At 59.4% G+C, this 55,719-nt stretch carries 57 protein-coding genes, 1 tRNA gene, 1 pseudogene and 1 riboswitch (2 of these 60 only partly in view); of the genes and pseudogenes, 28 read left to right on the top strand and 31 right to left on the bottom strand.

Annotated elements, in window-relative coordinates:
* The 6 genes from rho to C7477_RS06240 form a co-directional block, all read left to right on the top strand.
* Positions 1-514: the final stretch of a transcription termination factor Rho gene (rho, locus tag C7477_RS06265; RefSeq protein WP_110750165.1), read on the top strand. Its footprint begins 752 nt before the window's first position; 514 of the gene's 1,266 nt are visible here — the last part of the coding sequence; the start codon falls outside the window, past its left edge; its stop codon occupies positions 512-514.
* Positions 515-648: 134 nt separating this feature from the next.
* Positions 649-1,974, top strand: a complete 1,326-nt coding sequence (gene mnmE / locus C7477_RS06260) for a tRNA uridine-5-carboxymethylaminomethyl(34) synthesis GTPase MnmE (protein ID WP_425373524.1) — start codon at positions 649-651, stop codon at positions 1,972-1,974.
* A 408-nt stretch (positions 1,975-2,382) separates the two neighbouring features.
* On the top strand, positions 2,383-4,278 hold the full coding sequence (gene mnmG / locus C7477_RS06255) for a tRNA uridine-5-carboxymethylaminomethyl(34) synthesis enzyme MnmG (RefSeq protein WP_110750127.1): 1,896 nt from the start codon (positions 2,383-2,385) through the stop codon (positions 4,276-4,278).
* Complete coding sequence (gene rsmG, locus C7477_RS06250) at positions 4,275-4,952, top strand: 16S rRNA (guanine(527)-N(7))-methyltransferase RsmG (protein WP_110750125.1); 678 nt, start codon at positions 4,275-4,277, stop codon at positions 4,950-4,952. The genes mnmG and rsmG overlap by 4 nt, the downstream gene beginning before the upstream one ends.
* A 21-nt stretch (positions 4,953-4,973) precedes the next feature.
* The gene (locus C7477_RS06245; protein WP_110750123.1) at positions 4,974-5,771 is read left to right on the top strand and encodes a ParA family protein; all 798 of its coding nucleotides are present in this window, start codon (positions 4,974-4,976) and stop codon (positions 5,769-5,771) included.
* 87 nt (positions 5,772-5,858) lie between these two features.
* Positions 5,859-6,740 (top strand): ParB/RepB/Spo0J family partition protein, encoded by an 882-nt coding sequence (locus tag C7477_RS06240; protein WP_110750120.1) that lies wholly within the window; start codon positions 5,859-5,861, stop codon positions 6,738-6,740.
* Positions 6,741-6,948: 208 nt separating this feature from the next.
* Here the strand turns inward: C7477_RS06240 and holA are convergent, their stop codons facing one another.
* The 8 genes from holA to C7477_RS06200 form a co-directional block, all read right to left on the bottom strand.
* Positions 6,949-7,995: a DNA polymerase III subunit delta gene (gene holA / locus C7477_RS06235; protein ID WP_110750118.1), complete on the bottom strand. Its 1,047-nt coding sequence runs from the start codon at positions 7,993-7,995 to the stop codon at positions 6,949-6,951.
* A gap of 105 nt (positions 7,996-8,100) precedes the next feature.
* Complete coding sequence (locus C7477_RS06230) at positions 8,101-8,895, bottom strand: ABC transporter ATP-binding protein (RefSeq protein WP_110750116.1); 795 nt, start codon at positions 8,893-8,895, stop codon at positions 8,101-8,103.
* A complete protein-coding gene (locus C7477_RS06225) occupies positions 8,892-9,773 on the bottom strand; it encodes an ABC transporter permease (protein ID WP_110750114.1) in 882 nt (293 codons plus the stop codon). Before C7477_RS06225 ends, C7477_RS06230 begins: the two co-directional genes overlap by 4 nt.
* Positions 9,774-9,982: 209 nt before the next feature.
* Positions 9,983-10,936, bottom strand: a complete 954-nt coding sequence (locus C7477_RS06220; RefSeq protein ID WP_110750112.1) for an ABC transporter substrate-binding protein — start codon at positions 10,934-10,936, stop codon at positions 9,983-9,985.
* A gap of 182 nt (positions 10,937-11,118) precedes the next feature.
* A complete protein-coding gene (locus C7477_RS06215) occupies positions 11,119-11,481 on the bottom strand; it encodes a hypothetical protein (protein ID WP_146226072.1) in 363 nt (120 codons plus the stop codon).
* Entirely contained in the window at positions 11,438-11,899 is a 462-nt protein-coding gene (locus C7477_RS06210) for a Panacea domain-containing protein (protein WP_110750108.1), read from the bottom strand. The genes C7477_RS06215 and C7477_RS06210 overlap by 44 nt, the downstream gene beginning before the upstream one ends.
* Positions 11,900-12,098: 199 nt before the next feature.
* Positions 12,099-12,175 (bottom strand) — tRNA-Arg (locus tag C7477_RS06205).
* A 114-nt stretch (positions 12,176-12,289) separates the two neighbouring features.
* Positions 12,290-13,453: a M20 aminoacylase family protein gene (locus C7477_RS06200; RefSeq protein ID WP_110750106.1), complete on the bottom strand. Its 1,164-nt coding sequence runs from the start codon at positions 13,451-13,453 to the stop codon at positions 12,290-12,292.
* 248 nt (positions 13,454-13,701) lie between these two features.
* Between C7477_RS06200 and C7477_RS06195 the strand changes: the two genes are divergently transcribed.
* Positions 13,702-14,895, top strand: coding sequence for a D-alanyl-D-alanine carboxypeptidase family protein (locus tag C7477_RS06195; RefSeq protein WP_245411741.1), 1,194 nt, complete (start codon positions 13,702-13,704; stop codon positions 14,893-14,895).
* 3 nt (positions 14,896-14,898) lie between these two features.
* Positions 14,899-16,044, top strand: coding sequence for a CobW family GTP-binding protein (locus tag C7477_RS06190; RefSeq protein WP_110750104.1), 1,146 nt, complete (start codon positions 14,899-14,901; stop codon positions 16,042-16,044).
* A 259-nt stretch (positions 16,045-16,303) separates the two neighbouring features.
* Here C7477_RS06190 and C7477_RS06185 read toward each other — a convergent pair whose 3' ends face one another.
* From C7477_RS06185 to C7477_RS06160, 6 genes are all read right to left on the bottom strand, one after another.
* The gene (locus C7477_RS06185; protein WP_110750102.1) at positions 16,304-17,029 is read right to left on the bottom strand and encodes an outer membrane protein; all 726 of its coding nucleotides are present in this window, start codon (positions 17,027-17,029) and stop codon (positions 16,304-16,306) included.
* A gap of 229 nt (positions 17,030-17,258) precedes the next feature.
* The gene (locus C7477_RS06180; protein WP_181418359.1) at positions 17,259-17,501 is read right to left on the bottom strand and encodes a sulfurtransferase TusA family protein; all 243 of its coding nucleotides are present in this window, start codon (positions 17,499-17,501) and stop codon (positions 17,259-17,261) included.
* 20 nt (positions 17,502-17,521) lie between these two features.
* The gene (locus C7477_RS06175) at positions 17,522-18,832 is read right to left on the bottom strand and encodes a L,D-transpeptidase family protein (protein WP_425373523.1); all 1,311 of its coding nucleotides are present in this window, start codon (positions 18,830-18,832) and stop codon (positions 17,522-17,524) included.
* A 188-nt stretch (positions 18,833-19,020) separates the two neighbouring features.
* The gene (locus C7477_RS06170; protein WP_110750100.1) at positions 19,021-19,974 is read right to left on the bottom strand and encodes an acetyl-CoA carboxylase carboxyltransferase subunit alpha; all 954 of its coding nucleotides are present in this window, start codon (positions 19,972-19,974) and stop codon (positions 19,021-19,023) included.
* A gap of 213 nt (positions 19,975-20,187) precedes the next feature.
* Positions 20,188-21,117, bottom strand: a complete 930-nt coding sequence (gene xerD, locus C7477_RS06165; protein WP_110750098.1) for a site-specific tyrosine recombinase XerD — start codon at positions 21,115-21,117, stop codon at positions 20,188-20,190.
* Complete coding sequence (locus tag C7477_RS06160) at positions 21,114-21,281, bottom strand: histidine kinase (protein ID WP_110750096.1); 168 nt, start codon at positions 21,279-21,281, stop codon at positions 21,114-21,116. The genes xerD and C7477_RS06160 overlap by 4 nt, the downstream gene beginning before the upstream one ends.
* Before the next feature lie 137 nt (positions 21,282-21,418).
* On the opposite strand from C7477_RS06160, the gene C7477_RS06155 reads away from it, so the two are divergent.
* Together C7477_RS06155 and aroB are read left to right on the top strand one after the other, a co-directional pair.
* On the top strand, positions 21,419-22,024 hold the full coding sequence (locus C7477_RS06155; RefSeq protein WP_425373526.1) for a shikimate kinase: 606 nt from the start codon (positions 21,419-21,421) through the stop codon (positions 22,022-22,024).
* On the top strand, positions 22,021-23,139 hold the full coding sequence (gene aroB, locus C7477_RS06150) for a 3-dehydroquinate synthase (RefSeq protein WP_110750093.1): 1,119 nt from the start codon (positions 22,021-22,023) through the stop codon (positions 23,137-23,139). Before C7477_RS06155 ends, aroB begins: the two co-directional genes overlap by 4 nt.
* 3 nt (positions 23,140-23,142) lie before the next feature.
* Here aroB and C7477_RS06145 read toward each other — a convergent pair whose 3' ends face one another.
* Positions 23,143-23,457, bottom strand: a complete 315-nt coding sequence (locus C7477_RS06145) for a BolA family protein (protein ID WP_110750091.1) — start codon at positions 23,455-23,457, stop codon at positions 23,143-23,145.
* A gap of 168 nt (positions 23,458-23,625) precedes the next feature.
* On the opposite strand from C7477_RS06145, the gene C7477_RS06140 reads away from it, so the two are divergent.
* The 4 genes from C7477_RS06140 (at position 23,626) to cobT (ending at position 27,690) form a co-directional block, all read left to right on the top strand.
* Positions 23,626-24,252: a J domain-containing protein gene (locus C7477_RS06140; protein ID WP_110750089.1), complete on the top strand. Its 627-nt coding sequence runs from the start codon at positions 23,626-23,628 to the stop codon at positions 24,250-24,252.
* Positions 24,253-24,352: 100 nt separating this feature from the next.
* Positions 24,353-25,339, top strand: a complete 987-nt coding sequence (gene cobS, locus C7477_RS06135) for a cobaltochelatase subunit CobS (RefSeq protein WP_110750087.1) — start codon at positions 24,353-24,355, stop codon at positions 25,337-25,339.
* A gap of 5 nt (positions 25,340-25,344) precedes the next feature.
* Positions 25,345-25,692 carry a GFA family protein gene (locus C7477_RS06130; RefSeq protein WP_110750085.1) on the top strand — a complete coding sequence of 116 codons (348 nt, stop codon included), beginning with the start codon at positions 25,345-25,347 and terminating at the stop codon, positions 25,690-25,692.
* A gap of 153 nt (positions 25,693-25,845) precedes the next feature.
* On the top strand, positions 25,846-27,690 hold the full coding sequence (gene cobT, locus C7477_RS06125) for a cobaltochelatase subunit CobT (protein WP_110750083.1): 1,845 nt from the start codon (positions 25,846-25,848) through the stop codon (positions 27,688-27,690).
* 214 nt (positions 27,691-27,904) lie between these two features.
* Here cobT and C7477_RS06120 read toward each other — a convergent pair whose 3' ends face one another.
* On the bottom strand, positions 27,905-28,546 hold the full coding sequence (locus tag C7477_RS06120; protein WP_110750279.1) for a queuosine precursor transporter: 642 nt from the start codon (positions 28,544-28,546) through the stop codon (positions 27,905-27,907).
* Between the two features lie 83 nt (positions 28,547-28,629).
* Entirely contained in the window at positions 28,630-28,926 is a 297-nt protein-coding gene (rpmB, locus tag C7477_RS06115; protein ID WP_110750081.1) for a 50S ribosomal protein L28, read from the bottom strand.
* A gap of 266 nt (positions 28,927-29,192) precedes the next feature.
* On the opposite strand from rpmB, the gene C7477_RS06110 reads away from it, so the two are divergent.
* Both C7477_RS06110 and yddG read left to right on the top strand, forming a co-directional pair.
* On the top strand, positions 29,193-29,999 hold the full coding sequence (locus C7477_RS06110) for a DUF3108 domain-containing protein (RefSeq protein ID WP_110750079.1): 807 nt from the start codon (positions 29,193-29,195) through the stop codon (positions 29,997-29,999).
* Positions 30,000-30,017: 18 nt separating this feature from the next.
* Positions 30,018-30,905: an aromatic amino acid exporter YddG gene (gene yddG, locus C7477_RS06105; protein WP_110750077.1), complete on the top strand. Its 888-nt coding sequence runs from the start codon at positions 30,018-30,020 to the stop codon at positions 30,903-30,905.
* 5 nt (positions 30,906-30,910) lie between these two features.
* Here the strand turns inward: yddG and C7477_RS06100 are convergent, their stop codons facing one another.
* Complete coding sequence (locus tag C7477_RS06100; protein ID WP_181418363.1) at positions 30,911-31,333, bottom strand: MerR family transcriptional regulator; 423 nt, start codon at positions 31,331-31,333, stop codon at positions 30,911-30,913.
* Between the two features lie 156 nt (positions 31,334-31,489).
* Between C7477_RS06100 and C7477_RS06095 the strand changes: the two are divergent.
* A pseudogene (locus C7477_RS06095) lies at positions 31,490-33,661 on the top strand (heavy metal translocating P-type ATPase); the annotation flags it as partial.
* Positions 33,662-33,775: 114 nt separating this feature from the next.
* On the opposite strand, the gene C7477_RS19150 reads toward C7477_RS06095, so the two are convergent.
* Together C7477_RS19150 and C7477_RS06085 are read right to left on the bottom strand one after the other, a co-directional pair.
* Complete coding sequence (locus C7477_RS19150) at positions 33,776-34,225, bottom strand: hypothetical protein (RefSeq protein WP_245411740.1); 450 nt, start codon at positions 34,223-34,225, stop codon at positions 33,776-33,778.
* Positions 34,222-35,154 (bottom strand): homoserine O-succinyltransferase, encoded by a 933-nt coding sequence (locus tag C7477_RS06085; protein ID WP_110750275.1) that lies wholly within the window; start codon positions 35,152-35,154, stop codon positions 34,222-34,224. Before C7477_RS06085 ends, C7477_RS19150 begins: the two co-directional genes overlap by 4 nt.
* Positions 35,155-35,210: 56 nt before the next feature.
* Positions 35,211-35,290: riboswitch (SAM riboswitch) on the bottom strand.
* A gap of 183 nt (positions 35,291-35,473) precedes the next feature.
* On the opposite strand from C7477_RS06085, the gene hisC reads away from it, so the two are divergent.
* Positions 35,474-36,574 (top strand): histidinol-phosphate transaminase, encoded by a 1,101-nt coding sequence (gene hisC, locus C7477_RS06080; protein WP_110750273.1) that lies wholly within the window; start codon positions 35,474-35,476, stop codon positions 36,572-36,574.
* A 4-nt stretch (positions 36,575-36,578) separates the two neighbouring features.
* Positions 36,579-37,523, top strand: coding sequence for a prephenate/arogenate dehydrogenase family protein (locus tag C7477_RS06075; RefSeq protein WP_110750071.1), 945 nt, complete (start codon positions 36,579-36,581; stop codon positions 37,521-37,523).
* On the opposite strand, the gene C7477_RS06070 is transcribed toward C7477_RS06075, so the two are convergent.
* Positions 37,500-38,516: a DUF2125 domain-containing protein gene (locus C7477_RS06070; RefSeq protein ID WP_181418358.1), complete on the bottom strand. Its 1,017-nt coding sequence runs from the start codon at positions 38,514-38,516 to the stop codon at positions 37,500-37,502. The two genes, C7477_RS06075 and C7477_RS06070, sit on opposite strands and share 24 nt — an antisense overlap.
* Before the next feature lie 76 nt (positions 38,517-38,592).
* Here C7477_RS06070 and C7477_RS06065 point away from each other — a divergent pair, with 76 nt between their 5' ends.
* Entirely contained in the window at positions 38,593-39,123 is a 531-nt protein-coding gene (locus C7477_RS06065; protein WP_110750067.1) for a gamma-glutamylcyclotransferase, read from the top strand.
* Here the strand turns inward: C7477_RS06065 and C7477_RS06060 are convergent.
* The 4 genes from C7477_RS06060 to ftsE all read right to left on the bottom strand — a co-directional run bounded on the left by C7477_RS06060 (position 39,120) and on the right by ftsE (position 42,524).
* Positions 39,120-39,917, bottom strand: a complete 798-nt coding sequence (locus C7477_RS06060) for a lysophospholipid acyltransferase family protein (protein WP_110750065.1) — start codon at positions 39,915-39,917, stop codon at positions 39,120-39,122. The two genes, C7477_RS06065 and C7477_RS06060, sit on opposite strands and share 4 nt — an antisense overlap.
* Before the next feature lie 68 nt (positions 39,918-39,985).
* Positions 39,986-40,612, bottom strand: a complete 627-nt coding sequence (locus C7477_RS06055) for a YdcF family protein (RefSeq protein WP_110750271.1) — start codon at positions 40,610-40,612, stop codon at positions 39,986-39,988.
* A gap of 267 nt (positions 40,613-40,879) precedes the next feature.
* A complete protein-coding gene (locus C7477_RS06050; protein ID WP_110750063.1) occupies positions 40,880-41,872 on the bottom strand; it encodes a cell division protein FtsX in 993 nt (330 codons plus the stop codon).
* The gene (ftsE, locus tag C7477_RS06045; protein ID WP_110750061.1) at positions 41,865-42,524 is read right to left on the bottom strand and encodes a cell division ATP-binding protein FtsE; all 660 of its coding nucleotides are present in this window, start codon (positions 42,522-42,524) and stop codon (positions 41,865-41,867) included. The genes C7477_RS06050 and ftsE overlap by 8 nt, the downstream gene beginning before the upstream one ends.
* 258 nt (positions 42,525-42,782) lie before the next feature.
* Here ftsE and hpt point away from each other — a divergent pair, with 258 nt between their 5' ends.
* Positions 42,783-43,319 (top strand): hypoxanthine phosphoribosyltransferase, encoded by a 537-nt coding sequence (hpt, locus tag C7477_RS06040; protein WP_110750269.1) that lies wholly within the window; start codon positions 42,783-42,785, stop codon positions 43,317-43,319.
* Between the two features lie 228 nt (positions 43,320-43,547).
* On the opposite strand, the gene C7477_RS06035 is transcribed toward hpt, so the two are convergent.
* The 4 genes from C7477_RS06035 to argH all read right to left on the bottom strand — a co-directional run bounded on the left by C7477_RS06035 (position 43,548) and on the right by argH (position 49,120).
* Positions 43,548-46,019, bottom strand: a complete 2,472-nt coding sequence (locus C7477_RS06035) for a TIGR02302 family protein (RefSeq protein ID WP_110750059.1) — start codon at positions 46,017-46,019, stop codon at positions 43,548-43,550.
* A 115-nt stretch (positions 46,020-46,134) separates the two neighbouring features.
* Positions 46,135-47,400 carry a diaminopimelate decarboxylase gene (lysA, locus tag C7477_RS06030; RefSeq protein ID WP_110750057.1) on the bottom strand — a complete coding sequence of 422 codons (1,266 nt, stop codon included), beginning with the start codon at positions 47,398-47,400 and terminating at the stop codon, positions 46,135-46,137.
* A gap of 51 nt (positions 47,401-47,451) precedes the next feature.
* Positions 47,452-47,637 (bottom strand): LPS translocon maturation chaperone LptM, encoded by a 186-nt coding sequence (lptM, locus tag C7477_RS06025; protein WP_110750055.1) that lies wholly within the window; start codon positions 47,635-47,637, stop codon positions 47,452-47,454.
* Between the two features lie 82 nt (positions 47,638-47,719).
* Complete coding sequence (argH, locus tag C7477_RS06020; protein ID WP_110750053.1) at positions 47,720-49,120, bottom strand: argininosuccinate lyase; 1,401 nt, start codon at positions 49,118-49,120, stop codon at positions 47,720-47,722.
* 36 nt (positions 49,121-49,156) lie between these two features.
* Between argH and tlpA the strand changes: the two genes are divergently transcribed.
* The gene (gene tlpA, locus C7477_RS06015; protein WP_110750051.1) at positions 49,157-49,837 is read left to right on the top strand and encodes a thiol:disulfide interchange protein TlpA; all 681 of its coding nucleotides are present in this window, start codon (positions 49,157-49,159) and stop codon (positions 49,835-49,837) included.
* A gap of 6 nt (positions 49,838-49,843) precedes the next feature.
* Here the strand turns inward: tlpA and C7477_RS06010 are convergent, their stop codons facing one another.
* Positions 49,844-50,323 carry a YaiI/YqxD family protein gene (locus C7477_RS06010; protein WP_110750267.1) on the bottom strand — a complete coding sequence of 160 codons (480 nt, stop codon included), beginning with the start codon at positions 50,321-50,323 and terminating at the stop codon, positions 49,844-49,846.
* Between the two features lie 189 nt (positions 50,324-50,512).
* Between C7477_RS06010 and C7477_RS06005 the strand changes: the two genes are divergently transcribed.
* Positions 50,513-51,406 carry a DMT family transporter gene (locus C7477_RS06005; protein ID WP_110750049.1) on the top strand — a complete coding sequence of 298 codons (894 nt, stop codon included), beginning with the start codon at positions 50,513-50,515 and terminating at the stop codon, positions 51,404-51,406.
* Here C7477_RS06005 and C7477_RS06000 read toward each other — a convergent pair.
* Positions 51,379-52,227 (bottom strand): YihY/virulence factor BrkB family protein, encoded by an 849-nt coding sequence (locus C7477_RS06000; RefSeq protein ID WP_110750265.1) that lies wholly within the window; start codon positions 52,225-52,227, stop codon positions 51,379-51,381. The two genes, C7477_RS06005 and C7477_RS06000, sit on opposite strands and share 28 nt — an antisense overlap.
* A gap of 63 nt (positions 52,228-52,290) precedes the next feature.
* Here C7477_RS06000 and C7477_RS05995 point away from each other — a divergent pair, with 63 nt between their 5' ends.
* The 5 genes from C7477_RS05995 to C7477_RS05975 form a co-directional block, all read left to right on the top strand.
* Positions 52,291-52,494 (top strand): twin transmembrane helix small protein, encoded by a 204-nt coding sequence (locus tag C7477_RS05995; RefSeq protein ID WP_110750047.1) that lies wholly within the window; start codon positions 52,291-52,293, stop codon positions 52,492-52,494.
* A gap of 14 nt (positions 52,495-52,508) precedes the next feature.
* Entirely contained in the window at positions 52,509-53,090 is a 582-nt protein-coding gene (locus C7477_RS05990) for a cob(I)yrinic acid a,c-diamide adenosyltransferase (protein ID WP_110750044.1), read from the top strand.
* Positions 53,091-53,257: 167 nt separating this feature from the next.
* Complete coding sequence (locus tag C7477_RS05985) at positions 53,258-54,004, top strand: electron transfer flavoprotein subunit beta/FixA family protein (RefSeq protein ID WP_110750042.1); 747 nt, start codon at positions 53,258-53,260, stop codon at positions 54,002-54,004.
* Positions 54,005-54,028: 24 nt separating this feature from the next.
* Positions 54,029-54,958, top strand: a complete 930-nt coding sequence (locus tag C7477_RS05980) for an electron transfer flavoprotein subunit alpha/FixB family protein (RefSeq protein WP_110750041.1) — start codon at positions 54,029-54,031, stop codon at positions 54,956-54,958.
* 104 nt (positions 54,959-55,062) lie between these two features.
* Positions 55,063-55,719: the 5' portion of a 3-hydroxybutyryl-CoA dehydrogenase gene (locus C7477_RS05975; RefSeq protein WP_110750039.1), read on the top strand. It continues 225 nt past the right edge of the window; 657 of the gene's 882 nt are visible here — the first part of the coding sequence; its start codon is at positions 55,063-55,065; the stop codon falls past the right edge of the window.

Below are 55,719 nucleotides of genomic sequence, written 5' to 3'. Positions count from 1 at the left end.
GAAGGCGAAGCGGCTGGTTGAACATGGCCGCGATGTTGTGATCCTGCTCGATTCGATCACGCGCCTCGGTCGCGCTTACAACACGGTTGTTCCTTCATCCGGCAAGGTGCTCACCGGCGGCGTCGATGCCAATGCGCTGCAGCGCCCGAAGCGCTTCTTCGGCGCTGCTCGTAATATCGAGGAAGGCGGATCGCTCACCATCATAGCCACGGCGCTGATCGATACCGGCAGCCGCATGGATGAAGTGATCTTTGAAGAGTTCAAGGGTACCGGCAATTCCGAAATCGTGCTCGACCGCAAGGTGGCTGACAAGCGCATCTTCCCGGCGATGGATATTCTCAAGTCCGGCACACGCAAGGAAGATTTGCTGGTTCCTCGCCAGGATCTGCAGAAGATTTTCGTGTTGCGCCGTATCCTTGCGCCGATGGGAACGACCGATGCGATCGAGTTCCTGATCGACAAGTTGAAGCAGACGAAGAGCAATGGCGAGTTCTTCGATTCCATGAATACCTGATTTGCGGCACGGCATGTCATGAACTGGAATAGCCCGCGGCAATCAACCCGCGGGCTTTCTCGTATTTGGTCGAATGCAATGCTTGAATAGCGCGGTTGGGATTTGATTCGCTTACGCAACGAATGATGAATGACATGCAGTCAGTTTTTCGCGATACGATCTTTGCCCTTTCCAGCGGCCGGTTACCCTCCGGTGTCGCGGTTATCCGTTTATCCGGGCCAGATGTTCGATTCGTTATCGAAACGATTATGTCTGGTATGCCAGAGCCAAGGAAGGCGACTTACCGTTCATTTCATTCGCGAGATAGCGAGCTTCTGGACCGTGGGCTTGTCATCTATTTTCCTGGTCCGGGCAGCTTCACCGGGGAGGATTGCGCCGAGTTTCATTTGCACGGCGGCGCGGCAGTGATCGATCGGTTTTTGTCGGAGCTTTCGAGTTTCAAGAACTGCCGCATCGCGGAGCCAGGCGAATTCACGCGCCGGGCGTTCTCCAATGGCAAGATGGACTTAACGGTTGCCGAAGGCTTGGCGGACTTGATTGCGGCGGAAACGGAAAGCCAACGCCGCCTGGCTTTGCAGGCGGCATCCGGTGTGCAGCATGGCCTTTATATGGGCTGGCGTAAGGAATTGCTGCAGGCGCGCGCGCTCATTGAGGCGGAACTCGACTTTGCCGATGAGTCTGATGTCCCGGGTTCCGTGTCGCAACAAGTCTGGCGGAATATGGATGACCTGACCGTGCGAATAGACAAGCACCTCGCAGATGGAAAAAGAGCATCAATATTCCGTGACGGACTACACGTCGCGATCGTTGGCGCGCCCAACGCCGGCAAGTCCAGCCTCTTGAACCAGCTGGCTGGTCGCGAAGTGGCAATCATATCGGAAGAAGCGGGTACGACCCGTGACCTGATTGAGGTAAAATTGGATCTTGGCGGTATCCCGGTCTTCGTTACGGATACGGCAGGGATAAGGGAAGCAAGCAGCGTTGTGGAGAAGATCGGTATCGCACGCGCCCATGAACGCGCTGCATCGGCTGATGTTGTGCTGTTGCTTGAAGATATGTGCGACCCGGAACAGGTCGCGCTATCGGACATAGAAGGGGAAATCTGGCGCATTGGCAATAAAATGGATTTGCCGGGTGCTGATATGCAGACTGCTTTGGACTACCGCATTTCAGCGCGATCCGGTGAAGGCATCGATGAGCTTATCGACGCGATCAGGCAGTTCGCCGAAGCGAAAGCCGGGACAATCAGCGACGCATTGCCCACCCGCCGCCGCCACATGAACCTTTTAGAAGCAGCCAAACTGAACATCGTCGAGGCAATTGAAGGTGAATCGCTGTCCTTGGAGTTGCGGGCGGAGCACCTGCGCCGTGCGAGCCAGACTCTAGGGAGAATTACGGGCGATGTGGATGTTGAGGATATTCTCGATGTGATTTTCTCCCAGTTCTGCATCGGCAAATGATTCACGTGAAACATTTTGGCATGCGCGCCATTCTATAATCTCAACGGTCACTGTGGGCCTATGCCGATGGCTTCCACTGTAAGTTGGATGGAATAGAGTTAGGTAGGGCCGGAAGGGCATCGCTTCTTCGAACGGGAGTTTTCATTTTGCATACGCCGTCCCGAACGACGATAAGGGCGACGAAGATGTAAGCACTCAGAGCGCATAATACCGCCGTCCGCTAGCCTTCCATCACTATTGGAACAACGTTCCGAGCAATGTTTCACGTGAAACAATCTGTGGAATCCATAAAGTTTGCTTGACTCACCAAAATTGCCACAGCGGCGTCTGCTCCATACCGATTTCAACCAAACGTCATTTCATCAAAAATCGATTCCGATTTCCCGCCAAATGCGATAGAGCTTGGGCATGACACAGATATTCGATGTAATCATTGTAGGGGGAGGGCACGCGGGCTGCGAGGCTGCGGCGGCCTCTGCTCGTTTTGGCGCGCGGACAGCGCTCGTTACCCATCGGTTTGATACGATTGGCATTATGTCCTGCAACCCGGCCATTGGCGGGTTGGGAAAAGGACATTTGGTCCGTGAGATCGATGCACTCGACGGTTTGATGGGTCGCGTGGCAGATGCCGCGGGCATTCAGTTTCGTTTGCTCAATCGGAGAAAGGGACCGGCGGTCCGCGGACCACGGACCCAAGCGGACCGAAAGCTCTATGCCCAGGCAATGCAGCAAGCGATTGCCAATCAGGATAATCTTGCCGTCATTGAAGGCGGTGTGAACGATCTGCTCGTCGAAGATGGGATGGTTTCCGGCGTTATACTGATGAATGGGCAAACGCTTCAATCCAGAGCGGTGGTGTTGACTTCCGGCACTTTTCTGCGGGGACTTATCCACATTGGCGAAAGGAAGATCCCGGCGGGGCGTATGGGAGAGCAGCCGGCGCTTGGCCTTTCGGATAGGCTGAAAGCATGTAACTTTGCGCTCGGAAGATTGAAGACCGGGACGCCGCCGCGGCTCGACGGCCGTACCATAGATTGGGCCGGCCTTGATATGCAAAAGCCGGATGATGAGCCGGTACCGTTCTCCCTGATGACGGACAGGATCACTACGCCGCAGATCGATTGTGGGATCACGCGGACAACGCCCGAAACGCATGCGGTCATTCGCGCGAACTTGCACCGTTCGGCGATGTATTCCGGATCGATCGAAGGGGTGGGACCGCGCTATTGCCCGTCAGTAGAAGATAAGATCGTAAAGTTCGGTGATCGCGACGGCCACCAGATATTCCTGGAGCCGGAAGGGCTCGACGATCACACGGTTTATCCGAATGGGATTTCCACTTCGCTGCCGGAAGAGGTGCAGGTGGCGCTGTTGAAGACTATCCCCGGGCTGGAACGCGTAGTCATGCTGCAGCCCGGTTATGCCATTGAATACGATTATATTGACCCGCGTGAGCTTGAGCGCAGCCTCGAGGCGCGAAAAATTCGTGGCCTTTTTCTCGCCGGGCAGATCAATGGCACGACTGGCTATGAGGAGGCGGCGGCTCAGGGACTGCTCGCGGGGCTGAATGCAGCGCGGAGGGCGGCAGGTGTGGAGCCGGCAGTTCTGTTGCGCACGGAGGCCTATATTGGCGTGATGGTCGATGATCTGACGTCGCGCGGTGTCAGCGAGCCTTATCGGATGTTTACGTCGCGGGCTGAGTTCCGGCTTTCTCTTCGAGCCGATAATGCTGATCAGCGTCTAACTCCCTTGGCTGATGGGCTTGGCATACTCGGAGAGACTCGGAGAAGCCTTTTTGCAGAGCGGCAAAAAGAGCTCAATGCAGCGCGCGACCTAACCAAACAGCTGTCCTTGACGCCAAGCATGGCGGCGAAACATGGGCTGCATCTAAACCAGGATGGTATCCGCCGCTCCGCCTACGATATGCTTGCTTACCCGGACATCGACCTCACGCGCTTGCAGAAGATTTGGCCTGAAATTCAATCTTTCGATCGTGTTACCGCGGAAGCGCTTGAAATCGAGGCACAGTACGCAGTTTATCTAGAGCGGCAGCAGGCGGATATTGCGGTCATGGAGCGGGAGGAACAGCTTTTGATCCCGGTCGATCTTGTGTTTGACGCAGTTCCAGGACTTTCCAACGAGTTGAAGCAAAAGCTTCGTCTAAGAAGGCCGCGGTCGATTGCCGAGGCGCAGCGGATTGAAGGTATGACGCCTGCCGCCCTGGCGCTGATCATCACGCAGGTGCGCCGTCAACAATCTGATGGGCGCCGGAAGGTGGGAACTCGGGAGCATGACGTCGCATGAACGGAGAGCGATTCTCGACGCTGCGGAATCTCGTTCCGGTTGTTTCACGTGAAACATTCGAATCGCTCGAATCGTTCGAGGCACATTTCCGTAAATGGTCTTCCGCTATCAATCTCTCTTCGCCTGCGACGCTTCCGCATCTTTGGGAACGACATATTCTCGATAGCGCGCAGCTATTCTCTTTAGCGCCTGATGCGCGGAAATGGCTCGACATCGGTTCGGGCGGTGGGTTTCCGGGTGTGGTGCTGGCAATTCTCTTGAAAGAACGGGTGGGTTCATCAATCGATCTGGTGGAGAGCAACGGTAAGAAAGCCGCATTTCTGCGAACTGCAATAGCGCAAGCGGGTGCTCCCGGGCAGGTTCATGCCCGCCGCATCGAAGCGATGTGGGATAATGTTCAGGCACCGGACATTATAACGGCGCGTGCGCTTGCTTCTTTGCCGGAATTGCTCTCGCTCGCCGAGCCATGGCTAAAGGAGGGTGCTACCGCGCTTTTTCAAAAAGGCCGGGAATATCGTCGAGAAATCGAGGAAAGCCGTGACGCTTGGGACTATGATCTGATAGAACATTCAAGTGCCATCGGAGAGGGATCAGTCATCCTTCAGATCAGCAATTTGAGAAGAATTGGGCAGAACAGTCGGACCGGACAGAATGCCACTGCCTCCAATGCATGAGCCGAAAGCCAGGGTGACAGTATGATGAACCAAACCCGTATCATAACAATTGCCAATCAGAAGGGCGGTGTCGGTAAAACGACGACGGCTATCAATCTGGCAACCGCGCTTGCCGCGATTGGAGAAATGGTTCTGATCGTCGATCTCGATCCGCAGGGCAATGCCAGTACCGGCTTGGGTATTGACCGCCGCAATCGCGATTATTCTTCCTATGATGTCCTCACCCAAGGCTCGACCGTGGAGGAGGCGGCTATTGCGACTGACGTTCCGAATCTCTTTATCGTTCCCTCAACGCTTGATCTGCTTGGCATCGAGATGGAAATTGCGCAAGCACCGGACCGGACGCGCCGCTTGAGGGATGCGCTCCGCTTCGATTCTCATGTGGCCGAGCGATATAGCTATATACTTGTCGATTGCCCGCCGTCGCTCAACCTGTTGACGCTCAACGCCATGGCGGCGGCCGACTCGGTGCTGGTGCCGCTGCAATGCGAGTTTTTCGCTCTGGAAGGCTTGAGCCAGTTGCTTGAGACAGTCAACCAGGTGCGCAATTCGCTCAATCCGGAACTGTCGATACAGGGTATCGTGCTGACCATGTTTGACAGCCGCAACAACCTGGCCTCGCAGGTGGTGGATGATGTGCGCTCCTTCATGGGTGAGAAGGTTTATCGCACCGTTATCCCGCGTAATGTGCGAGTCTCGGAAGCGCCATCGCATGGCAAGCCGGCAATTTTGTATGATCTAAAATGCGCGGGCAGCCAGGCTTATCTTCAACTGGCGTCGGAAGTTATTCAGCGCGAGCGGCAGCTAAGGGCAGCATAAATCCTAATGCAGCCGGATAAAACTTATCCCATAGCGCATAACTGGATTTAGATTGATTCGAATACGAAACAGATGTGAGTGCTTGAGATGAACGAAGATCCTTCAAAAAAACGTCTTGGCCGGGGATTGGCGGCTTTGATCGGCGAAATGGATCGGCCGGCCGAGCCAAAAAAGCCCGCTTTTCAGATGGAGCGACAGGTTCCAATCGAGTTCATTCGTCGCAATCCACGCAATCCGCGCCGTGCCTTTACCGAGGCCGAGCTGTCGGATCTGGCGCAATCGATCCGCGAGCATGGTGTGGTGCAGCCCGTCGTGGTGCGTCCGGATCCGGAACATCCGGATCGTTATTGGGAGTTGATTGCCGGCGAGCGCCGCTGGCGGGCGGCGCAGAAGGTCGGGCTAACGAAGCTGCCGGTCATTATCCGCGATGTGGATGACCGGGTCGCGCTCGAGCTCGCCATCATCGAAAACGTCCAGCGCTCTGACCTCAATCCCGTTGAAGAGGCCGCGGGCTATCAGCAACTGATCGAGGGGCATGGTTACACCCAGGCTGATTTGGCAAACGTTATCGGTAAGAGCCGTAGTCATGTCGCGAATACGCTGCGACTGTTGAAACTTCCGCAGAACGTCCAGGACATGATTACGAATGGTTCGCTCTCAGCTGGGCATGCTCGTACATTGATCACGGCGGAAAACCCGGCGGCGCTTGCCGAGCAGATCGTGCGCGAGGGGCTTTCCGTGCGTCAGGCGGAAGCGCTGGCCCAGACGCAAGGGAAGGGGCCAGATGAGCCGAAGGCGGAAAGAACGCCGGCCCAGAAGGATGCGGATACCAAGGCGCTAGAAAAGCTACTCTCGGACGTGATGGGGATGAAGATTGATATCAACCATCGCCAAAAGGGCGGCGAGGTGCGCATCCGCTATAGCTCACTGGAGCAGCTTGATGAGGTTTGCCGACGGCTGCAGAGTTAATGCGGTTTTAACGTTGTTCACAGAGTGAAAACGGGAATGTTCAGGAATGGATTCCAGTGACAAGTACTGGAATCCATTTCTCAACACGCCTTACTGGGAGCGAGTTCATAAGGCTGTGATTTTAATCCGTCTTGATAAGATAGCATGGTTGAATGGCATCCAACCCTGCCTTTTCTGATTCGTATCCGGAACAATTCCCGCCGCCTCGTTACCCTCGACTGGCGCGGGCGGCTTCTACGGTGAGGGCAAGCAACGCCTGTCGGATGAGGGGCACTGAAAGAGCCGCGTTCTGGCGGCTTTCCAAAACAGTTTTCTGCAGCCGCTCCATCGCCTTGGAAAGGCGTTCACCGGTCCAGCGAGAAAGTGCGGTTTCAATAATCTTGCGGCGGTTGAAGAAAATCGGCGGCTTGGCGGAGGCTACAACGGTGGTTGCGCTCTTACCCTCTGCTTCCATGGCATAACGCAGCATTTGGAGTTGCTGGAACTGCCGCATCGTAGCAGTGAGCACAAGGAATAGCGGAGAGCCGGATTTGACCGTCCGGTCGAAGGAGCTGCTGAAACGCGAGATATCGCCGATAAGGATCGCGTCGGCGATATCATCGTGTGACATCGCGCTGACATCGCCTATTGCCTCACGCACGTCGTCAATCGTTATCCGGTCCTTGCCATGGGCATAGAGACAGAGCTTTTCCAATTCTCCACGCGTGGCCAGACGATCGCCGCCTAGATTGTCGCGCAGTAGTTGGCGTGCGTCGAGAGCCATCTGCAGGCCTTCGCGGGAGAGAACGTCATCGATAACGGTGTCTATCCCGCGCGAATCATCGCTATAACAGGGCAACGCCATGGTGGACGAAGCGCCTTCGATGATCGTGCGCAGGGCCGCGCCTTTTTTAAGATCTCCCGCCTCGATGAGAATGCGGGCATCCGTCGGCGGCTCCGCAGCCAGATGCTTCACGGCTTCAGCCAGGCCCTTTTGCCCAGCCGCATTGCGCACCCAGATCAGGCGCTCGCCACCAAACATGGAGATGGTGCGTGCTTCGTCGCCAAGCCTCGCCGGATCGGCGTCTATATCGTCCGCTTCAAGACGGATGACGGCGAAGGGATCATCGAGCGGCAACCCGGTCGAACGCGCGAAGACGGCTGCGCGCTCGCTGACGAGCCCCTTGTCCGGCCCATAGAGCAGCACGATGGCCGATGACGATCGGGCGGGGCTTTTAAGAAAGCTATCGACTTCGTGGGATTTTCTTTGAGCCATGGTTGGATTCAGTGAATGGGGAATAGTGAATAGTCAATGGTTGGATAAAAGCCAATTGACCGACGCGGAGCAGAAACCTCTCCCGTCACCATTCACCATTCACCATTATCCAATCAGCAACTCATCGTCGTCCAGGCTTTGCCCGCGAACGCGGCGGAACATTTCGATGAGGTCTTCGACGCTCAGATTCTTCCTGTTGTCACCGGTGACATCGAGAACGATATTGCCGCCATGCAGCATGATGGTGCGGGTGCCGAAATCGAGCGCCTGACGCATGGAGTGGGTCACCATCAATGTGGTCAGCTTGTTCTCGCGCACCAGCGACTGGGTGAGTTCCATCACATATTCAGCCATGCCGGGATCGAGCGCCGCCGTATGCTCATCGAGAAGCAGCACCTCGGAGCCGGCGAGCGTGGCCATGACCAGAGACAGCGCTTGTCGCTGACCGCCGGAGAGGAGCTCCATTCGGTCATGCATGCGATTTTCGAGGCCGAGATTGAGCGCGGCGACGCGTTCGCGGAAATGGTCGCGGCGCTTCTTGCCGAGTGCCGGCGCGAGGCCACGCGTCTTGCCGCGAGCGGCGGCGAGGGCCAGGTTCTCCTCGATGGTAAGCGCGCCGCAACTGCCCGCCAGCGGGTCCTGGAACACGCGCGCCACAAGTCCCGCCCGGTCGGCGGTCGGCTTGCGGGTGACGTTCTGGCCGCCGATGACGACCTTGCCCTCAGTCGGCAGCACGTCGCCCGCCAGCACGCCGAGTAGGGTCGATTTTCCGGCGCCGTTCGAGCCGATGACAGTGACGAAGGCGCCTTCGTCAATCGTCAGATTAATGCCGGATAACGCCTGTTTCTGTAGCGGGGTGCCGCGCCCGAAGGTAACGCCCAAATTGGAAAGTTCGATCATTTGGCGGCTCCTCCACGACGCAGGCGGGGCAAGACAAGCGCGATGGTGACGAGGACGGCGGTGACGAGATTGAGGTCTGATGCCTGCAGCCCGATGAAATCGCTCGACAGCGCGAATTGGATGGCGATGCGGTAGATGATGGAGCCGCCGACGCAGCCGATGAGCGCGATCAGCAGCAGGCGGCTGCGGAACAGCGTCTCGCCGATGATGACGGCGGCGAGGCCGACGACGATGGTGCCGACGCCGGCGGTGACATCAGCAAAGCCGTTGGTCTGGGCGAAGAGCGAGCCGCCGAGTGCGACAAGCGCATTAGAAAGCGCCATGCCCAGATAGATCTGCCGGTCGGTCCTCACCCCTTGCGCGCGGGCCATGCGCGGGTTGGCGCCGGTGGCGCGCATGGCGAGGCCCATGTCGCTCTCAAGAAAGCGCCATACGAGCAGCACCATGATGGCGACCAGCACGGCGAGGAAGAGCGGACGCACATAGTAATCTGGGAGGCCCAGCCCATAGAAGGGCGAAATCATCGTGTCCTGATTGATCAGCGCCACGTTTGGTCGGCCCATCACGCGCAGATTGATCGAAAAGAGCGCGGTCATGGTCAGGATCGAGGCGAGGAGGTTGAGGATATGGAAGCGGAGGTTCAAGGCGGCGGTGACAAGCCCGCCGGCCGCGCCAGCCAGCATCGCAGCCGCCGCGGCCACCCAGGCATTGATGCCCGCGAGGATCAGAACGGCGGTCACGGCGGCGCCGAGCGGGAACGTGCCATCGACGGTCAAATCGGGAAAATCGAGCACGCGGAAGGCGAGGTAGACGCCAACCGCGACAAAGGAAAAGACGAGGCCCAGTTCGACCGCACCCCAAAAGGCGATCTGGCTCACTGTGAACGATCCTTCAAAATGACTTCCTTTCCGTATCGGGCTGGCAGGCCCATGCGCCCAAAGTTTCCCGGCGCTGCTACCAAAAACGCGGCGGCGAAAGGCTCGCCGCCGCGTTCAATGGAAAATTATCGCGCAGATGTCCATAAGTTCTTGCATTAGCCGCGTGATCTTATCCGAAAAGTCTGCAACTTTTCGGGATCATGCTCCTACTACTTGATGACCTTGGTCGCGCGGTCGATGACGGCTTGCGGCAGTTCCACGCCCATCTTCTTCGCGGCGGCAAGGTTTACGACGAGATCGGTGCCCTTGGCGACCGTGACCGGGATGTCGCCGGGCTTTTCGCCGTTCAGAACCTTGGCGACGATGGCGCCGGTCTGCTTGCCGACATCCTTGTAGTTGAAGCCAAGCGCTGCAAAGGCGCCACGGTTGACGGAATCCGTATCGGCGGCAAAGAGCGGCAGCTTGTTTTCCTCCGCCACCGCCACCGCGCCTTCGAGCGCGGAGACGATGGTGTTATCGGTCGGAACATACATGACGTCCGCGCGGCCGACGAGCGCGCGCGCCGCGCCCTGCACATCGGCAGACTTGGTGGCCGCTGATTCCACCACCGTCAGGCCCCCCTTCGCGGCGGCTTCCTTCAAGGCGGCGAGCAGCGAGACTGAATTGGTTTCGCCGGGATTATAGAGGAAGCCGATGGTCTTGGCCTTGGGCAGGATTTCCTTGATCAAGGCGACATGATCGGCAACAGGTGACATATCGGAAAGGCCGGTGACGTTGCCGCCGGGCTTCTCCATGTTCTTCACCAGTTGCGCGCCGAGCGGATCGGAGACAGCGGTAAAGACCACGGGGATATCGCGCGTCGCGGAAACCATGGCCTGCGCCGAAGGGGTGGAGATCGGCACGATCACATCCGGAGCATCGCCGACGAACTGGCGGGCGATCTGCGCCGCGGTGGCGGCATTGCCCTGCGCGGACTGATAGACGAATTTCAGGTTCTCGCCTTCCTTGAAGCCAGCCTCGGCAAGCGCTTCCTTCACACCGTCGCGCGTGGCGTCGAGCGCCGGATGCTCGACGATGGCCGTTACGGCGACAGTCACGTCCTTGGCCAAAGCCGGGGTTGCAAGAGCGGTGGCGGCAAGAAGCGCCAGTATGATCGAACGCATGAAAATCTCCCTGTTTTAGCGTCCACGAAAAGTTAAAAACCCGGCAGCTGAAATCAACGCGCCTTGAACAGACGCTGCGGTTCATTTGTTCCCCCGGTTCTTGGGAGATATCATTACGCGAGGAGATTTCGTCATGCAAATGATACGAAGGGGGAAGCGAGGTGAAAGGCAGAACACGGAGGCTATTCTGGCCTGAATTTGCCGTTCCATTTGTTGATAATGAGCTCAGTGATCGTATAAATGTGATCCATGCTCCATCTCCGGCCTAAGGCGACTACGAGGATGATCTCCAATATGCCGACCATAAGGGGACCCGACCACGTTTCCATGTCTTTGAATGTGAAGACATCAAGCACCAGAATTAAAACGAAGAACCAAATAAAGCGTTCTTCCTTCCGCGAATTCCGCTCGGCCTCTAAATCTTGTTGAAGTGATGAAATAGCTTCGTATGTAGGGGCGGGCGACGGATAATCGTCGTCATTTTCCAACCCCTTCATTAAATCAGGCGCTCTTTTTAGATGTTGCCCTTCGGATTCGCTTTTCATATTCCCCTTTTATGTCTTGATCAGGAATTTTTATACCCATCATGTGTCGTTGGTAATGCTGAGCCCAAGCCCCGTGGGGTTGATGAGTAATTTCAACTAATACCGAGGGACTTCTGTCTCCAATCTGCCTGAGGACTTCATTTATAGCAGTACGTTGAGTGCTTCCAATGGGGAAACTGGGTACGCCGAAAATGTCTGGTATAGGCTTGTTACCATATGCCTTAACCTTAGCGTAAAGACTTGGCTCTACAGGACCCAAATCCCACGCTTGGAAAGTACCATCTATCAATGGCTGGTCATACATACCCAGATGCACCATATGAGAAAGATAGACGAGCTTTTGCAACGGCAAATTGCTTAGCTGCCAATTCTTGGATTCGCAGATTGTTTTTGCAGCACGCAGAGTGTTTATACCCATACAACCTACCTCCTTTCTAATAGCAGCGTATCGATTCGTTCGACATATAGGTAATCAGCCGAGTCAAGTCATTATCGATGTAAAAAAATAAAAAATCTACAGAAAACACTGACGCTTAAGAAGCTTCTGACACCGCCTTTTGATGGTGCGGTGCATAGCTTCTGTTCAGATAAATCATTGTATAACATATTGATTTTATTGGTGATCCCGACTGGATTCGAACCAGTGACCCTCAGATTAGGAATCTGATGCTCTATCCTACTGAGCTACGGGACCACATTTTTTAGCCGCATGATCTCATCTGAAAAGCTAGTTAACTTTTCAAGATCATGCTCAAGCCACACATACCCATTTTCGCGCCGCTAGCCAAGCCTGTATACGGCTGTGATTTTACGCCGCAAGCGCCTCTTGCGCCAGCGTCACCCAATAGCTGATGCCGTGGGGGATGGCGTTGTCGTTGAAATCGTAGGCGGGATGATGCAGCCCGGGGGTTTCGCCATTGCCGATGAAGATGTAGGCGCCGGGGCGGGCTTCGAGCATGTAGGAGAAATCCTCCGCCGCCATCATGGGCGGGATCGTGGCATTGACCTGGGCGTCGCCAGCAACCTTTCGCGCGACATCAGCAGTGATATCGGTCTCGGCGTCATGATTGAAGGTCACGGGATAGTTGCGGTGATAGTTGACCTTTATTTCCGCGCCGGTCGCCGAAGCGATGGCCGCCGCATAATCGCGGATCTTGCCTTCGGCGAAATCCCGCGTCTCCGGCTTGAGCGTGCGCACCGTACCGCAGATTTCCGCCGTTTCCGGGATGACGTTATAGGCTTCGCCGGCGTGGAACTTGGTGACTGACAGCACCAGCGCATCGAGCGGATCGGCGCCGCGCGAGACGATGCCTTGCAGGAAGGTGACGAGCTGCGCGCCCGTAACGATTGGATCGATGGTGCGGTGAGGCTGTGCCGCATGGCCGCCCTTGCCCTTGATATGGATGGTGAATTCGTCGGTCGCCGCCATGATGGGACCCTTGCGCATGGCGAAGGAACCGACGGCCAAGCCCGGCAGATTGTGCATGCCGTAGACCGATTCGATGCCGAAACGGTCCATCATGCCGTCCTTGACCATGGCGAGGCCGCCCGCGCCGCCTTCCTCCGCCGGCTGGAAGATCACCGCGACCTGGCCCTTGAAGTTGCGCGTCTCGCAAAGATGCTGCGCGGCGCCCAGTAGCATGGCCATGTGGCCGTCATGGCCGCAGGCATGGGCGCGACCGTTGGTTTTCGACATCCATGGCTTGGCTGAGGTTTCTGTGATGGGCAGGGCATCCATATCCGACCGCAGGCCGATCGTGGTACCCTCGCCATGCCGGCCATGAATAAGGCCGACCACGCCGGTGCGGCCGATGCCGGTAACAACTTCATCGCAACCGAAAGTCCGCAATTTTTCCGCCACGAAACGCGCCGTTTCATGCACATCGTAGAGCAGCTCGGGGTTCTGATGGAGCTGGCGGCGCCATTCAGACACTTCCTGCTGCATTTCGACGGCGCGGTTCAACAATGGCATTTACAATGGCTCCGGCTTGGAAGGGACACGTGAAACATTATGAGATTTCGTGGGCGGGGAACAATGGTCTTTGCCTTTTCCCTGCCACATGGGATAAATAGGCCCATTGTTTCCCGACGTGAAGCCCTGTTCGGGTGCGCGTCGTTCAATTCCGCTCATGTGGGTGGTCGCCCGCGTCGGGTGCGGCGGCGCCACAGGTGCGGGTGTGCTCTCATCCGGTCTCCCTTATAGACAAGGAACAGGTGCAAATGCTCAAACTCGACGGCGCGCGTGACATATCGAGAGTTCTGGCAATCTGGACAATGGCCATCGCCCTTGCGGCAACCGGGGGTTCGTCCGCGTTTGCCCAGCCTGCGCCCGCGCCCGCTCAGCATTCGCCTGCCCGGCCCGCTGTTGCCATTCCCTCGATTGTAGTGGATGTCGGCACTGGCCAGGTTCTTTCGCAGGAGAACGCCTTTGCGCGCTGGTATCCCGCATCGCTGACGAAACTGATGACGGCCTATGTTACCTTCCGGGCGCTGGCGAGCGGGCAGGTGACGCTCAATTCACCCGTGCGCATGACGGTCAACGCTTCCAAGGAGCCGCCGAGCAAGATGGGTTATAAGCCGGGCTCGGTGATGACGCTCGATACGGCTCTCACCATCATGCTGGTCAAATCGGCCAATGACGTGGCTGTGGCGGTCGGCGAGGCGATTGGCGGCACGGAGGCGGGCTTCGTCAAGCGGATGAATGCGGAAGCGCAGCGCCTTGGCATGTTCGGCACGCATTTCGCCAATCCGAACGGGCTGCAAGACCCCAATAATTATTCGACGGCGCGCGACCTTGCAGTTCTGGCGACGCAGATTCGGCGCGAATTTCCACAATATGCGCATTATTTCTCGACCGAAGCGATCGATCCCGGACAAGGCAAGAAGATTACGGCGAACTACAATATTCTGCTTGGCCGGTTCGACGGATCGGACGGCATGAAGACAGGGTTCGTCTGCGCATCGGGCTTCAATCTGGCCGCCACCGCCACTCGCAACCGCCGCACGATCCTTGCGGTGGTTCTTGGCGAACCGAGCCAGGAGTCACGCGCGGTAAAGGCGGCGCAGCTTCTCACCCAAGGGTTCCAATCGACCGGCGCCGGCGCGGAGACATTGGCGACGCTTCGTCCATACGGGGCGCATCTGGCGCAGGTGACGGATATGCGCGCGGCGCTCTGCAGCCAACAGGCGCTTGCCGACCGCTGGGATGGCCGGGATGTCGAGGGCAAGTTGAAACTCAATTCGCCCTATATCCATGCCATGGCGGGAGAGCCCAAGGCGGTGCAAGTCGGTCTTATCGGCGCGGCGCAGGCGCCCAAGCCCGGCGTCATCAACATTTCGCAGGTTCCGGTGCCACAGCCCAGGCCGAGCCTTGTTCCCCGCGCGGCACAGGCCGTCACCAATCAAGGCGGTTGATCAATGAATCTTCCCGCGCAGGCCATCCCAGTCTCGGTGCTGACCGGTTTTCTCGGTTCCGGCAAGACCACGCTTTTGAACCGGCTGCTGAAGGACCCGGCACTGAGCGACACGGCTGTCATCATCAATGAATTCGGCGATGTCGGCATTGATCATCTGCTGGTTGAGCAATCGAGCGAGGGCATCATCGAATTATCCGATGGTTGCCTGTGCTGCACTGTACGCGGCGAATTGGTCGATACGCTGGCGGGCTTGATTGATCAGCTGCAGACAGGCCGGATCAAGCGTCTAAAGCGTATCGTGATTGAAACGACGGGGCTCGCCGATCCTGCCCCTGTGTTGCAGGCGGTGATGGGGCATCCCGTTCTGATGCAGGCTTTGCGGGTGGATGGCGTTATCACCACGGTCGATGCCGTTAACGGCATGGCGACGCTCGACGCCCATATGGAAGCGGTCAAGCAGGCGGCGGTCGCTGATCGGATCGTCATTACCAAGGCGGATCTTCCCGAATCGCGTGACGGGCTTGGGAATTTGCGGCTGAGGCTCTCTTCCCTCAATCCCGCGGCGGACGTGATCGAGGCGAGTGATTCGCGCGCCAATTACGCTGCGCTGTTCGAATGCGGGCTCTATAATCCAGAGACGAAAAGTGCCGATGTTCAGCGCTGGCTCAAGGCCGAAGCCTTCGATCAACAGGACGGCCATCATCACCATCATGAGCATCATGACGGGCACGACAATGATCACCACCATCATGACGTCAACCGGCATGATGCCTCGATCCGCTCCTTTTCGTTGAAGCATGACAAGCCGGTGCCGTTCGCGATTTTCGAGATGTTTCTCGATCTCCTGCGTTCAGCGCATGGAGAAAGGCTCCTGCGAGTCAAGGGCATTATTGAAATTGCCGAGGATCCTGACCGGCCGCTGGTCATCCACGGCGTCCAGCAGATATTCCATCCGCCGGCGCGGCTTGCGGCATGGCCAGAGGGGAAGCATGAAACGCGGCTGGTGATGATCACCAAGGATTTGCCGGAAAGCTATGTCCGGCAGCTGTTCGATGCGTTTCTGGGGCGTGTTCAGGTCGATACGCCGGATCGCGTGGCGCTGACCGACAACCCGTTGGCGATTCCCGGCTATTCCGCCAAGGGCTAGAGCATGATCCCGAAAAGTTGCAGACTTTTCGGATAAGATCATGCGGCTAAAACAAAGACTTAGAGCGGGATGCCCGATTCAACTTAATTGCATACCGCTCTAAATCAGCCGCCAGAGTCAGCAGTTCATAAAAAGAAAAGAGCCGCCTGACTGGAGAAAGGCGGCTCTTCGTTCGTTCCCGGTATAGTCTTTGTCTTAGCGCATGGCCCCGAAAAATCTACGACTTTTCGGGGCCATGCCAAGTTTGGAACGTGTAGTTCTAGAACTTGTAGTTCAGGCCGACGCGGACGGTGTGGAACTGGACGTCGTTTTCAAGGTTGAAGCTGGATCCGCCAGCCGAGACGTCGATCAGGTCGCGCTTGCCGAGGTCGGTGTAGAGATATTCGCCCTTGACCGTCCAGTGGTTGTCAATGGCGTACTCAGCGCCGGCGCCAACAGTCCAGCCAGCCTTGGTCTTGGAGCTGGACTCGCCAACAGTGTCAACGCCATCGGTGACGCTGTAGGAGGACTTGACCTTGCCATAGGCGAGACCGCCGGTTCCGTAGACGAGGAGGCGTTCGGTGGCGGCATAACCCAGGCGGGCGCGCACGGTGCCGAACCATTCGACTTCGGTTTCACCCTTGGCGGTGAGTCCGTCGAGATCACCGGAGATGTCGCCCTTGACGGTCGAACCCTGAAAATCAGCTTCCGCGCCGAGCACAATGCCATTGCTGAGCTGGTAGTTGTAACCGGCCTGAACGCCGCCGACAAAGCCATCGGCATCGAAATCAACCGAGTCGGAGAAAGTTTCGTCTTCGATGCTCAAAGAGAACGGATGCTTGAACTCGCCGCCGGCATAACCGGCATTGAGACCGATGTAACCGCCGGTCCAGGAGAAGGTGTCGGCAGCAGCGGCTGGCGGCGTCGGCTCAGAGACGATGGCATCAGCAGCCATTGCCGAGGTTGCGAAGAACAATGCCGTGGAAGCCAAAAGTGCGATTTTCATTTCATATCCCCGAATTGAATTGGATGGCCCCCGATAGCGCCGGCCGGGTCAAATGTCTGTCACCAAACTGCAACACTGCGTTGCATTGTATGTGCAGAAACTAAATTTGCTGAAGCTCAATTAGTAAACGATATTGCCGATCCGCTTAGCGTTCGCGGGCATCGTTGCTGTCGCAAACGCTCATCCAGGCACGATGGCACTGCGGGCGCATCACGAAAAAGTGAGGTATTTAACCCGCCTTGCGGATGAGGAAATGATGCCCTCTATCGAGAGCTTCGATCGCGATCAGCGTGTGGCCATTTTCGGCACAGAAATGCGGAATATCGATTGCCGCCAACGGGTCGCTGGTTTCGACCCGCAAAAGGGCATGGGGTGGCATCGCGCGCAATTTCCGTTTCGTTTTCAGCACCGGCAGAGGGCAGTTCAGGCCTCGGAGATCATAAATCTCGACGGAATCATCTTTTTCAGCCACGGGTGCCGTCCTGCCGGTCGCTAGCGGCCAAGCACTTTCCACCAGGATTTCTTCTCTGGTGCCGCTTCGGCGGATTGCACCGCGCCCGATGCGGAGACGGTTGCCGTTGTCCCGGTTGGGAGGCCTTCGAGGGAGGTGATAGTTACCGTTCGCGAAGCTGGATTGGGCTGTGGTACAGGCGTAGCGGCAGCGGTCTGCGTAGCGGGTATGGCCGATGGCTGCGGCGCAGCAGGCACCTGCGGCGTTGATGCAACCGTCGCGATTGTTGGCGCTTGTGCGGCGGGCGCCGTCTTGGCGAGCATGGTTGGCGCGGCAATACCCGGAGCGTTCGGCTTTTCGGCGGAGGCGGGGGACAGGGAAGGCGGCTCGCGAGAAACCTTCACGCCGCGGGCGCGCGCCGCGCTCCAGGCGGAGACGAGCTTTGCCTCTTCCAACCCGGCGATCGTCGGCGCGGGCGATTTCTTGCTTGAGCTGCTCTCAGCCGCCGAAAACGCGGTTTCGAAGGTCTTCTGATAGCTCATATATGAGACGCGCGCGGCATCGGGCTGGCCCACGGGCGGGCAGGCCGCGTCAGGCTCGATGCCTTCCGGCCCTATCGCGGTGTTGTTGAATTCATAGCGTTTTTCGCAGACATCCACCTTGGGCGGAACCTTGTTGACCTCGAAATGGTCGTGACCTTCCTTCAGCATCTTCCAGAAGGGATAGTTCAGGTCGTTGCGGTAGCGCGCCATGTTCGCTGCCGTCATGCGGAAGGGAAAGGCCTGAATCTGGAATCCTGCCTGACCGCCGCGAAACGCATCGCGTGCGAAGGCGTAAATCTCTGCTACCTGCTCGTCGCTCATGGAATAGCAGCCTGACGATGAACAGGCGCCATGCACCATCAGATGCTGGCCGGTGCGACCGTTGACGCGGTCATAGGCATTGGGAAAGCCGATATTGAAGGCGAGATAATAGCTCGATTTCGGGTTCATCTGTGCCGGGCGGACGGTGTAGAAACCCTCGGGCGCCTGACGGTCGCCTTCGATATATTTGGGGCCGAGCTTGCCAGACCATTTGCAGATGTCATAGGAGGTTATGATGTCGTAGCGCCCGTTATCCTTGCGCTTCCAGACTTCAAGCTGGCCCTCTTCCTTGAAGATGCGGATCAGGATCGGCGAGGTGGTGGTCATCCCCTTCGCCTTCATCTTCATCACGATCTTTTGCGGCAGCTGTTTTTCTGCCTTGGGCGAGATATCCTCAAGCGATTTACCCTGGCACCCGGCCAGCAAGGCGGATGCCATAAAAAGGGCAAGTATGCCCTCGGAAGCAAACAATACGCTCTTAAACTTCATGTCCCTCTCGCCCCTCAAGCGGTCCTCTGCCCCCTAAGAATGCTTTAACAGCAAAACCTTTCGGTACCGTTGACGAATCCTTACCGAGGCAAACCTCCGATCACAGTGATGTCATCGGCGGGGACAATCTGTCAACGCACCTTGCGCGGCGGATTTATGGCGAAGGGGATGGAATTCGGCGTCGCGCTTTAAATATTCCGTCCGATGGCGAGATATTTCGCGCGCCGTTCCTTTTTAAGCGTTTCGCCGTCCACTCCGGACATGGATTTGAGCGCGGCGGCGATTGTATCGCCGGTGGCGTTCATCGCAGCTTCCTTGCCGCGATGAGCGCCGCCCATCGGTTCGGGAATGATGCCGTCGATGATCTTCATTTCCAAAAGATCCTGTGCCGTTATCCGCATCGACGTGGCGGCGTCCCTGGCTCGTGTGGAATCATGCCACAGAATCGAGGCTGCGCCTTCCGGCGAAATCACCGAATAGATCGAATGTTCGAGCATATAGACGCGGTTGGCGGCGGCAATCGCGATGGCGCCGCCGGAACCGCCTTCGCCGATGACGACCGAAACCATCGGAACGCGCAGATTGAGGCAGGCGGCGGTCGAGCGGGCAATCGCCTCCGCCTGTCCGCGCTCTTCCGCGCTGACGCCGGGATAAGCTCCCGCCGTATCGACCAGCGTTACCACCGGCAGGCCGAAACGATCGGCCATCTCCATGATGCGGACGGCCTTGCGGTAGCCTTCCGGCCGGGCCGAGCCGAAATTATGCTTCAAACGGGATTTGGTGTCGGCGCCTTTTTCCAGGCCGATAAGCGCAACCGCTTCGCCCCTGAAACGGGCAAAGCCGGCCTGGATGGCCTCGTCCTCGGCGAATTTGCGGTCGCCGGCGAGCGGGGTGAATTCGGTGAAGAGGCTGCGCACATAATCAAGGCAGTGCGGACGATCCGAATGGCGGGCGATCTGCGCCTTCTGCCATGGCGTCAGCTTGCGATAAAGATCCCGCAACGCGTCGGCGGAGCGCTTTTCAAGGCGGGCGATCTCATCGCCCATCTCGACACTGCCGCTTTCCTGCGAAAGCTTCTTCAGCTCGAGGATCTGACCTTCGAGGTCGGCGACGGGTTTTTCGAAATCGAGGTAATTGTGCATATGGCCTGACTATTTGTACGCGACTAAAGTCCAAATGTGTTCGGGTCTTATGAGGATTGTTCCTCGACATCCCTTGTTCTTCGCAAATCCGGACGGAAAAACGCTTCCCACTTCTCCTGGATTTGCTTCTATATATGGGCTTGCCATGCTGCAATCGGCAGTCAAAAGGAGATTGGAGCCCGCAAGTCCGCGTTTCTCATAGCGGTAGTGGGCTCAATCGGCAAGCGGATGATGCTTTGCTACCAGTTGATGCAGCCTTTCCTCCAGCACATGGGTATAGATTTGCGTGGTGGAAATATCGGAATGGCCGAGCAATTGCTGCACCGCGCGCAAATCGGCCCCGTTTTGCAATAGATGGCTGGCGAAGGCATGGCGCAACACGTGCGGCGAGACCTTGGCTGAGGAAATACCGGCGCGGGCGGCAAGCAACTTCAACTCGCGGGCAAAGACCTGCCGCGCCAGATGGCCGCTTTCCGAAAAGGCCGGAAACAGCCAGGGATTGGCCTCGCTGCCTGGTTGCGCGTCGCGCAGGCCGAGATAGCGGGTCATGGATTGGCGCGCCGTCATCGACAGCGGTACCATGCGTTCCTTGGCGCCCTTGCCGCGTATCAGCAAGAACCGATGGTCGGAGCGGGCGACTGTGACAGGCAGACTTACAAGTTCCGAGACACGCATACCGGTGGCATAGAGCGTTTCGATCAGGGCATGGAGGCGCGTGGCGCGTAAAGTGTCGGCGCCGGGGGCCGCATCCGGTTCATCCGCCTCCAGCTTTGCCCGGTCGAGGAGGCGGCCCACGGCGTCCTCGCTCATGATCTTGGGCAGCGGGCGCTCTTTCTTCGGCGCGTCGAGAATGCCGGTCGGATCGTCCTGGCGGAACCCTTCCGTAAAGAGAAAGCGGAAGAATTGCCTCAGAGCGGAAAGTCGCCGTGCCTGCGATGTCGCGGCAAAGCCTTGGCTGGCCATTTCATCCAGATAGGCCCGGATATCGCTTGATGCGGCATCGGGCAGACGCACGCCTCGCGCGGCCAGGAATTCGGCGACCGATTCCAGATCGCGGGCGTAGGAGGCTAGCGTGTTTTCCGCCGCTCCGCGCTCCGCGCTCATCATTTCGAGGAAATTTTCGATTGCCGCCGCGGATCTCATTGCTTTCCCGTGGTCTCGGGCTTTGGAGCGAGCTTTTCGGAAGGAATGCGAATGGTCATCTCGCTGGTGGCAGGCTGAACGAAGGTGACGAGTGCCAGCATTGCGCCATAGACAAGCAGGGCAATGACTGCAAGGGACAGGAGAAGGCGTGTCAGTGTCGGCATTCTTCACTTATGCTGCGGGCGCGTAACGAATGCAAGGAGCGCGAACAAGAGCGAACAATGCCGTTATTCTAACCATATGTGACGGACATTCTTTACAAACCGATCGTTTTCATGTGGAAACGCTCACCATGAATGCAATGGACGATCAGGCGCCAAACCGGAATCAGGCAGCCGCTGTTAGAGAGCAGCTGGGCGCGCGCCCGCTCGTGCTTGTGGGACTGATGGGTGCCGGCAAATCGACCGTCGGCAAGAAAATCGCGAGTCTGCTCGCACTGCCCTTCCATGATGCCGACGATGAAATCGAAGCCGTGTCGCGAATGACCGTTCCGGAACTTTTCGAGGCTTATGGCGAGCCTGAATTCCGCGATCTTGAACGGCGGGTGATCCAGCGTATGCTGGAAGCGGGACCGATGGTGCTGGCGACGGGCGGCGGAGCATATATGAATGCGCAGACGCGCGAGGCAATTGCCGCTTTCGGCATCTCGGTCTGGCTCAAGGCCGATCTCGATCTGCTGATGGAGCGCGTCTCGCGGAGGCAGAACCGGCCATTGCTAAAAAACAGCAATCCGCGCGGGGTCATGGAAAAACTGATGACCGAGCGCTATCCCATTTATGCCACGGCCGACCTGACCGTCATCTCCCGCGATGAGAAAAAGGAAGTCATCGCGCAGGAAGTGATCGAGGCGCTGTCCCGCCATCTGGGGATAGCTGAAGAGACCGAAACAGGAAATACGCCGCTATGAGTCCAGAGTCGCCCGAATTCACCACCGTTCCGGTTTCGCTTGGCGAGCGTTCCTATGACATATTGATCGGTCCGGGGCTGATCGCGCGCGCCGGCGAGGAGATCGCTCGGCGGCTCAAGGGCGCGCGCGCGGCTATCGTCACGGACGAGAATGTAGCTGGGCATTATCTCGATGCGCTGATGGAGAGCCTCAAGTCGGCTGGAATCGCCGCGACGCCTGTCATCGTCGCCCCAGGCGAAAAGTCGAAGGGGTTCGCCACGCTCGAAATAGTAACGAACGCCGTGCTAGCGGCAAGGCTGGAGCGCGGCGATGCGGTGATCGCGCTTGGCGGCGGCGTCATCGGCGATCTCGCCGGATTTGTGGCAGGCATCGTGCGGCGCGGTATGAATTTTATCCAGATGCCGACATCGCTTTTGGCGCAGGTCGATTCGTCCGTCGGCGGCAAGACCGGCATCAATACTGCCTATGGCAAAAATCTGGTCGGCGTCTTCCACCAGCCGCAACTGGTGCTCGCCGATACGGATGCGCTCGACACCCTGAGCCCGCGTGAATTCCGCGCCGGTTATGCCGAAGTGGCGAAATACGGGCTGATCGACCAGCCGGAGTTCTTCGCCTGGCTGGAGGCGAACTGGAAACAAGTGTTTGCCGGCGGATCTGAGCGCATTGACGCCATCGCCATTTCCTGCCGCGCAAAGGCCGCCGTGGTGGCGCGGGATGAGCGGGAGAACGGCGACAGAGCGCTTCTCAATCTTGGCCACACATTCGGCCATGCGCTCGAAACCGCCACGGGCTATGATTCGAGCCGTCTGGTGCATGGCGAGGCTGTCTCCATCGGCATGGCGCTCGCGCACCGGTTCTCGGCGCATATGAACCTTGCTAGCCCGGATGATGCCGCCCGGGTTGAGGCGCATCTGAAGGCCGTCGGCCTGCCGGTTTCGATATCGGGAATCCCCGGTTCGCTTCCGCCGGCGGAAAAGCTGATGGACTATATTGCACAGGACAAGAAGGTAGCGCGCGGCGCGCTGACGTTCATCCTGACGCAGGGTATCGGGCAGGCCTTCATCGCGAAGGATGTGCCGTTCTCGGCGGTGCTTGGCTTTCTTCAAGGAAAGTAGCAGCTACCGCCGCGTCGTCTCGCCGGGTGCTGATGGCTCCAGCGCCAGCGCATGTACACCGCTTTCAAGTTCCTCCTTCAGAGTTAAGTTTATGGCGCGGTGGCGGGCGACGCGGTCCATGCCGGTGAAGGCATCCGAGACGATGCGGACACGGAAGTGCGTTTCACCACGCCCGTCGAACGCGTCGTGGTGGCCGCTGTCGTTATGATGGTGACCGGCGTGTAGGTGGCTTTCATTGATGATTTCGAGGGATTGAGGCGTGAAGGCGCTTCTCAGTTTTGCCTCAATGGTCGTCTGTTTAGAAACGGGAATGGACATTTATTCCTCCTGCCCCCATATAGTGGCCTCCACCCCCCATTGTGAGATCGTGACCTGGCTCAAATTCGCGCATGATAGCGATTATTTTGACGATTCAGGCGTTACGACCATCATGGGGAAAATGTCAATTCTTGTTTAGCCAGCCGATATTCTCATAATCCTGATTCGATGAAACCGAATTCAAAACTTTTCGACAGCATTCGTATCCGCCCAAAAAAGGAGGCGGAGGCAGAATCGCGCGTACCAAAATGCCAGTGGAATGGCTGCGATGAACCGGGAACGCACCGCGCGCCTGTCGGACGGATGAAGGAAGGCGAGTATTTTCACTTCTGCATTGATCATGTTCGCCAATATAACAAGAACTTCAATTATTTCTCCGGCCTCTCGGATTCCGATATCGCCAGTTTCCAAAAGGACGCCGTGACGGGCCATCGCCCGACGTGGTCGGCGGGGGTGAATGCGGCCGCGGCAAAAACAGCGCCTGAGTTCGCCCAGGTGCGTTCGGGCCGCGCGGCCTACCACAACAAGATGGGCGATCCGTTCAATCTGTTCGGCGAGGCGAAGGCGCGCGCTACCGCAGCGCCCAAGGCGCGCAAGGCCAAGCCACTGGAGGCGAAGGCGCTTCAAACCCTCGGTCTTGACGCAAATTCGACTGGCGAACAGATCAAGTCGCGCTATAAGGAACTGGTAAAACTCCATCATCCGGATGCGAATGGTGGAGACCGGGGTTCCGAAGACCGGTTCCGCGATGTAATCCAGGCTTATCAATTGTTGAGACAGGCCGGGTTTTGCTGAAGCGGCGCTTCACGCGGAATTGAATGGCCTGCTCAAGGCCCTCCCGGATTCGATTGCGTTGTAATCTGCGGCGGGTCTTCCTCCCCCGCTTGGAGGCATGATGAACAAGGTTGAACGGGATATCGCCAATCTGCCGGACAAGACGGTTTCGGTGCGTGACGTCTTCGGGATCGATTCCGACATGACCGCGCCGGCCTATGCGGCGGGCGATGCCTATGTGCCGGAAATCGACCCGGACTATCTTTTCGACCGGCAGACGACGCTCGCCATTCTGGCGGGGTTCGCCTTTAACCGGCGGGTGATGGTGTCGGGCTATCACGGCACCGGCAAATCCACCCATATCGAGCAGGTCGCCGCCCGTCTCAACTGGCCTTGCGTGCGCGTCAATCTCGATAGCCATGTCAGCCGTATCGATCTCGTCGGCAAGGATGCCATCGTCGTGAAGGACGGGATGCAGGTCACCGAGTTCAGGGACGGCATCCTGCCTTGGGCCTACCAGCACAATGTCGCGCTGGTGTTCGACGAATACGACGCCGGTCGTCCCGATGTGATGTTCGTGATTCAGCGCGTGCTGGAATCGTCGGGTCGTCTGACACTGCTCGACCAGAGCCGCGTCATCCGCCCGCACCCGGCGTTCCGCCTGTTCTCCACCGCCAACACGGTCGGCCTCGGCGATACGACCGGACTCTATCACGGTACGCAGCAGATCAACCAGGCGCAGATGGACCGCTGGTCGATCGTCACGACGCTCAACTATCTGCCGCATGATAATGAGGTTGCCATCGTTCTGGCCAAGGCCAAGCACTACCAGACCCCGGAAGGCCGCGATATCGTCGGCAAGATGGTGCGGGTTGCGGATATGACCCGCGCGGCCTTCATCAATGGTGATCTTTCCACCGTCATGAGCCCGCGTACGGTGATCACCTGGGCGGAAAACGCCGATATCTTCAAGGATGTCGGCTTCGCTTTCCGCCTGACCTTCCTCAACAAATGCGATGAGCTGGAGCGTCCGACGGTGGCTGAGTTCTACCAGCGCGCCTTCGGCAAGGAATTGCCGGAGTCGGCGGCAAACGTGGTTCTGGGGTAAGACACATGCATTATCAGGGTAGCTGCCATTGCGGCGAAGTGCGCTACAAGGTCGAGATCGACCTGTCTAACCCCATCGTCTGCAACTGTTCCTATTGCGAGCGGCGGGGCAGCATCCTTGCCTTCACGCCGGCCGGTAATTTCGAGCTGGAGCGGGGAGAGGAGAGACTGACCGAATATCGGTTCAACACGAAGAACATCCAGCACCTCTTCTGCGCGGATTGCGGCATGGAATCATTTTCGCGCGGCGCCACGCCTGACGGTACCAAGATGGTGGCGGTCAATGTGCGCTGCCTCGAAGACGTCGATATCGATAGTCTGACGCCAGCCCCATTTGACGGTCGTTCGCACTAGAGCATGATCCCGAAAAGTTGTAGACTTTTCGGATAAGATCATGCGGCTAAAACAAAGACTTAGAGCGGGATGTCCGATTCAACTTAATTGCATACCGCTCTAAGAACAAAAAGCGAAATCATTGTGAGCCAATCGAATCGCAAGCCCGGACAGATGCAGGAAGCTTCGCTTGACGCGTTCAAGCGAGCGCTTACCGGTTGCGTGCGGGCGCTTGCCGGCTCCAATGAGCTTGAAGTCGGCTTCAGCAATGACCGCCCGGCGCTGACGGGAAACCGCGCGCGTCTGCCCGACCTGCCCAAGCGCGCTACCGCGCACGATGTGGCGGTGACGCGGGGCATTGGCGATTCGATGGCGCTTCGGCGTGCTTGCCACAATGCGCGTATTCACGCGACGCTTGCGCCTGATGGCAAGCAGGCGCGCGCGATTTTCGATGCGGTCGAGCAGGCTCGCGTCGAGGCAATCGGCGCGCGGGCGATGGCCGGTGTCGGCGAAAACCTCGCCTCGATGCTCGCCGATAAATACGCCCGTGCTAATTTTCCCGCGATTACCGACAAGGCCGAGGCACCGCTCGAAGAGGCGGTGGCGCTGATGGTGCGTGAGAAACTCACCGGGCGTCCCGCGCCGGCGGAGGCAGGCAATGTCCTCGAATTGTGGCGCGACTGGATTGAGAGCAAGGCCGGCGGGAAAATCGCCAATCTGAGCGGTACGCTGGAAGACCAGCAGGCTTTTGCCCGCGCCGTGCGCGAGATGCTGGCCGCGATGGAGATGGCGGAGGATCTCGGACAACAGGAGCAGTCTTCGGACGAGGACGAAGACAGCGAGGAAACACCCAAGCCTGAAGATAATGAGGAGGGCGGCTCCGAGGAGCAGGAAGGTTCCGACGCCGCGGACAGCGACGATGCCGACAGTTCCAGCGAGGATGGCGAGCAGGGCGAGATGGAGGCGACGGATAGTTTCGCCGACGACATGGATGGCGACGAGGATATCGACGCCGAGACGCCGGGCGAAGCGCGCCGTCCGAACCAGCCTTTCGCCAATTTCGCCGCTGAAATCGACTACAAGGTCTTCACGCAGGAATTCGACGAGACGATCGACGCCACCGATCTATGCGACGAGGCGGAGCTGGACCGCCTGCGCTCCTTCCTCGACAAGCAGCTTTCCAATTTGCAGGGCGTGGTCGGTCGCCTCGCCAACCGGCTGCAGCGCCGGCTGATGGCGCAGCAGAATCGCTCCTGGGATTTCGATCTGGAAGAGGGCTATCTCGATCCGGCGCGGCTGGTGCGCGTGGTCATCGATCCGACGCAGCCGCTTTCCTACAAGCAGGAGCGGGACACGGATTTCCGCGACACGGTGGTGACGCTGCTCATCGACAATTCCGGTTCGATGCGGGGACGACCGATCACGGTCGCCGCGACTTGCGCCGATATTCTGGCGCGCACGCTGGAGCGTTGCGGCGTTAAGGTGGAAATCCTGGGTTTCACGACGCGGGCGTGGAAGGGTGGGCAAGCGCGGGAAGCTTGGCTTTCTCGCGGCAAGCAGGCCAATCCCGGACGTCTCAATGATCTGCGCCATATCATCTACAAGAGCGCCGATGCGCCGTGGCGGCGGGCGCGCCGCAACCTCGGCCTGATGATGCGTGAAGGGCTGCTCAAGGAAAACATCGACGGCGAGGCGTTGATCTGGGCGCATCAGCGGCTGATTGCCCGGCCTGAGCAGCGCAAGATCCTGATGATGATTTCCGACGGCGCGCCGGTGGATGATTCCACGCTTTCGGTCAATCCCGGCAATTATCTGGAGCGCCATTTGCGCGCGGTGATTGAGGAAATCGAGACGCGCTCGCCGGTGGAACTCATCGCCATCGGCATCGGCCATGACGTGACGCGCTATTATCGCCGCGCAGTCACCATTGTCGATGCGGAAGAGCTTGCCGGCGCAATGACGGAGCAACTTGCTTCGCTGTTTGACGAGTCGGGACGCGGCCACGCGGCGCGGCGCTAGAGCATTTCATATTTACACGGAAACAACTGTGCGCCCTTCACCCCCGTGGTTCGAGGCTCGCTACGCTCGCACCTCACCATGAGGGTGAAGGGTTGCAACGCTGCAGTAGCCCTCATGGTGAGGTGTGAATGGAGCGAAGCGGAATGAGCCTCGAACCACGGGGGCGCTTGGTGATTCCGTAAAAATATGAACCGCATAGGATCGCGTGAGTGGGCTATGCCTTGTTCTCAGCACGTCCGGCCGAATAAAGCGCCGGATGGAAGATGGCGAGGATTGCGCCATAGGGAACGAGCATGAGGGCTCCCATGACCGTCTTCACCAGGAAATCGCCGAAGGCGAGCGATAGCCAGAGCGGGATTTCGGCGCCGAAGAACGAAACCGGATTGGCGAGCGAGGAATCCGGCATTCCCGTCAGCCGGTCGATCCAGGCAAAATGCGCGGCGAAGGCGATGGAGAAGAACAGGAGCGTATCGAGCACGGAGCCGAACATCGCGCCGGCGAAGGGGGCCTTCCACCATTCTCGTTTGCGCAGGCCGTTGAAAACGGTGATGTCCATCAATTGCGCGAAAAGAAAGGCGCTCGCCGAGGCGATGGCGATGCGCGGCGTCGCGAGCCAGACCGACATGGTGAGTCCGACTACGAAGCCGGCATAGACCACTTTACGCGCCGCTACAGGGCCGAAGCGGCGATTGGTCAGGTCGTTGACGAGAAAGGCGATGGGATAGATGAACGCGCCCCAGGTCAATATTTCGTGCAGGCCGAAATGATTGAATGGGTACTGCACGAGGACGTTCGACGCAACGACGATGGCGCACATCGAAAGAATGGCAGGCAGGAGAGAGCGCATACTTGGCATTTTTTTATCCTGGGTGATGGAACCAGCAAATATGATCAAGAGCCGGCGTGAACCGGCCCTTTTAATTGAGTGCAAAGCACCGATCAGGCAGCAGCGGCTTCCGCCTGTTTCTTGGCGATCTGGCGCTTCAAGAGACGGGCGCGCTGCGACAGCTCCTTGTCGTCCGCCTTGGTCAAAAAGGCGTCGAGACCGCCGCGATGCTCGACCGAACGCAGGGCGTTGGCTGAAACGCGCAGGCGGTAGCTTTGGCCGAGCGCTTCCGACATCAGTGTGACGTCGCAGAGATTCGGCAGGAAGCGGCGACGCGTCTTGTTGTTGGCGTGGCTGACATTATTGCCGTACTGGACCGATTTGCCGGTCAATTCACAAGCGCGGGACATGGGTCTCACCTTCAAAATCTGTTATCAGGTCCCGGCTCCCATATCCGATAAATTCTCTCGCATGAACGCATAATCATGATGCGGGGCTGCGGGCGCGCATTTTTCGGACAGGCGGCCTTATGGGAAAGTCGCGTTTCTATAGTGTGAGGTGTCGCCCGCGTCAAGCCGCTTTCGGGCGCTATGGCAAATGGAGCCGGCGCTGATAAGCATTGCAAGCCGGATCGTCATGCTTATTTATTGAAACAGCAATGCGGCAGTGAGGAAAAATGGCGTCTTTTCACAATATTCTGCATCGTCGTTTGGGCGCGGTGGCGGCAGTCTGCGGCCTGACCTTCGCACTTGCCGCCGGTCCGGCATTCGCGGGCGAGACCTACAGGACGGACTATAGCATCTCGATATTCGGGCTGAACATCGCCCGGTCCGGTTTCGAAACCAAAGTGAACAACGGCATTTACGATCTTTCGGGAACACTGGCGAGCTCGGGCATTGCCCGCATCTTCGATCAGGTCGATGGCACGATTCAGGTCACCGGAAGCGCGTCGGCAACGGGCATCGTGCCCTCGTCCTACGAGGTGAAATACCGCATGTCCCGGAAGAACAAGCGCACGGCAATCGCTTTTTCCGGCGGTTCGGTCACGAACGTGCAAAACACGCCGCCGGTCAAGAAGCGCGATCCCTGGGTCGAAACCGGGCCGAATGATTTGAAATCGGTTGATGATCCCTTGAGCGGATTGATGATCCAGGCTACCAGCCCGCAAGCGGTCTGCGGGCGCATCTTGCATATTTTCGACGGGCAAACCCGCGCCGATTTGCAATTGTCCTATAGCGGGACGAAGCCTTTTTCGACCCAGGGGTTCAAGGGCGACGCCGTTACCTGCTCGGTCAAGTTCATTCCCATCTCGGGCTACCAGAAGGGCAAGAAAGCGGTCGAGTACCTGAAAAACAAGAGCAAGATCAGCATCTCGTTTGCGTCGCTGGGCAATTCCGGTATCTATGCTCCGGTTACGGCTAGCATCGGCACGCAAATCGGGACTGTGTCGGTCTACGCGACACGGTTTGAAAAAGTACAGTAACGCATCCTGGGGGAAGGAATGAAGCTGGCGACGCTTATCGGCTTTTCGGCGGTCGTCATGTGGGCGCTGCTGGCGCTCCTCACTGCGGCTTCCGGGAAAGTCCCCCCATTTCAGCTCACCGCCATGACCTTCGCCATAGGCGCAAGTCTGGGGCTTGTCTCGTGGCTATGGCGTCCCGGCGCGGCGCGGCATCTCAGACAGCCGCTTGCGGTCTGGCTGCTCGGCGTCGTGGGCCTTTTCGGCTATCATTTCCTTTATTTCACCGCGCTCCGCCATGCCCCGGCTGTCGAGGCAAGCCTGATCGCCTATCTCTGGCCGCTGCTGATCGTCGTCGGTTCGGCGCTGATGCCGGGCGAACGGCTGAAATGGTATCATGTGGCCGGTACGCTGCTCGGTCTTGCCGGGACGGCCTTGATCGTCACCAAGGGCGGCGGTGTCGGCTTCGAGGCGAAATATCTGTTCGGCTATGCCATGGCCGGGCTTTGCGCGCTCACCTGGGCGGCTTATTCGCTTCTGTCGCGCCGCTTCGCCTCGGTGCCGACCGATGCGGTGACCGGCTTTTGCGCCGTGACGGCCGTCTTGTCGCTCCTCTGCCATCTGGCGCTGGAGCAGACCGTCTGGCCGGAGGGGCTGATGCAATGGCTCGCGGTTCTCGGGCTCGGACTGCTTCCTGTCGGCGCGGCGTTCTATGCCTGGGACTTCGGCGTCAAGCGCGGCAATATCCAGGTGCTGGGCGCGGCGAGCTATGCGGCGCCGCTTCTCTCGACGCTGGTGCTGATTCTAGCCGGATCGGCGGAACCGAGCTTGCGGATTTTCACCGCCTGCCTGCTTATCACCTGCGGGGCCGTGCTGGCGGCGAAGGATATGATCCTGTCCCGCCGGCGGGAACCGCTTCCGGCGGAATGACGGGTTCAATGCGTCGGGTGCATGCATTCCTCGTGATGGCCGAGCACTTCGATCACCCGGCATTGATCGACCCGGCCATGAGCCGTGCACTCCAGCATTCGCTGCAACTCCACCTTGAGAGATAAAAGTTTGGCGATTCGGCTTTCCACATCGGAGAGCCGTGCGCGGGCGATGGCGTCGGCGGTCGCGCAGGATTGGTCGGGATTATCCTGCAGGTCGAGAAGCGTGCGGATGGCGTCGATCTCGAAGCCCAGATCGCGCGCATGACGAATGAACAGAAGCCGCTCGATGTCGCGCCTGTCATAGAGGCGGCGGTTGCCTTCGGTCCGCGGTGGCGCGGATATGAGGCCGATCTGCTCGTAATAGCGGATGGTGGCGACCTTCACCCCGCTTGCCCTCGAGGCTTCGCCAATCGGAACATCGGACAGCATTTTTTCTCTTGCTCCTCTAGTCGCTAGAGGATGTAGGCCTTGTTGCAGGCAATGCCAAGAGGGCCAATCGATATGAATCAGATCCGCATTCAGACGGCGCAGACCCACGATCACGCGAAACATGATTGTGAGGAGCATGGCTCGTGCTGCGGGCATCATCACCACAACCATGATCATGCGCATGGCGCTGCCCAGGAAATAGAGATCGCCGCGACCACCAACAGCTTCCGCTTCCATGTCGAGGGGATGGATTGCGCCTCATGCGCCGCCAAGATCGACACGGCGGTGCGTCGCCTTCCCGGCGTCAGGCATGTTTCGGTTTCGGTCACCAGCGGGATGGTGACCGTCACCCATGATGGTCCGGCGAACAGCGACGAGATCATCGGCAAGGTTGGCGGGCTTGGCTACAAAGCGTCCCTCGCTGGTGCTTCCGCGCGTAGGGCCTTGAAACCGGCGGCGGAAGCAAAGCCCGAATCCTGGTGGACTACGCGGAAGGCACGGCTGCTGTTTGCCTCGGGCGCGGGTCTCATAGCTGCTTATGCTATCGGTCATCTTTATCCGGCAATCGCGTTGTGGGCCTTTACGGCGGCGATGCTCATCGGTCTTGCGCCGATTGCGCGGCGCGCAATCATGGCGGCGGTCAACGGCACGCCATTCTCCATCGAGATGCTGATGACGATTGCGGCCATCGGAGCCGTCATCATCGGTGCGACCGAGGAGGCTGCGGCGGTTGTTTTTCTCTTTTTGGCCGGTGAGTTGCTGGAGGGCGTGGCGGCGGGCAGGGCGCGGGCGAGCATCCAGTCGCTCAGCACGCTGGTGCCGAAGACGGCCTTTATCGAGCGCAGCGGATCGATGGCCGAAGTTCCAGCGGACGATTTGCGGATCGGCGATATCATTGCGGTGCGGCCCGGTGATCGTATGCCAGCCGATGGTGAAATCCTCGCAGGCAACAGCGAGGTCGATCAAGCGCCGGTGACGGGCGAGAGCACGCCGGTTACCAAGGCAGCGGGCGACACGGTCTTTGCCGGAACGATCAATGGCGACGGGTTGTTGCGGGTGAAAGTGACCGCCGCCGCAGCCGACAACACTATTGCCCGCGTGGTGCGGCTGGTGGAGGAGGCGCAGGAAGCCAAGGCGCCGACAGAGCGCTTCATCAACCGCTTTTCCTTTTATTACACGCCTGGCGTCGTCGCCATGGCGGCGCTGGTTGCGATTGTGCCGCCCTTGGTTATGGGAGGAAGCTGGGACGAGTGGATCTACAAGGGGCTGGCGATCCTGCTGATCGGCTGTCCCTGCGCGCTGGTCATCTCCACGCCGGCGGCCATCGCGGCGGCGCTGTCGTCGGGCGCCCGGCGCGGACTGCTGATAAAGGGTGGCGCGGTGCTGGAAACCATGGGCAAGATCACCGCCGCCTGCTTCGACAAGACGGGCACACTCAGCGAAGGCAAGCCGCAGGTGACAGATATACTGCCGGGCGCACTGTCTGAAACGGAAGTGCTGCAATTCGCGGCCTCGCTGGGGAGCGGCTCCAGCCATCCGCTGTCCATGGCGATTATAGCGGCGGCGGAAGCGCGCGGGGTGGAGCGTCTATCCATTGCGGATGGCAAGGCGCATGGCGGAAAAGGGGTTTCCGGCCTATCGGGGAAAACAGCGCTATTCCTCGGTTCGCCCAGGGCGGCCGCGGAGATGGCGGCCATTCCAGATTATATCACAGCGCGGATCGCGGCCTGCAATAATGAGGGCAAGACCGTATCGGTGCTGGTCGCCGATGGCAGAATTGCTGGTGCCATCGCCATGCGGGACGCACCGCGCGCCGATGCGGCGGCGGGGCTCAAGCGGTTGAAAGAGATGGGCATTCGCACCGTCATGCTCACCGGCGACAACAAGCGTACGGCGGAAGCCATCGGACGGGACCTCGATATAGAGGCGCGCGCCGAGCTTCTGCCGGAAGACAAGCAGCGCATCGTCGGCGAACTGCGCCGCGAAGGCCTGATCGTCGCCAAGATCGGTGACGGCATCAATGACGCGCCCGCGCTCGCCGCCGCCGATGTCGGCATCGCCATGGGTGGCGGAACCGATGTGGCGCTGGAAACGGCGGATGCCGCCGTCCTGCACGGGCGGGTCGGCGACGTGGCGGAGATGGTGGAGCTTTCGAAGCGCACCATGCGCAACATTCATCAGAACATAGGCTTGGCGCTCGGACTGAAAGTGGTCTTCTTCGGAACGACGATCATCGGCGTCACCGGTCTCTGGCCTGCGATCCTCGCCGATACCGGCGCGACGGTGCTGGTGACGATGAATGCATTGAGGTTATTGAGAGGGTGAGCGGTGACCAGTAAGCAGTAAGCAGTAAGCAGTGAAAGATACTATTCGCCAATGGAACCGGCCATTACTATCTCACCGCTCACCGCTCACCGCTCACCGCTCACCGCTCACCGCTTACTCTCCTATCAACCGCTGTATCCGCGCCTTGTATTCCCGGCCAAACGCGATGTGAGCGGGGTTGACGCTGCCCAGTTCATCGATCAGTTGCGGCTCGTTTTCCGCTTCGGCGGCGGCGAGGCTGCCCATTAGCGCGAAATAGCCGACGATATAGGCGCGGGGTTTTATTTGGTGCTTTGCCAAAACCGTCATGACGGCTGGCTTTTTCTCGACACCTGATGTCAGCGAATCGAGGGTTGGCGCGCCTTCAGGGTTTTCTTCGTCCTCAGCTGCGAGATCGAGCGTCTGGAGTTCCGCCTGTATGGCTTCCATCCGAGTGAGGAAGTCATCGGTGAGATGAAAGCTGTTCACTTCCTTCTGCGTTTCGAGCGGTGCTTCGGCGGCGGCGGGAGCAGCGAGGACAAGCGCTAGAACAGCGGTGCTCAAAATCAGGCGAAGCTGGTTCATGCCCGGTCACTCCCGATCTTGTCCAGATCATAGGCGGTGGTCTGGTAGACCCGGTTTATCCAGTTGCCAAACAGCAGATGAGCGTGCGAGCGCCAGCGGTTGAGCGGCGGGCGGAAGGGATCGTTGCCGGGGAAATATTCGTGCGGCATCTCGACGGGCACGCCGGAGGCCACATCGCGCTCGTACTCTTCCTGCAGGGATGTCGAATCATATTCGATATGGTTGAACATATAGAGCCGGTTGCCCGTCTTCCCGGTCAGCAGGCACGGCCCCGTCGCATCCGAATCGATCAGCAAGTCCAATCCGGAAGCGGAGGGGAGATCGAGATCGGTGGCGTGCACTTCGGTCCAGCGGGAAACGGGAATGGAAAAATCGTCCGAGAAGCCGGCGAGATAGGGCGAGGCGGGCGCATTGTTGCGGTGGCGGAAGACGCCGAAGGCCTTCTTTTCCAGTGTATATTTCGGCAGACGATGGAAATGCCAGGCGGCGGCCATCGCCCCCCAGCAGATGAAGAAGGAGGAATGAACGTTCGTTGCCGTCCAGTCGAAGATGCGTGTAAGCTCATTCCAATAGGTCACGTCCTCGAAGGACAGCAACTCCACGGGCGCGCCGGTGACGATGAAGCCGTCGAACTTGCGGTCGGCGATCTCCTCCCAGGTCTGGTAGAAGGAGATGAGATGGTCCTCAGGCGTGTTCTTCGCCTTGTGGTTGCCGATGCGCACCAGCGTCAGTTCCACCTGCAGCGGCGAGGCGCCGATCAGGCGAGCGAACTGCGTCTCGGTGCGGATCTTGTTGGGCATGAGGTTCAAGAGCCCGATCTGCAGGGGGCGGATATCCTGGCGCAGCGCGGTGCGCTCATCCATGACGGACACGCCCTCGCGCGCGAGGATTTCGCGGGCGGGCAGTTCATCGGGTATCTTGATCGGCATACCATAACTCCAAAACAAAAAGACCGGCGGCGATAGCGCCGGCCGGTCCCCAATGGATTCATGTTCCATCGGCCATTTTTAGCAAGTTGTTTTACGTGGCTGCAAGCCGGCCGGCCAAATCACCACAATTCGCCAACCTTTTAGTCCAGCCGCCCCTTTGCGTCAATGAAACCGATGGGCTAAAGCATGATCCCGAAAAGTTGGCACGCTTTTCGGATAAGATCATGCGGCTAAACAAAGATTTAGAGCGGGATGCCTGTTCCCATTTGATTCCATCCTGCTCTAAATGGTGGCCTTCAAATCCAGCAGGACCATTACGATGACTTCGCTCAACCGTCCCCGCCCGAAACCCGGTGTTCTCGACATCGCGGCCTATGTTCCCGGCAAGGGAAGCGCGCCGGGCGTCGCGAAGGTCTACAAGCTTTCCGCAAATGAGAGCCCGCTGGGCGCGAGCCCCCATGCGATCGAGGCCTATCGGGCCGTGGAGCCGCAACTCACCCTTTATCCGGATGGGCAGGCCAAGGCATTGAGGGAGGCCATTGCCGAGACGCAAGGGTTGAACCCCGCCAACATCCTGTGCGGCAACGGTTCGGGCGAGCTTCTGAGCTATCTGACGCAGGCTTATCTGGCGCCGGGCGATGAGGCGATCATCACCGAACACGGTTTTCTGCTCTATAAGGTGCAGACGCTGGCCGCTGGCGCGACGCCGGTGACGGTGAGGGAAACGAACGAGCGCGTCGATGTCGATGCCATTCTCGAAGCGGTCACTTCGCGCACCAAGGCGGTCTTCATCGCCAACCCGAACAATCCGACCGGGACCTACCTGCCTTTCGAGGAGGTGCGGCGGCTTCATGCTGGGCTGCCGAAAACCGTGCTGCTGGTGCTCGACGCGGCCTACAGTGAATATGTCCGCCGCAACGATTACGAGGCGGGGGTGGAGCTCGTCTCCGCCAATGAAAATGTGGTGATGACGCGCACGTTCTCGAAGGTTCACGGCCTTCCGGGCCTGCGCATCGGCTGGATGTATGCGCCCGTCCATGTGATCGACGCGGTCGAGCGGCTGCGAGGGCCGTTCAACTTGAACAGCGCGGCGATCGAGGCTGGCGCTGCGGCCATTCGCGACCGTGCGCATGTGGAAAAGTCGGTCGCCTATAATGCGCAATGGCTGGGCTGGCTGGAGGCGGAGTTGACCGCGCTGGGCTTGCGGGTCACGCCTTCGGTCGCCAATTTCCTGCTCGTTCATTTTGACCAGAACGATCCGGAGAAATCAGCTGAGAAGGCGGATGCCTATCTCACCGCGCAAGGCTATGTGCTGCGCCGCGTCACGGCGTACGGGTTTCCCAATGCGCTGCGCCTGACCGTCGGCCCGGAAGAGGCCAATCGCGGCGTCATTGCCGCCCTCACCGAATTTTTGAAGTAGAATCATGGCGCAAGTTCATTTTGAAAAGATCGCACTGATCGGTATCGGTCTCATTGGTTCCTCGCTGGCGCGGGTCATCCGCCGCGAGGGGCTGGCTGGCCACATCGCCATCGCTACACGCAGTGCTGAAACGCTGAAGCGGGCCGAAGAGTTGGGGCTGGGCGACAGCTACACCACCGACAATGCCGAGGCCGTGAAGGGCGCCGATCTGGTGATCGTTTCGGTGCCGGTCGGATCCTCGGGGCTGGTGGCGCAGGAGATCGCGGGTAGTCTTAAGGATGGCGCCATCGTCAGTGATGTCGGCTCCACCAAGGCGTCCGTCATCGCGCAGATGCAGCCGGAGATGCCGGCGAATGTTCATTTCATTCCGGGCCATCCGATAGCGGGCACGGAATATTCCGGACCCGATGCCGGCTTCGCCGAGCTCTTCACCGGCCGCTGGTGCATCCTGACGCCGTTGCCGGAAACGAACGAACAGGCAATCGCGAAGCTCGCGGCCTTCTGGGAGGCTTGCGGCTCGCGGGTGGACCGGATGGACCCGCAGCATCACGATCTGGTGCTGGCCATCGTCTCGCACCTGCCGCACCTCATCGCCTATAATATCGTGGGCACCGCCAACGATCTGGAACAGGTGACGAAGTCGGAAGTGATCAAATATTCCGCGTCCGGCTTCCGCGATTTCACCCGGCTTGCCTCGTCGGACCCGACGATGTGGCGCGATGTCTGCCTCAACAACAAGGATGCGATCCTGGAGATGCTGGGCCGGTTCTCCGAGGATCTCGCCTCGCTGCAGCGTCTCATTCGTTGGGGTGACGGCGACGCCTTGTTCGATCTCTTCACGCGTACGCGCGCGGTGCGACGCGGCATCATCGAGGCGGGGCAGGAAGTGGATGCGCCCGATTTCGGCCGCCAGTCTGCGACACTCTCAAAGGGCGGGGAGCGTCCCTAGCGGGATGAACCCTGCCGTCGCCTTGCCTTGGCTGACATTGACGGTGATGGTCGGCGCGCCGTTTTCATCCTTCGGCATGGCTGAAAGAGCAAAGAGCAGCGTGGAGATGTTGCGCCTCTGCTCGGGGAAAAGGGTTTGCGCCGTCTCGGCCAGCGCGGGGGGATTGATAAGGCTCAAACGGAATTTGCCATCGATCAGCCCCTGATCGTCGATGGAGAACGGGCCTGAAATTGTCAGCGATCCGCCTGAGGGGAGCGAAAGAACAGCTTTCTTGATCGCGCCGGACTGCCCGCGAAGGCGCTCTTCGACCGGTCCGGGCTGCGGGCGCAGCAGGCTTGCCGCGTCGGAAAATTGTACATCGGCCGTTCCGGAAAGCGGCGGCACCGCGATCTTGCCGATTGCGGCGTCGGAAAGCGATAGACCGGCGAAGGTCGCCTTTGCCTCTAGCGGGCCCTCGGAACCGCTTGCTTCCAGATGCAAATCGGCGATTTGGGCAAGCGGCATCGCGCTGGTCGCCTCACCGCGCACCCCGATGCTGAGGCCCTTGGCGTCGGTGGTGATGCGCGAGGGTAGCGTACGGATGAGCTCGGCGCTCGATATCAGCCGGTCCCACCTCAGTTCAAGCGGCTTTATCCCAGGAAGGCCGACAAAGGCGGGGCCGGTGATTTCGCTTGTCAGGCTGCGCGGCGCATAGATCGGCGACCCGGAACGTATGCGTCCGGCTTGAAACGAAATGCCGGCATTGGGCCGTTGCCAGGAAATACTGTCACAGGTGACATCGAGACGGAAGGGATAGCCCGAAATGTGCAGATTTTCGCAATTCGCGGAAATGCCCTTGGCTGCAAGACCAGCCAGATCGGCCGTGGCGCGCTCTTCGAGCTTGCCGGAGGCATAAAACCAGCCCGCAGTATAGCTCGCGGCGCCGATAAAGGCGGCGGCGGCCAGAACCAGCCAGCCTTTCCCTTTTCTCACCGATGAGACGCTTGACGGCATGAAGATGGCCTCGTTATCACATTCTGATACAGCTTCATTCGGCATCTACGTCTAGATGCTAGCACATGGAATGGATATGAGCGATTTTTGGGTGTTTGGCTATGGTTCCTTGATGTGGAAGCCAGGTTTTGCCCATATGGAAACAGCTCGCGCCCTTCTTCATGGCTACCGAAGAGCGCTTTGTATCCATTCCAACGTTCATCGCGGCACGCCGGAACAGCCCGGCCTGGTGCTGGGGCTGGATCGGGGCGGGTCATGTCTTGGCCTTGCCTTTCGTGTGCCGGGCGAGCTTATGGATGAAGTGCTCGTCTATTTGCGAGCCCGCGAAATGATCAATAACGTGTATGTCGAAAAACATCTTCCGTTGCGGCTTGCCGACGGGCGTCAGGTCACTGCGCTTGCCTATGTCGCTGACCGCAGCCACCGGCAGTATGCGGGCGCTCTGCCGGCAATCGAGGCGGCGGCAATCGTGGGTAGGGCATCCGGTCAGTCCGGCGCCAACACGGAATATGTCATGAGCACGGTTGATCACTTGCGCAAGATGGGCATCCGCGATCATCGGCTGGAAAACGTGGCAGCGCTGCTCGCGGGGCTCACCTCAATTTAGGCGCTCGGGAGTTCGACGCCGAGCTCTTTAAGTCTCTGGATCGCTGTGGGCGGCATCGGCGGCGGATTCTTGTCTTTTGCCGCCGCGATAAGCAGTTCGTCGCAGGCGGCTTCCGTCACCTCGATCAGGCGTTTCAGGAACGTTTCCTTATCGAGGCCGGGCTCGATGGGCGGGAGGACGCGGCAGCGGATCGTGCCGGGATAGCGGCGGAATTTGCGACGAGGCCAGTAAAGGCCGGCATTATGGGCGATGGGCACCACCGGCAGACCAAGGTCGGCATAGAGATGGGTAATGCCATGTTTGTATTGCGGCGGAGCGCCGGGGGGCCGGCGTGTGCCTTCCGGATAGATGAGAATCTGACGGCCAGCGGCAACAGCCTTCCTCGCGCCGAGCGTGATGGAGCGCAGCGCGACTGCGCGGCTGCCGCGATCGACCGGAATCATGCGCATTTTGGCGACATACCAGCCGAAGAGCGGAATCCACATCAGTTCCCGCTTCAGAATCATCACAGGATCGTCGAGTTTCGGCAGAAAGGCGAAAACATCCCAGAAAGACTGATGTTTTGGCGCGCAGATATAGGCGCCTTCGGGGATGTTCTCCAATCCTTCGATGACATAGTCAGTACCGGCAATCTTCTTTTGCAGCCAGAGATTGGACCTCGCCCAATTCTTCGGCACGATCCAGGCTTGTCTGCGCGGCATGAGAAAATAGACAGGTGTCAGCACGATCATCTGGATGATGATGCTGATGTAGAATGCCGCATTGAACAGCAGTGAACGAATGATGGTGAGCACGCGCCGATCCCGACCCCGAGAAGATACGGGCCATCGATAGCCCAGGTCACAGCGCGTTTCCAGATGTATCAGCCGCCGGTGGCGTGAGGTTCCAGAAAAAACGCCCGTGCCATGGACCGGAGATATTTTATATATTCGATCATCAGAACGCGCAGTGCATCGCCCTGCTTGACCCAGCTGTTATCGTTGAGCTCGGTCTTGACCACCGGATAGGGGACGAACGCGACATTGGGCATGGCGCGCGACAATTCATCCAGGCTGCGCGGCATGTGGTAATTGCTGGTGACGACGATAATGCGCTTATAGCCATGGGCCTTGACCCATTTGGCGCTTTCCGTGGCGTTGCCCACCGTATCGAGTGCGGAGCGGTCGATATCGATGCAGCAATTGAAGAGAGCGTCATCGGCCTCCGTGACACGCATGAGGGTCTGCTTTTTCGTCGATGGATGAACACCACTGATGATTAGCCGCTTTCCCAGGCCTGCTTTAAGAAGATCGACCGCTGTTTCGATGCGCGCCTGCCCGCCGGTCAGGACGATAATGCCGTCCGCGGCCTCTACGGCTTTCGGCTCGCGCATATTGGTGACCATCTCGCTAAAGGCAAAGAACCCAATGACGAAGGCGAGAACGAGCAGCGACAATAGCAAGGTGACGGGCTGGAACAATTTGCGCAGACGGGCGATGAGACGGGTCATGATACGGATCGGTAGGCGACGGTTGCCATCGGAGGCCTGTGAGGGACATTGAACCGACATATCGGGCGCCCCGAGAATCTGCCGATTTTCGGGCAAAGACCGCACGCTGGCTTCAACTTGATGCGCGCGGTGGCCTTCTTCCACTGGCGCGACCGAGGCGAAATGCGTTTCCATCGCGGAAGCATACTAGGCAAATGCGGCATGTAACAGCGGTGATTGCAGATGCGCGACAAAATTTCACCCGGACGTACCTTGCCGGATCGCGCTTCAGCTGGATTCCGAACCGCGACTGTCCATTTCCTTTAGTTGCGTGATCACGGTGAGGCGCGTCGTTATCATGGTCAGGATGCTGACGAGCAGAATAATGATCGCGACGCCCAGATAACCGCCACGGCCTATGGCGAAATTGCCGAAGAGCGCCGCTGCCTGGTCAGCCTCGGGAGTGGCCAGATTACGCGACGACCACCATGAGACCATCAGGAACACCAGAACGGCCACGCCGCCGCCGCAGAGCGCGCCCTTGAACGCGGTGCGAAAGAAATGGCGTTCGAATTCGCGAGCGACGAAGCGCGCCTCCGCGCCGATGAAGTGCAATACCTCGATGATATGGTCGTTGCCTGCCATGGCGCCACGGGTGGCGAAGATGACGGTCAGCACTGTCGCTGCGATGACGAGAGCGAGCACGCTCATGCCGATCAGCACCGTGGTGCGCGCCATGGAGACGAGGCGATCCACCCAGGTACGGTGGTCATCGAAGCTCGCACCCGGCACGCTGCGCACAAGTTCGGCCCGCAAGATGTCGAAATCGGGCGGGGATTCCTCGTCGATCGAGACGACCACCAGCCGCGGTACCGGCAGTTCCTCTATATCAAGCCCGGATCCCAGCCATGGTTCGAGCAGGCGGGCGGTCGCGTCCCGGTCGACGATGCGCGCCGATGTGACGCCGGCGAAGCCTTCGGCAATCTTTGCGGCGCGGGCCAGAAGTGCTTCCATGTCCTCGCCTTCGACCGGCTTGATCTGGATCGTCGCTTCCTTGGAAATCTGGCTCTGCCAGGCAGCGGCCGAATCGCGAACGAGGCTGACGCCGCCAAATGTCAGGCAGGCGAGGAAGGTCATGATTGCGATGACAATGATGAGCGCCGTGCCGGCGACATTGCCGCCCGGCACGATCGGCGACTGGGTTGGGGCACCGCGCCATCGTTCCACCAGTTGGAAAACGGCATCGCGGGCAAGCTCAAGGCGCTCAAGCACTTCATTCATAGATGTTGAGCCTCCCTTGATCGAGAATCATGCGGCGGGCACTGACCTGGTCCATCAGCGTCAGATCGTGCGTGGCGATGATCACGGCAGTGCCGGAGCGGTTCAGTTCAGCGAAAAGCCGCAGGAGGCGGCGGGCGAGGGGCGGGTCGACATTGCCCGTCGGCTCGTCGGCAAGCAGGACTTCCGGTTGATCGATCAGGGCCCGGGCTATCGCCGCGCGCTGCTTTTCGCCGCCGGAAAGCACCGGGGGCAGCACACGCATGCGTTCTCCCAACCCAACCCAATCCAGGAGTTCCTCGACTTCCGCGCGATAGACGGCTTCCTCCTTGCCGCGCACGCGCAAGGGCAGCGCGACATTCTCATAGGTCGTCATATGATCGAGCAGGCGGAAATCCTGAAACACCACGCCGATGCGGCGGCGCAACAGCGGCAGTTCGCTGCGGTCGATCGTTGCGATATCCTTGCCGAAAACGTTGATCAACCCGCGCGTCGGCTTCAGCGCCATGAACAGGAGCCGCAGGAGCGATGTCTTGCCCGCGCCGGAGGGGCCGGTGAGAAACTGGAAGGAGCGAGGGGGGATACGAAAACTGACGTCACGGAGCACCTCAGGCCCCATGCCATAGCGCAGTCCGACATTCTCGAAGCGAATCACGTTTGCATTGTCCCGGACTTCATCTCACTGATCCTAGCTCATAAAACGGAATGGTCATTGAGCGCTATGGTTAATCGTCGGTTAAGCTTTCCGGTTTCCATCCATCCGGCCAAAAATGTTTTAAAGCGGCCCCTCTTTCGATTGAATCGTGAAACCGGTCTAAATTTTGGCTTTTTGCGAGTCCGAATGGAAAACCGTTTCGCACTTTTCCTGGATTTGCTCTATGGCAGGCGGAAACGCAAAGCGGGAATAAAATCGATGCCTGAGGTTGGCGGCAAGACTATTGAAGTTCTTTTCAGCGCGAAAGAGATCGCGGCGCGCAACCATGAACTGGCGGGGCAGATCGCGGACCGAAATTTTTCCGATCTCCTGGTGATCTCGGTTCTGAAAGGATCATTCATCTTCGCTGCCGATCTCATCCGCGCCATGCACGAGGTCGGCGTCGAGCCGCATCTCGAGTTTATCACAGTCTCGAGCTACGGGACGGGCACGACAAGCGGCGAGGTGCGGCTGTTGCGTGATATCGATAGCGATGTGGAAGGACGGGACGTGCTGTTGGTCGACGATATCCTCGAATCGGGCAAGACGCTGGAATTCCTGCGCGACCTGATGTTGAAGCGCGGCGCGCGCAGCGTTTCGCTCGCCGTGCTCCTCGACAAATCGATGCGCCGTAAGGCCGCAATCGAGGCTGATTTCAAAGGTTTCGAGTGTCCGGATTATTTTGTGGTGGGATATGGCATGGATGTGGCCCATGCCTTCCGGCAATTGCCGTTCGTAGGATGGGTGAGGGGATAAGCGGGGCTCGCGCCCTCCCTCCCCCTTGCGGGGAGGGTGACCCGAAGGGTCGGGTGGGGGTGGTGACGCGTGCGCGGCGTCGTCAGAAAAAGCGAACTGTCACCACCCCCATCCGCCCGCTACGCGGGGTTCGTCGCTGGAAAAGCCAAATCGTTGGCTTTTCCTCGGCCTTCGGCCGAACACTCCTCAATCCCCGCAAGGGGGAAGGAGGGCGCGAGCCGTATCCCCTCAATCAAACTTCAGCAGCCGCTCCAGGTATTCCTTCTCCAGCTGCGGGCTGAGCGAATTGCCAAGGCGGCGGCGGATTTCTTCCAGAATCTGGCGGGCGCGCTGAATGTCGGTCCCGTTGGGAATCTTGACGCTGTCATCCTGACCGATCGATCGCCCAAGCGGATCGCGGCCACCCGGCGATTGTTGACCGGGGCGCCCCCCTGAGCCGCCTTGCCCCATCGCCTCCTGCATTTGCTTCATCATTTCGCGCGCGCCGCGCCTGAGGGCGTCGAGCGCGTTCGATTGCTGGTCGGTGGCTTCGCCGCCTTCAGCGCGCCCCAGCGCCTCACCGGCGCGACCCATCGACTGGCCCGCTTCGCCCATCTCCTTGCCGGGCTCAAGCCCCATGCCTTTGAGACCGTTCATCATTTCGTTGAGTTCCGATTGCAGCTGGCCCTGGCCCTGTTGCAGCTTGCGCATGGCCTCCGCCAGCTCCTGGGACTTGCCTGCATCCGGAACCTCGCTGCCTTCCTGTTCCTGCATCTCCCGGTTCAGGCGCGAGGTCTCGTTCATGGTCTCCTGCTGGCGGCGCATGATATCGGAGAGCTTGTTCATCTGCTGGCGCATCGGGTCTTGCCCTTGCTGGCCTTGCCGTCCCTGCTGGCTCTGCCCCATCTGCAGATTGTTCATCATGTTTTCGAGCTGCGAGAGAAGCTGCTCAGCCGAATCGCGCGAGCCCTGCTTCGCCAGATTCTCGATCTGCTCCATCATCCGGTCGAGGTCTTTTTGCGTGAGCACCCGCGCGTTCGGGTCCATTGGCGCGGCATAAGGGCTTTGCTGCTGGCGCTTGGCATATTCCTTGAGAAATTGCTGCATGGCCTGACGCAGTTCGGCCATCAGTTTTTCGATCTCCTCGGGACTGGCGCCGTTCTGGATCGCCTGTTTCAGCGCCTCTTGCGCTTGCCGCAGCCGCTTTTCCGCGTCCGAGAGTTGCCCGTCTTCGATGCCAAGCGCCACCTGCCACATGTAGGCGGCGACATCGCGCAACTGGTCGTCATTGCGAGCGAGCTTCAGCCGGGACTGGACGCTGCGGAGCACCAGATAATGCGTCGCGTTCCTGATCGTATCTTCCGGGCGCAGCGTGATTGCGCTCAGCATGTCGAGCACCTGATCTTGGCTGTTGGCGTCCAGCGCCAGCATACGCCGCTGTTCGACCACGGCGCGGGCGAGCGGATTGGCGAAGGGGCGCTCCGGCAGGGTGAAGGTCTTCGTCTCGCTGCGGCCTTCCTGCCCGGCATCGTCCTGGGCCACCAGTGTCAAGCGAACCTGCGATCCGGCCCATGGATGCTCGGTTATATCCTGCGAGGCGGTTGCATCCTTGGTTCCGCGGCGCGGCAGGACGAGCGGTACCTCCGGGGCGTGGAAGAGCGGCCGGGCGTTTGTGGCCGGCCTTTCTGCCTCGATGATTTCTGCATGACCTTTGGTCGCCCCGTGATCGTCATCGATGGAATAGGCAAGCTCCAGTGTTCCGTTCAACGCGCGGCCAGGCTCCTTGATGAAGCGGATCATGGGTGGTTTGTCGGGAATAATGGTGAACGACCATTTGGCATCGCCGCCGGAAAGGCTGACTTCGGTCGCCTGCTTCAGGGGAAACTGGAAATTTCTGGCGTTTTCGGTGGTAGGATTGCCGCCTTCTGTGGCGGGAATTTCAAGTTCGGTTCCGTCAGCCCTGGTTTCGGTGAGTTGTTCGCGTCCGGTTCCCCCAATCACACGCGCCGCGAGGACGCTGCCCTGCGGAACCGTGAAGCTCGCTTCGCCGCTGTTCTCCTGCGCGGTGAGAAAGACCGGTGCGCGGCCGGTATAGCGCGGCGGCGTCACCCAGGCATCAACACGTGGCGCTGGACCGCCAGCACCGAGCCGGATGCGGAAGGCGTCGGAAAGACTGCCCCCTTCCGGCCCGCTCGCATAGGCAAAGGCGGTGACGAAGAACAGCGCAACGGCAGCGCGCAAGGCCAGAGGATCGCGTTCCGGAATGTGTGGCCGCGGCATTCCGCTCTGCAAATTCTGCAGTTTTTCCGCCATGCGACGGCGGTGCTCATCCCAGAGTGCGCTTGTGAAAGGATCGTGATCTCCTGCAGCAATCGCGTCGGTCTGGAGGGAAATCGGCCCATGGGTGAGCAGGTTGGCGGCTTCCAGCCGACGGTCCACTTCCGCTTGCGCCGGGAGGCGGAGGCGTGTGGGCAGATAGAGCGCGGCGATGCCCGCAATGCCGAAAACCCCGAGCGCGGCAATATGCAGCCACCCTGGCATGCGCTGGAACAGGCCGAACCAGGCAATGGCGATAAAAAGCGCAACGAGGGCGAGAAGCGGCAGCACGAGCGGCCACAGGCGCTCAAAACTCATGGAAAGGAAGGCAGCACGACGGGCGGCGGCGAGTTTCACCGTCGTCGTCATTTCCATGCCGGGGCTGTCATCGGGCCGATCAGCCATGCTCGCCTCTCCAAAGCTGCCCCAAAGATATAGACTTATCGTGGCAAAGACGAGACTTTGCTCACGAAACTATCAATAAATCGGCAACAGCTAATGGCCGCACGGATTTTTGGGATCAAAGCCAATCCGGCACGGAATCGAGGCCGATCAGCGCGTCATAGCCGGTGCGAGGGCGCACCACATGATAGCGGTCGCCATCGACCAGCACTTCGGGCACCAGCAACCGGGTGTTGTAGGTGCCGGCTTGCACGGCGCCATAGGCGCCCGCCGTCATTACGGCGAGGAGATCGCCCGGCGCCGGATAGGGCAGGTCACGATCCTGCGCCAGATAATCGCCGGTCTCGCAGACCGGGCCGACGATATCGGCGCGAATGCGGCGCTGGTCGTTCGCCGGGGCCTTGATCGGACGGATATCGTGGAACGCGTCATAGAGCGTTGGGCGGATCAGATCGTTCATCGCGGCGTCGACGACGATGAAATTTCGGGCAGTTCCTTCCTTCACGAAGATGACTTCGCAAACCAAAATGCCCGCATTGCCGGCAATCAGCCTTCCCGGCTCGAATATTGTTTTCAGGCCTAGCGGGCGGATATGCTTGCGCACGATGGCCGCATAGGCATCCGGCAGCGGAGGCGGGTTGTTGTCCGTGCGGTAGGGGATGCCGAGCCCGCCGCCAAGGTCGACATGCGCGATCGCATGGCCATCCGCCTTCAACTGGGCGACCAGTTCGGCCAGAAGCGCGAAGGCGTCGTCGAACGGCTGCAGTTCCGTGATCTGGCTGCCGATATGCATGTCGATGCCAGTGACGCGAAGGCCCGGCAGGCTTGCCGCCCGCGCATAGACCTCGCGGGCGCGCTTGCGGGGGATACCGAACTTGTTTTCCGCCTTGCCGGTGGAAATCTTGGCGTGTGTGCGCGCATCGACATCGGGGTTGATGCGCAGCGAGACCGGCGCAACCTTTCCCGCCGCGACGGCGCGGGCGGAGAGTAACTCCAGTTCCGGTTCGGATTCCACGTTGAAGCAGCGGATGCCGCTAGCCAACGCGAAATCCATCTCGCCGGCCTTCTTGCCGACGCCGGAGAAAACGATTTTGTCCGCCGGAATGCCGGCGGCCAGCGCGCGGCGCAATTCGCCTTCGGAGACGACATCCGCGCCGGAGCCGAGCTTCGCCAGCGTCTTGAGCACCGCCTGGTTGGAATTGGCCTTGAGCGCATAGCAGACCAGCGCGTCCATATCGGCGAAAGTTTCCGAGAAGACGCGGTAATGGCGCGTCAGCGTGGCGGTCGAATAGCAATAGAATGGTGTGCCGACCGCGCGCGCAATATCCGCGACGCTGACATTCTCGGCGTGGAGCACGCCGTCCCGATAATCGAAATGGTTCAAGGTGTTGGTGCTCTTTTTGCCTTGCCGATCCGGCTTTTTCCGCCGGAGCCGCTACTGAATCAGCTTGTCGAGGATGAAAGGCTTGTCCTCTTTCGGCTTCGGCTGGGTGTGGCCGTTTTCATCGGTGACGACAGCCGATGGCGGCGGTTCGAGAGGGCCGCGGCGACCGCAAGCCGAAAGCGCGCTTACCAGCGAGGCTGCGATAAGAAGGGTCGAGATGGAGAAACGGCTGATCATGCGGTTGGTCCTGAACCCAATGTTTGAGATGATACTTGTCTAGCGGAAAAGCGGGCTCATTGCACCCCGCTTTCGGTTGTTCTCACGCTTTGGCGATGCGCTTTTTCCAGTATCTAATCTGGCTGCGGACTTGCTCGGGCGCGGTGCCCCCAAAAGATTTGCGGCTGCGGACCGATTTGTCCACGGTGAGGAAGCCGAAGACAGCCTCGTTTATGCTGGGATGGATCGATCGCAGTTCTTCCAGCGGCAACTTCGCCAGGTCGCATTTGCGGCTTTCCGCAAGCGCCACGGCGCGCCCGGTCACATGATGCGCCTCGCGGAAGGGCATTCCGAGTTCGCGCACCAGCCAGTCGGCAAGGTCGGTGGCTGTCGAATAGCCGGAGCCGGCGGCCTTTTTCATCGATGCGGTGTTGACGGTGAGGTCGCTGACCATGCCGGTCATGGCGGCAAGCGCCAGTTCAAGCGTCCCGGCGGCGTCGAAGACGGCCTCCTTGTCTTCCTGCATATCCTTGGAATAGCTGAGAGGCAGGCCTTTCATCACGGTCAGCAGCGCGACCAGCGATCCGGTGATGCGACCGGTCTTGGCGCGGACCAATTCCGCCGCGTCTGGGTTCTTCTTCTGCGGCATGATGGACGAGCCGGTGGAGAAGGCATCGGAGAGCCGGATGAAATTGAACTGCGGCGTCGACCAGATGACGATTTCCTCGGCAAAGCGCGAGAGATGCGTGGCGCAGATGGCGGCGAGGCTCAGGAACTCCAGCGCGTAATCGCGGTCGGAAACACTGTCGAGCGAATTACGCGTCGGCTCGCGGAAGCCGAGTGCATTGGCCGTCATATGGCGGTCGATGGGAAAGCCGGTTCCGGCGAGCGCGGCGGCGCCAAGCGGCGATTCGTCTGACCGTTCGATAGCGTCGCGGACGCGGGAGAGGTCTCGACCGAACATTTCGACATAGGCCATGCAATGATGGCCGAAGGTCACCGGCTGAGCCGTCTGGAGATGGGTAAAGCCCGGCATCACCGTCGCGGCATGTTCCTCGGCGCGAGCGAGAAGCGCCTCGATCAGCTTTTTCAGCGCGGCGGCTGTTCGGCTCAGTTCATCCTTGACCCAAAGGCGGAAATCCACCGCCACCTGATCGTTGCGCGAGCGCGCGGTGTGCAGCCGTCCGGCGGCGGGGCCGATCAGCTCGGCCAGCCGTGCCTCGATGTTCATGTGAATGTCTTCGAGCTTGCGCGAAAAGACAAATTTCCTGCTGTCGATCTCGGCCAATATCGCGTTCAGGCCATCGGTGATTTTGTCGCGGTCCTCCGCCGTAATTATGCCGGTCTCGGCAAGCATGGCGGCATGGGCGAGCGAGCCGCGAATATCCTGCGCGTAGAGCTTACGGTCGAAGCCGATCGAGGCGTTGATCTCTTCCATGATTGCGTCTGGACCGGATGCGAAGCGCCCGCCCCACATCTCATTGCTGGACTTTTGTTCGGTCATGGTCGAAGCCTTCAAAAAGGAAACGGGAAGATCAACATGGCAACGGGCAACGCAAACGACAAAGCCGAAAAACGTGGAAGCGGACGGATCGTCCTTCTTGCCGGTCTCGCGGGGCTCATCGCAGGCGCCGTCGCGGTATACGTGATGGAGCGGCCCTCTGGCAATGTCGAAGCCGCTGCAGCAAGCGGTCAATGCGCGCTGACGGCGGACGCCGCGAAGGCGCTCGACGCCGCGGCCACAGGATCGGTGGCGGCAATGCGCGCCGCCGAGACGCCGCAACCGGTGCAGAATTTGAGCTTTACCGGGCCCGATGGCGCCAAGATGACGCTGGCTGATTTCAAAGGCAAGACGCTGCTTGTCAATCTCTGGGCCGTCTGGTGCGCGCCCTGCCGCGAGGAGATGCCGGCGCTGGACAAGCTGCAGGCGGAGAAGGGCGGCGACGATTTCCAGGTGGTCGCGATCAATATCGATACCGGGGATGATACCAAGCCGAAGGCATTTCTGGCGGAAACGGGTGTTCATTCGCTCAAGCTCTATCGGGACCCGACGATGGGTGTTTTCAACGAGCTGAAAAAGAAGAACCTCGCCTTTGGCCTGCCGGTAACAATGCTGGTGGACAAGGACGGCTGCCAGATTGCCGCGATGAACGGTCCGGCCGACTGGGCGGGAGACGATGCCAGGAAGCTGATTGATGCGGCGCGGGTGATGAACGAGTAGCGCGCTTTATACGATAAAACCGGCCCGCTTCAGCCTGATAATGGCGAGGTCGAGTGCGGACAGGAAGGCCGAGCGGTCGCGGGCGGCGAAGGGTGGCGGGCCGCCGGTGATCTGTCCTGCCGAGCGTAAGCCCTCCATGAGATTGCGCGTGGCGAGGACGTTGCCGATGGAGCTTGAAGTGAAAGCGCGGCCATTGGGAGCGATCGCCGCGGCGCCGGCATTAATTGCCCGGCTTGCCAGCGGAATATCCGCGGTGATGACGATGGCGCCCGGCCTGGCGCGTTCGGCGATCCAATCGTCGGCGACGTCGAGACCTGCAGGTACGATGACGCGCTCGACCAGCGGATCGCGCGGGATAGCAATGAAACTGTTGGCGACGACATAAACTTTCACCCCATGACGCTCCGCAACGCGGTAGACTTCGTCCTTTACCGGACAGGCGTCGGCATCGACATAGATGGTGATGGGATGTGATTGATCACTCATGGCCATGAGATGGCAGAGGCAGCGGGATGTTGCAAGAAGCCCATCATTCTTCCAGTGAATGCTGCGATCAAAATAATGAACTGGCTTGCAGGGAGCGGGCGGAATAAAGGCAGGACGAATCACTCTTTGTTTGTGCAAGTTCCGGGGAATTCAGTCCCGCGCTCTGGGCTTGCTCTGAAAGACGTACCCATGCCCGTCAAATACTTTCCCGCGCTTTTCGTCCTCCTCTGGGCCACCGGCTTCATTGGCGCGGGCTATGCGATGCCTTATGCCGAGCCCTTCGGCTTCATGGCCGTGCGGTTTTTCATCGCCGCGGCGATCTTGGGCGTATGGGCGCTGGCAAGCGGCAGTCCATGGCCGAACCGTCGCGGCGCGTTTCATGCCGGCGTCGCCGGTTGCCTGATCCACGGCACGTATCTCTCAGGCCTCTTCTGGGCCGTGCATCACGGGCTGCCCGCGGGCATGTCGGCGCTGGTGGTCGGCCTGCAGCCGCTTATCACCACGCTCATCGCCGGGGCGGTGCTCAAGGAAAAGATCGAAGCGCGGCATTGGGCCGGCCTCGCCATCGGCTTCATCGGCGTCGTCATGGTGCTTTGGCCGAAATTCTCGTTCGATTCGGGCGGGATCAATGCGGTGACCATCGGGGTGATGTTTCTGGCCGTGTTCGCCATCAGCCTTGGAACCGTGTGGCAGAAGCGGTTTGTCGGACAGGTGGATGTGAAGACCGGCACGACCGTGCAATATCTAGCCGCCGGCGCCCTCACCGGCGCGGCTAGCCTGCTGTTCGAGACGCATGAAGTCATCTGGTCGCCTTGGCTCCTGTTCGCCATGGCATGGCTGGTACTGGTGCTTTCCATCGGCGCGGTGCTGCTGCTGATGGTGCTGATCCGGGAAGGAGCGGTGTCGAAGGTCGCCTCGCTATTCTATCTGGTGCCTGGGACGACGGCGCTGATGGCCTATTTCCTCTTCGGCGAGACGCTGAACTTTATCCAGCTGATCGGCATGTGTATCACCACATTCGGCGTGGCGCTGGCGACGGTCAAAGGCTTGAGTTTTCAATCCTTCCGTTTCGCGCGGGAATAGCGCAGAATAGCGGCGTTGATTTCCGCGCCGATGATGAAGATCGCCGCGACGATATACAGAAAGACCATGGCCACCACGATGGAGGCGAGACCGGCATAGGTCGAGACATAGTTGGCGAAGGTCTCGAGATATTGCGCGAAAACGATCGAGCCGATCAACCAGGCGAGCAGGGTCAGGACGATGCCGGGCAGGATGTCGTAAAGACCGCGCCTGCCCGCCGGGAGCCAGAGGTGGACGACGAGCAGCCCCAGCACCAGAACCGCGATTGCGATGGCATAACGCCAGAGATTGAGGCTTCCAGTATAGGGGGCGATCGCCGGAAACCATTGCTCGGCCAGCCGAACGGCGAGGGGTGCTAGCACGAGCAGGATGCTGATCGCGGTCAAGACCAGCGTGGCGACGATCACGAAGCCCAGGCTCTGCAGGCGGCGGAAGATGACGGAGCGGGTATCGGTGACGCGATAGGCGCGGTTCAATGCAATGCGCAGCGCCTCGATGCCGTTGGAGGCAAAATAGGCTGCCGCAAGCACACTGACCGTCAGCAGGCCGCCGCGCTGCACCGTCAGTACATTCTTCACTTCGCCGGCAATCGGCCCGGCGATAGCTGCCGGCCAGGTGTCGAAAATGACATGGACGGCGGTATCGGCAAAGGCGTTGGCGCCCAGGAAGCTGGCAAGCGAGGTGGCGAATATCAGGAAGGGAAACAGCGCCATCAGCCCTGAAAGCGTTATATGGCTGGCGAAAGCCCAGCCATCATCGGCATAGAAATGGCCGAACGCATCGCGTAAAACCTGCCACAGAAACGTTCGGGTTTGGCTCATCGACAGTTCCTTTTGGCGCGCCATTTCGATCATAGTAATAGGAATACCGGAAAGGAATTGAAAATGGACTTTCTGTTCGAGATAGCGGCGATAGTGGTCATGCTGGCTGTCGCCTGCGTTCTTTTCATCGGCCTGCGCAATATGATGCGCGGAGGCGACGGCAATTTCTCCAACAAGATGATGCAGCTGCGCGTGCTGTTGCAATTCATCGCCGTGGCGCTGATCGTGGCGGCGGTATACTTTGCCCGCCATGCCAATACACCGTAACCGGGAGAAGACACATGGTCAGGCTGAACAAGATCTATACCCGCACCGGCGATGACGGGACGACGGGGCTTGGCAATGGCGAACGGCGGCTGAAAAGCGACCTGCGCGTCGCGGCTTATGGCACGGTGGACGAGGCGAATGCCTGCATCGGCCTGGCGCGGCTTCATACAGGCGAAAGCAACCCGGAACTCGACGGCATGCTGGCGCGTATCCAGAACGATATGTTCGATCTTGGCGCCGATCTTTCCGCGCCCGATACCGGAACTCCGCTCGCCTACGAACCTTTGCGTATCATCGAGGCGCAAGTGTTGCGCGTCGAGGCCGAAATCGATCAACTGAATGCCAGCTTAAGCCCCTTGCGTTCCTTCGTGCTTCCGGGCGGTACGCCTGCCTCCGCAGCGCTGCATCTGGCGCGCACGGTTTCGCGGCGGGCCGAGCGCATCATGGTGGAGCTTGCGAGCAAGCCCGGAGAACAAGTCACCGAGGCGGCGTTGCACTATATCAATAGGGTTTCCGATTTCCTGTTCGTCGCGGCCCGCGCGGCTAATGATAATGGTGCGCGCGATGTGCTATGGGTGCCGGGAAAAAACCGCTGAGCGTCCGTCGAAGAACAGCGATTGACGTGCACGTCAATCGCAATTACGGTCGCGCCCCGGTTCTTCCTTTTTCACAAGGCATATCATTGTCAGCCGCATGATCTTATCCGAAAAGTCTGCCAACTTTTCGGGACCATGCTCCAGAGTTCATTCGAAAGGGTCAGCGCATGAAAGTGCTCGTCGCTGTTAAGCGTGTCGTCGATTACAACGTCAAGATCAGGGTGAAGAGCGACGGCTCCGGTGTCGAACTCGCCAATGTGAAGATGTCGATGAACCCGTTCGACGAGATCGCCGTGGAAGAGGCGATCCGCCTGAAAGAAGCCGGCAAGGTCGAGGAGATCGTGGCGGTGTCCATCGGAGCGGCGCAGGCGCAGGAGACGTTGCGCACCGCGCTCGCCATGGGCGCCGACCGCGCCATCCTCGTCAAGGTTGATGGTGTGGTTGAACCGCTCGCGGTGGCGAAGATTCTGAAAGGCGTGGTCGAGGCGGAACAGCCGCAGGTCGTCATTCTCGGCAAGCAGGCGATCGATGACGATGCCAACCAGACCGGGCAGATGCTCTCGGCCCTGCTCGGCTGGAGTCAGGGTACGTTTGCTTCCAAGGTGGAACTCAGCGACAGTGCGGCGAAGGTTACCCGCGAGGTTGACGGGGGGTTGCAGACCGTCGAGATCAAGCTGCCGGCTATCGTCACCACGGATTTGCGTTTGAACCAGCCGCGTTATGCCTCGCTGCCCAACATCATGAAGGCCAAGAAGAAGCCGCTCGACGAGAAGACAGCAGCCGATTACGGCGTCGATACTGCGCCGCGCCTGAAGGTGTTGAAGACCGAGGAGCCGGGCGGCCGCAAGGCGGGCGTCAAGGTCGGCTCGGTTGGAGAACTGGTCGAGAAGCTCAAGGCTGACGGCGTACTTTAAAAAATTACGGACAAGGACAAAATAATGGCCATTCTTCTTGTTGCCGAACACGACAACCAGCACCTTTCCGACCAGACCGCCAAAGCGCTCACCGCGGCCCTTGCCATCGGTTCCGACGTGCATGTGCTGATTGCCGGCAAGGGCGCGAAAGCCGTCGCCGATCAGGCGACGACGCTCAAGGGCGTCACCAAGGTTCTGCTTGCAGACAGCGATGCGCTCGACAACCGGTTGGCGGAGCCGGCGGCGGCGCTCATCGTCTCGCTCGCCGGTAATTACGATACGGTCATCGCGCCGGCGACCACTTCGGCCAAAAACATCCTGCCCCGCGTGGCCGCTCTTCTCGACGTGATGCAGGTTTCCGACATCATTGAGGTGGTATCGCCTGATACGTTCAAGCGTCCGATCTATGCGGGCAATGCCATCCAAACGGTGCAGGCGACGGATGCCAAAAAGGTGATCACCGTGCGCACGGCCTCGTTTCAGGCAACTGGCGAGGGTGGTTCGGCATCGATCGAGACGGTCGATGCGGCTGGCGATCCGGGCCTTTCGAAATTCGTCGAGGCGAAGCTTTCCGGCGGCGACCGTCCAGAGCTGACCTCGGCGAAGATCATCATTTCGGGCGGTCGCGCACTTGGTTCTTCGGAAAAGTTCAAGGAAGTCATCCTGCCCGTCGCCGACAAGCTCGGCGCCGCTGTCGGCGCTTCCCGCGCTGCGGTCGATGCGGGCTATGCGCCGAATGACTGGCAGGTTGGGCAGACCGGCAAGGTTGTGGCGCCGGACCTTTACATCGCCTGCGGCATTTCCGGCGCGATCCAGCATCTGGCGGGCATGAAGGATTCCAAGGTCATCGTCGCGATCAACAAGGACGAGGAAGCGCCGATCTTCCAGGTGGCGGATTATGGCATCGTCGGCGATCTCTTCGAAATATTGCCGCAGCTCGAAAAGGCGCTCTGAGGCTTTTTTAACGCACCGATTAAATTATGATGGCCGGGGTAGACGAATTCTACTCCGGCCATTTACTTTGCAATTCACAAAACAAAAACATCACGGGTGGAAATATGGGCGCGACCATCAAGAAGATCGGCATTATCGGAGCGGGACAGATGGGCAGCGGCATTGCGCATGTCTGCGCGATTGCCGGTTATGATGTGCTCCTGCACGATGCCTCGCTGGAGCGCCTGGAAAACGGAATCGCCACGATCAATGGCAACATGGCGCGGCAGGTTTCTTCCGGCAAGCTGGAAGAAAAGGACCACCGCGAGGCTGTTGCGCGCATCCGCATGGCAGCGAAGATGGAGGAGCTTGCAGGCGTCGATCTCGCCATCGAAGCGGCGACCGAGGACGAAACCGTCAAGCGCAAGATCTACGCTCAGCTCTGCCCGATCCTCAACCCGGAAGCGCTGCTGGCCACCAACACGTCATCGATCTCGATCACCCGCCTTGCCTCCACCACGGACCGGCCGGAGCGCTTCATAGGCATACATTTCATGAATCCGGTCCCGGTGATGAAGTTGGTGGAACTGGTGCGCGGCATCGCCACCGAGAACGCGACGTTTCAGACCGCCCGCACCTTTGTCACCAGCCTCGACAAGACGGTCACGGTGGCAGAGGATTTCCCAGCCTTCATCGTCAACCGCATCCTTCTGCCGATGATCAACGAGGCGATCTATACGCTTTATGAAGGCGTCGGCTCCGTCGATGCCATCGATACGGCT

This window comes from Paramesorhizobium leguminum (assembly GCF_003217235.1).
Classification (GTDB): domain Bacteria; phylum Pseudomonadota; class Alphaproteobacteria; order Rhizobiales; family Rhizobiaceae; genus Paramesorhizobium; species Paramesorhizobium leguminum.
This window is presented reverse-complemented; position numbering and strand designations above follow the sequence as displayed.

Coding starts and splice junctions, on each gene's coding strand:
- mnmE (WP_425373524.1), top strand. CDS start 649: ATGCAGTCAGTTTTTCGCGATACGATCTTTGCCCTTTCCAGCGGCCGG.
- mnmG (WP_110750127.1), top strand. CDS start 2,383: ATGACACAGATATTCGATGTAATCATTGTAGGGGGAGGGCACGCGGGC.
- rsmG (WP_110750125.1), top strand. CDS start 4,275: ATGAACGGAGAGCGATTCTCGACGCTGCGGAATCTCGTTCCGGTTGTT.
- C7477_RS06245 (WP_110750123.1), top strand. CDS start 4,974: ATGATGAACCAAACCCGTATCATAACAATTGCCAATCAGAAGGGCGGT.
- C7477_RS06240 (WP_110750120.1), top strand. CDS start 5,859: ATGAACGAAGATCCTTCAAAAAAACGTCTTGGCCGGGGATTGGCGGCT.
- holA (WP_110750118.1), bottom strand. CDS start 7,995: ATGGCTCAAAGAAAATCCCACGAAGTCGATAGCTTTCTTAAAAGCCCC.
- C7477_RS06230 (WP_110750116.1), bottom strand. CDS start 8,895: ATGATCGAACTTTCCAATTTGGGCGTTACCTTCGGGCGCGGCACCCCG.
- C7477_RS06220 (WP_110750112.1), bottom strand. CDS start 10,936: ATGCGTTCGATCATACTGGCGCTTCTTGCCGCCACCGCTCTTGCAACC.
- C7477_RS06215 (WP_146226072.1), bottom strand. CDS start 11,481: ATGAAAAGCGAATCCGAAGGGCAACATCTAAAAAGAGCGCCTGATTTA.
- C7477_RS06210 (WP_110750108.1), bottom strand. CDS start 11,899: ATGGGTATAAACACTCTGCGTGCTGCAAAAACAATCTGCGAATCCAAG.
- C7477_RS06200 (WP_110750106.1), bottom strand. CDS start 13,453: ATGCCATTGTTGAACCGCGCCGTCGAAATGCAGCAGGAAGTGTCTGAA.
- C7477_RS06195 (WP_245411741.1), top strand. CDS start 13,702: ATGCTCAAACTCGACGGCGCGCGTGACATATCGAGAGTTCTGGCAATC.
- C7477_RS06190 (WP_110750104.1), top strand. CDS start 14,899: ATGAATCTTCCCGCGCAGGCCATCCCAGTCTCGGTGCTGACCGGTTTT.
- C7477_RS06185 (WP_110750102.1), bottom strand. CDS start 17,029: ATGAAAATCGCACTTTTGGCTTCCACGGCATTGTTCTTCGCAACCTCG.
- C7477_RS06175 (WP_425373523.1), bottom strand. CDS start 18,832: ATGAAGTTTAAGAGCGTATTGTTTGCTTCCGAGGGCATACTTGCCCTT.
- C7477_RS06170 (WP_110750100.1), bottom strand. CDS start 19,974: ATGCACAATTACCTCGATTTCGAAAAACCCGTCGCCGACCTCGAAGGT.
- xerD (WP_110750098.1), bottom strand. CDS start 21,117: ATGAGATCCGCGGCGGCAATCGAAAATTTCCTCGAAATGATGAGCGCG.
- C7477_RS06160 (WP_110750096.1), bottom strand. CDS start 21,281: ATGCCGACACTGACACGCCTTCTCCTGTCCCTTGCAGTCATTGCCCTG.
- C7477_RS06155 (WP_425373526.1), top strand. CDS start 21,419: ATGGACGATCAGGCGCCAAACCGGAATCAGGCAGCCGCTGTTAGAGAG.
- aroB (WP_110750093.1), top strand. CDS start 22,021: ATGAGTCCAGAGTCGCCCGAATTCACCACCGTTCCGGTTTCGCTTGGC.
- C7477_RS06145 (WP_110750091.1), bottom strand. CDS start 23,457: ATGTCCATTCCCGTTTCTAAACAGACGACCATTGAGGCAAAACTGAGA.
- C7477_RS06140 (WP_110750089.1), top strand. CDS start 23,626: ATGAAACCGAATTCAAAACTTTTCGACAGCATTCGTATCCGCCCAAAA.
- cobS (WP_110750087.1), top strand. CDS start 24,353: ATGAACAAGGTTGAACGGGATATCGCCAATCTGCCGGACAAGACGGTT.
- C7477_RS06130 (WP_110750085.1), top strand. CDS start 25,345: ATGCATTATCAGGGTAGCTGCCATTGCGGCGAAGTGCGCTACAAGGTC.
- cobT (WP_110750083.1), top strand. CDS start 25,846: ATGCAGGAAGCTTCGCTTGACGCGTTCAAGCGAGCGCTTACCGGTTGC.
- C7477_RS06120 (WP_110750279.1), bottom strand. CDS start 28,546: ATGCCAAGTATGCGCTCTCTCCTGCCTGCCATTCTTTCGATGTGCGCC.
- rpmB (WP_110750081.1), bottom strand. CDS start 28,926: ATGTCCCGCGCTTGTGAATTGACCGGCAAATCGGTCCAGTACGGCAAT.
- C7477_RS06110 (WP_110750079.1), top strand. CDS start 29,193: ATGGCGTCTTTTCACAATATTCTGCATCGTCGTTTGGGCGCGGTGGCG.
- yddG (WP_110750077.1), top strand. CDS start 30,018: ATGAAGCTGGCGACGCTTATCGGCTTTTCGGCGGTCGTCATGTGGGCG.
- C7477_RS19150 (WP_245411740.1), bottom strand. CDS start 34,225: ATGAACCAGCTTCGCCTGATTTTGAGCACCGCTGTTCTAGCGCTTGTC.
- C7477_RS06085 (WP_110750275.1), bottom strand. CDS start 35,154: ATGCCGATCAAGATACCCGATGAACTGCCCGCCCGCGAAATCCTCGCG.
- hisC (WP_110750273.1), top strand. CDS start 35,474: ATGACTTCGCTCAACCGTCCCCGCCCGAAACCCGGTGTTCTCGACATC.
- C7477_RS06075 (WP_110750071.1), top strand. CDS start 36,579: ATGGCGCAAGTTCATTTTGAAAAGATCGCACTGATCGGTATCGGTCTC.
- C7477_RS06070 (WP_181418358.1), bottom strand. CDS start 38,516: ATGCCGTCAAGCGTCTCATCGGTGAGAAAAGGGAAAGGCTGGCTGGTT.
- C7477_RS06065 (WP_110750067.1), top strand. CDS start 38,593: ATGAGCGATTTTTGGGTGTTTGGCTATGGTTCCTTGATGTGGAAGCCA.
- C7477_RS06055 (WP_110750271.1), bottom strand. CDS start 40,612: ATGACCCGTCTCATCGCCCGTCTGCGCAAATTGTTCCAGCCCGTCACC.
- C7477_RS06050 (WP_110750063.1), bottom strand. CDS start 41,872: ATGAATGAAGTGCTTGAGCGCCTTGAGCTTGCCCGCGATGCCGTTTTC.
- hpt (WP_110750269.1), top strand. CDS start 42,783: ATGCCTGAGGTTGGCGGCAAGACTATTGAAGTTCTTTTCAGCGCGAAA.
- C7477_RS06035 (WP_110750059.1), bottom strand. CDS start 46,019: ATGGCTGATCGGCCCGATGACAGCCCCGGCATGGAAATGACGACGACG.
- lptM (WP_110750055.1), bottom strand. CDS start 47,637: ATGATCAGCCGTTTCTCCATCTCGACCCTTCTTATCGCAGCCTCGCTG.
- argH (WP_110750053.1), bottom strand. CDS start 49,120: ATGACCGAACAAAAGTCCAGCAATGAGATGTGGGGCGGGCGCTTCGCA.
- tlpA (WP_110750051.1), top strand. CDS start 49,157: ATGGCAACGGGCAACGCAAACGACAAAGCCGAAAAACGTGGAAGCGGA.
- C7477_RS06010 (WP_110750267.1), bottom strand. CDS start 50,323: ATGAGTGATCAATCACATCCCATCACCATCTATGTCGATGCCGACGCC.
- C7477_RS06005 (WP_110750049.1), top strand. CDS start 50,513: ATGCCCGTCAAATACTTTCCCGCGCTTTTCGTCCTCCTCTGGGCCACC.
- C7477_RS06000 (WP_110750265.1), bottom strand. CDS start 52,227: ATGAGCCAAACCCGAACGTTTCTGTGGCAGGTTTTACGCGATGCGTTC.
- C7477_RS05995 (WP_110750047.1), top strand. CDS start 52,291: ATGGACTTTCTGTTCGAGATAGCGGCGATAGTGGTCATGCTGGCTGTC.
- C7477_RS05990 (WP_110750044.1), top strand. CDS start 52,509: ATGGTCAGGCTGAACAAGATCTATACCCGCACCGGCGATGACGGGACG.
- C7477_RS05985 (WP_110750042.1), top strand. CDS start 53,258: ATGAAAGTGCTCGTCGCTGTTAAGCGTGTCGTCGATTACAACGTCAAG.
- C7477_RS05980 (WP_110750041.1), top strand. CDS start 54,029: ATGGCCATTCTTCTTGTTGCCGAACACGACAACCAGCACCTTTCCGAC.